General features: G+C 57.9%; 50 protein-coding genes and 1 pseudogene (1 of these 51 only partly in view). 23 read left to right on the top strand and 28 right to left on the bottom strand.

What is annotated here, in order from left to right; all coding sequences use genetic code 11:
- From hlyD to RRF55_RS01535, 3 genes are all read right to left on the bottom strand, one after another.
- Positions 1-175, bottom strand: the 5' portion of a protein-coding gene (gene hlyD / locus RRF55_RS01545) for a secretion protein HlyD (protein ID WP_004176787.1). The gene continues 821 nt to the left of window position 1, outside the view; 175 of the gene's 996 nt are visible here — the first part of the coding sequence; the start codon lies at positions 173-175; its stop codon lies off the left edge, out of view.
- Complete coding sequence (gene cecR / locus RRF55_RS01540) at positions 175-834, bottom strand: transcriptional regulator CecR (protein WP_439419080.1); 660 nt, start codon at positions 832-834, stop codon at positions 175-177. Before cecR ends, hlyD begins: the two co-directional genes overlap by 1 nt.
- 73 nt (positions 835-907) lie before the next feature.
- On the bottom strand, positions 908-1,831 hold the full coding sequence (locus RRF55_RS01535) for a LysR substrate-binding domain-containing protein (RefSeq protein ID WP_004179102.1): 924 nt from the start codon (positions 1,829-1,831) through the stop codon (positions 908-910).
- On the opposite strand from RRF55_RS01535, the gene RRF55_RS01530 reads away from it, so the two are divergent.
- From RRF55_RS01530 to ybiB, 8 genes are all read left to right on the top strand, one after another.
- Entirely contained in the window at positions 1,823-1,960 is a 138-nt protein-coding gene (locus tag RRF55_RS01530) for a hypothetical protein (RefSeq protein ID WP_032424177.1), read from the top strand. The two genes, RRF55_RS01535 and RRF55_RS01530, sit on opposite strands and share 9 nt — an antisense overlap.
- A 287-nt stretch (positions 1,961-2,247) precedes the next feature.
- Positions 2,248-3,579, top strand: coding sequence for an MFS transporter (locus RRF55_RS01525; RefSeq protein WP_002895749.1), 1,332 nt, complete (start codon positions 2,248-2,250; stop codon positions 3,577-3,579).
- Positions 3,580-3,629: 50 nt separating this feature from the next.
- The gene (locus tag RRF55_RS01520; protein WP_002895750.1) at positions 3,630-4,379 is read left to right on the top strand and encodes an SDR family NAD(P)-dependent oxidoreductase; all 750 of its coding nucleotides are present in this window, start codon (positions 3,630-3,632) and stop codon (positions 4,377-4,379) included.
- A 13-nt stretch (positions 4,380-4,392) separates the two neighbouring features.
- Positions 4,393-5,238, top strand: coding sequence for a transketolase (locus RRF55_RS01515; protein ID WP_002895753.1), 846 nt, complete (start codon positions 4,393-4,395; stop codon positions 5,236-5,238).
- On the top strand, positions 5,238-6,230 hold the full coding sequence (locus RRF55_RS01510) for a transketolase family protein (RefSeq protein ID WP_002895757.1): 993 nt from the start codon (positions 5,238-5,240) through the stop codon (positions 6,228-6,230). The genes RRF55_RS01515 and RRF55_RS01510 overlap by 1 nt, the downstream gene beginning before the upstream one ends.
- Positions 6,231-6,444: 214 nt before the next feature.
- A complete protein-coding gene (rhlE, locus tag RRF55_RS01505; RefSeq protein WP_016947488.1) occupies positions 6,445-7,779 on the top strand; it encodes an ATP-dependent RNA helicase RhlE in 1,335 nt (444 codons plus the stop codon).
- Positions 7,780-7,966: 187 nt separating this feature from the next.
- A complete protein-coding gene (dinG, locus tag RRF55_RS01500; RefSeq protein ID WP_004147693.1) occupies positions 7,967-10,123 on the top strand; it encodes an ATP-dependent DNA helicase DinG in 2,157 nt (718 codons plus the stop codon).
- A 29-nt stretch (positions 10,124-10,152) separates the two neighbouring features.
- Positions 10,153-11,121, top strand: a complete 969-nt coding sequence (gene ybiB / locus RRF55_RS01495) for a DNA-binding protein YbiB (RefSeq protein ID WP_032414711.1) — start codon at positions 10,153-10,155, stop codon at positions 11,119-11,121.
- A gap of 108 nt (positions 11,122-11,229) precedes the next feature.
- Here ybiB and ybiJ read toward each other — a convergent pair whose 3' ends face one another.
- From ybiJ to RRF55_RS01475, 4 genes are all read right to left on the bottom strand, one after another.
- Positions 11,230-11,490 carry a DUF1471 family protein YbiJ gene (ybiJ, locus tag RRF55_RS01490; protein ID WP_004176772.1) on the bottom strand — a complete coding sequence of 87 codons (261 nt, stop codon included), beginning with the start codon at positions 11,488-11,490 and terminating at the stop codon, positions 11,230-11,232.
- Positions 11,491-11,775: 285 nt separating this feature from the next.
- Positions 11,776-12,042, bottom strand: a complete 267-nt coding sequence (locus RRF55_RS01485) for a DksA/TraR family C4-type zinc finger protein (protein ID WP_002895824.1) — start codon at positions 12,040-12,042, stop codon at positions 11,776-11,778.
- A gap of 20 nt (positions 12,043-12,062) precedes the next feature.
- Positions 12,063-12,323, bottom strand: coding sequence for a YdgH/BhsA/McbA-like domain containing protein (locus RRF55_RS01480; protein ID WP_004183485.1), 261 nt, complete (start codon positions 12,321-12,323; stop codon positions 12,063-12,065).
- A gap of 139 nt (positions 12,324-12,462) precedes the next feature.
- Positions 12,463-13,077 carry a flavin reductase family protein gene (locus RRF55_RS01475; protein WP_002895828.1) on the bottom strand — a complete coding sequence of 205 codons (615 nt, stop codon included), beginning with the start codon at positions 13,075-13,077 and terminating at the stop codon, positions 12,463-12,465.
- 96 nt (positions 13,078-13,173) lie between these two features.
- On the opposite strand from RRF55_RS01475, the gene rlmF reads away from it, so the two are divergent.
- Entirely contained in the window at positions 13,174-14,088 is a 915-nt protein-coding gene (rlmF, locus tag RRF55_RS01470; protein WP_002895831.1) for a 23S rRNA (adenine(1618)-N(6))-methyltransferase RlmF, read from the top strand.
- A gap of 2 nt (positions 14,089-14,090) precedes the next feature.
- Here rlmF and ybiO read toward each other — a convergent pair whose 3' ends face one another.
- From ybiO to rhtA, 6 genes are all read right to left on the bottom strand, one after another.
- Positions 14,091-16,286 (bottom strand): mechanosensitive channel protein, encoded by a 2,196-nt coding sequence (ybiO, locus tag RRF55_RS01465; RefSeq protein WP_004142041.1) that lies wholly within the window; start codon positions 16,284-16,286, stop codon positions 14,091-14,093.
- 111 nt (positions 16,287-16,397) lie between these two features.
- Positions 16,398-17,120, bottom strand: a complete 723-nt coding sequence (gene glnQ, locus RRF55_RS01460; protein ID WP_004142040.1) for a glutamine ABC transporter ATP-binding protein GlnQ — start codon at positions 17,118-17,120, stop codon at positions 16,398-16,400.
- Positions 17,117-17,776 carry a glutamine ABC transporter permease GlnP gene (glnP, locus tag RRF55_RS01455; RefSeq protein ID WP_002895837.1) on the bottom strand — a complete coding sequence of 220 codons (660 nt, stop codon included), beginning with the start codon at positions 17,774-17,776 and terminating at the stop codon, positions 17,117-17,119. Before glnP ends, glnQ begins: the two co-directional genes overlap by 4 nt.
- A gap of 125 nt (positions 17,777-17,901) precedes the next feature.
- A complete protein-coding gene (gene glnH / locus RRF55_RS01450; protein WP_002895839.1) occupies positions 17,902-18,648 on the bottom strand; it encodes a glutamine ABC transporter substrate-binding protein GlnH in 747 nt (248 codons plus the stop codon).
- 408 nt (positions 18,649-19,056) lie between these two features.
- Positions 19,057-19,560 (bottom strand): DNA starvation/stationary phase protection protein Dps, encoded by a 504-nt coding sequence (dps, locus tag RRF55_RS01445; protein WP_002895841.1) that lies wholly within the window; start codon positions 19,558-19,560, stop codon positions 19,057-19,059.
- Between the two features lie 237 nt (positions 19,561-19,797).
- Positions 19,798-20,685, bottom strand: coding sequence for a threonine/homoserine exporter RhtA (gene rhtA, locus RRF55_RS01440; protein WP_032411096.1), 888 nt, complete (start codon positions 20,683-20,685; stop codon positions 19,798-19,800).
- Positions 20,686-21,036: 351 nt separating this feature from the next.
- Here rhtA and ompX point away from each other — a divergent pair, with 351 nt between their 5' ends.
- The gene (gene ompX / locus RRF55_RS01435) at positions 21,037-21,549 is read left to right on the top strand and encodes an outer membrane protein OmpX (protein WP_002895845.1); all 513 of its coding nucleotides are present in this window, start codon (positions 21,037-21,039) and stop codon (positions 21,547-21,549) included.
- Positions 21,550-21,639: 90 nt separating this feature from the next.
- On the opposite strand, the gene RRF55_RS01430 is transcribed toward ompX, so the two are convergent.
- A complete protein-coding gene (locus RRF55_RS01430; RefSeq protein ID WP_002895847.1) occupies positions 21,640-23,220 on the bottom strand; it encodes a phosphoethanolamine transferase in 1,581 nt (526 codons plus the stop codon).
- Positions 23,221-23,488: 268 nt separating this feature from the next.
- Positions 23,489-23,614 (bottom strand): manganase accumulation protein MntS, encoded by a 126-nt coding sequence (gene mntS, locus RRF55_RS01425; protein WP_002895851.1) that lies wholly within the window; start codon positions 23,612-23,614, stop codon positions 23,489-23,491.
- A gap of 185 nt (positions 23,615-23,799) precedes the next feature.
- Here mntS and mntR point away from each other — a divergent pair, with 185 nt between their 5' ends.
- The 4 genes from mntR (at position 23,800) to RRF55_RS01405 (ending at position 27,713) form a co-directional block, all read left to right on the top strand.
- Positions 23,800-24,273 (top strand): manganese-binding transcriptional regulator MntR, encoded by a 474-nt coding sequence (gene mntR / locus RRF55_RS01420; RefSeq protein ID WP_004183487.1) that lies wholly within the window; start codon positions 23,800-23,802, stop codon positions 24,271-24,273.
- Positions 24,270-25,382, top strand: a complete 1,113-nt coding sequence (locus RRF55_RS01415; protein WP_032414716.1) for an anion transporter — start codon at positions 24,270-24,272, stop codon at positions 25,380-25,382. Before mntR ends, RRF55_RS01415 begins: the two co-directional genes overlap by 4 nt.
- Before the next feature lie 169 nt (positions 25,383-25,551).
- Positions 25,552-26,928 (top strand): glycoside hydrolase family 1 protein, encoded by a 1,377-nt coding sequence (locus RRF55_RS01410; protein WP_032438608.1) that lies wholly within the window; start codon positions 25,552-25,554, stop codon positions 26,926-26,928.
- Positions 26,929-26,996: 68 nt separating this feature from the next.
- On the top strand, positions 26,997-27,713 hold the full coding sequence (locus tag RRF55_RS01405; protein WP_130974879.1) for a GntR family transcriptional regulator: 717 nt from the start codon (positions 26,997-26,999) through the stop codon (positions 27,711-27,713).
- A 145-nt stretch (positions 27,714-27,858) separates the two neighbouring features.
- On the opposite strand, the gene ldtB is transcribed toward RRF55_RS01405, so the two are convergent.
- Both ldtB and RRF55_RS01395 read right to left on the bottom strand, forming a co-directional pair.
- A complete protein-coding gene (gene ldtB, locus RRF55_RS01400; RefSeq protein WP_002895871.1) occupies positions 27,859-28,773 on the bottom strand; it encodes a L,D-transpeptidase in 915 nt (304 codons plus the stop codon).
- 200 nt (positions 28,774-28,973) lie between these two features.
- A pseudogene (locus RRF55_RS01395) lies at positions 28,974-29,889 on the bottom strand (tyrosine-protein phosphatase).
- 48 nt (positions 29,890-29,937) lie between these two features.
- On the opposite strand from RRF55_RS01395, the gene RRF55_RS01390 reads away from it, so the two are divergent.
- Positions 29,938-31,530, top strand: coding sequence for an ABC-F family ATPase (locus RRF55_RS01390; protein ID WP_002895876.1), 1,593 nt, complete (start codon positions 29,938-29,940; stop codon positions 31,528-31,530).
- 155 nt (positions 31,531-31,685) lie between these two features.
- Here the strand turns inward: RRF55_RS01390 and RRF55_RS01385 are convergent, their stop codons facing one another.
- Both RRF55_RS01385 and RRF55_RS01380 read right to left on the bottom strand, forming a co-directional pair.
- Positions 31,686-34,049, bottom strand: a complete 2,364-nt coding sequence (locus tag RRF55_RS01385; RefSeq protein ID WP_002895882.1) for a glycoside hydrolase family 31 protein — start codon at positions 34,047-34,049, stop codon at positions 31,686-31,688.
- A gap of 15 nt (positions 34,050-34,064) precedes the next feature.
- Positions 34,065-35,366, bottom strand: coding sequence for an MFS transporter (locus tag RRF55_RS01380; protein WP_002895884.1), 1,302 nt, complete (start codon positions 35,364-35,366; stop codon positions 34,065-34,067).
- Positions 35,367-35,609: 243 nt separating this feature from the next.
- Here RRF55_RS01380 and RRF55_RS01375 point away from each other — a divergent pair, with 243 nt between their 5' ends.
- Positions 35,610-36,740 carry a LacI family DNA-binding transcriptional regulator gene (locus RRF55_RS01375; protein WP_004219745.1) on the top strand — a complete coding sequence of 377 codons (1,131 nt, stop codon included), beginning with the start codon at positions 35,610-35,612 and terminating at the stop codon, positions 36,738-36,740.
- Here RRF55_RS01375 and RRF55_RS01370 read toward each other — a convergent pair.
- From RRF55_RS01370 to moeA, 6 genes are all read right to left on the bottom strand, one after another.
- Positions 36,737-38,002, bottom strand: coding sequence for a DUF1479 domain-containing protein (locus RRF55_RS01370; RefSeq protein WP_004176744.1), 1,266 nt, complete (start codon positions 38,000-38,002; stop codon positions 36,737-36,739). The genes RRF55_RS01375 and RRF55_RS01370 overlap by 4 nt on opposite strands.
- A 139-nt stretch (positions 38,003-38,141) precedes the next feature.
- Entirely contained in the window at positions 38,142-38,957 is an 816-nt protein-coding gene (locus RRF55_RS01365) for a Cof-type HAD-IIB family hydrolase (RefSeq protein WP_004191195.1), read from the bottom strand.
- Positions 38,958-39,133: 176 nt separating this feature from the next.
- Positions 39,134-41,566, bottom strand: coding sequence for a formate C-acetyltransferase/glycerol dehydratase family glycyl radical enzyme (locus RRF55_RS01360; RefSeq protein ID WP_004179127.1), 2,433 nt, complete (start codon positions 41,564-41,566; stop codon positions 39,134-39,136).
- Positions 41,567-41,570: 4 nt separating this feature from the next.
- The gene (locus RRF55_RS01355) at positions 41,571-42,470 is read right to left on the bottom strand and encodes a glycyl-radical enzyme activating protein (protein WP_439419079.1); all 900 of its coding nucleotides are present in this window, start codon (positions 42,468-42,470) and stop codon (positions 41,571-41,573) included.
- Between the two features lie 154 nt (positions 42,471-42,624).
- Entirely contained in the window at positions 42,625-43,380 is a 756-nt protein-coding gene (gene moeB, locus RRF55_RS01350; RefSeq protein WP_004176736.1) for a molybdopterin-synthase adenylyltransferase MoeB, read from the bottom strand.
- Positions 43,380-44,615, bottom strand: a complete 1,236-nt coding sequence (moeA, locus tag RRF55_RS01345) for a molybdopterin molybdotransferase MoeA (protein ID WP_029602270.1) — start codon at positions 44,613-44,615, stop codon at positions 43,380-43,382. The genes moeB and moeA overlap by 1 nt, the downstream gene beginning before the upstream one ends.
- A gap of 235 nt (positions 44,616-44,850) precedes the next feature.
- On the opposite strand from moeA, the gene iaaA reads away from it, so the two are divergent.
- From iaaA to gsiD, 5 genes are read left to right on the top strand one after another with little or no spacing between them, the layout of a single operon-like run.
- Positions 44,851-45,792: a beta-aspartyl-peptidase gene (iaaA, locus tag RRF55_RS01340; protein WP_004147725.1), complete on the top strand. Its 942-nt coding sequence runs from the start codon at positions 44,851-44,853 to the stop codon at positions 45,790-45,792.
- Between the two features lie 17 nt (positions 45,793-45,809).
- A complete protein-coding gene (gsiA, locus tag RRF55_RS01335; protein WP_021312990.1) occupies positions 45,810-47,669 on the top strand; it encodes a glutathione ABC transporter ATP-binding protein GsiA in 1,860 nt (619 codons plus the stop codon).
- A 32-nt stretch (positions 47,670-47,701) separates the two neighbouring features.
- Positions 47,702-49,243, top strand: a complete 1,542-nt coding sequence (gene gsiB, locus RRF55_RS01330) for a glutathione ABC transporter substrate-binding protein GsiB (protein WP_032414721.1) — start codon at positions 47,702-47,704, stop codon at positions 49,241-49,243.
- 46 nt (positions 49,244-49,289) lie between these two features.
- A complete protein-coding gene (gsiC, locus tag RRF55_RS01325; protein WP_002892997.1) occupies positions 49,290-50,210 on the top strand; it encodes a glutathione ABC transporter permease GsiC in 921 nt (306 codons plus the stop codon).
- Position 50,211: 1 nt separating this feature from the next.
- Positions 50,212-51,123 carry a glutathione ABC transporter permease GsiD gene (gene gsiD, locus RRF55_RS01320; protein WP_004147729.1) on the top strand — a complete coding sequence of 304 codons (912 nt, stop codon included), beginning with the start codon at positions 50,212-50,214 and terminating at the stop codon, positions 51,121-51,123.
- Positions 51,124-51,526: 403 nt separating this feature from the next.
- On the opposite strand, the gene rimO is transcribed toward gsiD, so the two are convergent.
- Together rimO and RRF55_RS01310 are read right to left on the bottom strand one after the other, a co-directional pair.
- Complete coding sequence (gene rimO / locus RRF55_RS01315; protein WP_004141985.1) at positions 51,527-52,852, bottom strand: 30S ribosomal protein S12 methylthiotransferase RimO; 1,326 nt, start codon at positions 52,850-52,852, stop codon at positions 51,527-51,529.
- A gap of 232 nt (positions 52,853-53,084) precedes the next feature.
- Entirely contained in the window at positions 53,085-54,326 is a 1,242-nt protein-coding gene (locus RRF55_RS01310) for an oligosaccharide MFS transporter (protein WP_004147732.1), read from the bottom strand.
- A gap of 378 nt (positions 54,327-54,704) precedes the next feature.
- Here RRF55_RS01310 and bssR point away from each other — a divergent pair, with 378 nt between their 5' ends.
- Entirely contained in the window at positions 54,705-55,088 is a 384-nt protein-coding gene (gene bssR, locus RRF55_RS01305; RefSeq protein ID WP_004151712.1) for a biofilm formation regulator BssR, read from the top strand.
- A 115-nt stretch (positions 55,089-55,203) separates the two neighbouring features.
- Entirely contained in the window at positions 55,204-56,313 is a 1,110-nt protein-coding gene (locus RRF55_RS01300; RefSeq protein ID WP_004141981.1) for a PQQ-dependent sugar dehydrogenase, read from the top strand.
- Positions 56,314-56,315: 2 nt separating this feature from the next.
- Here RRF55_RS01300 and RRF55_RS01295 read toward each other — a convergent pair whose 3' ends face one another.
- A complete protein-coding gene (locus tag RRF55_RS01295) occupies positions 56,316-56,942 on the bottom strand; it encodes a glutathione S-transferase family protein (protein ID WP_004176727.1) in 627 nt (208 codons plus the stop codon).
- Positions 56,943-57,671 lie beyond the last annotated feature (729 nt).

Below are 57,671 nucleotides of genomic sequence, written 5' to 3'. Positions count from 1 at the left end.
CGGTCAGCGAGGCCAACCTACCGCCAACGCGGAAGCTCATGTTGACGGTGCGGATATCGACATTGCCATACAGGGTCAGCGGCTGCTGCCGGCTGCTCTGGTACCACCACCAGCCGCCGCCCAGCGCGGCGAGAAGAATCACGATCAGCAGAATGACGACGACGGGTTTTTTCATCAGCCCAAACTCCTTTGCGATAACCCATGCAGGATGAAATCGATATGACAGGTAATGACTTCGAAAATCTGTTCCGTTTTTTGCGCGTCAAAATGCGTCCAGCCGGTGCGCAGCAGGATAGTTTCACGCCCGAGACGGAAAGCGAGCACCTCGCCCAGCAGGGCGTGGGTATGGAGGATCATTTGCGTATCACTGGCTTCGCAGCCGGTCCAGGCGGCAATCAGCCGGGTGAGATAATGGTGCAGGGGGGCAATCACCTGCTGGTGGATCAGATGGTAGGCGGCGGTCGGCGCCAGCTGCTCACGGGAAATGAATTTGCTTAAGTTAACCGTATCGTCCTGGGTGAGCAGCAGGATCATGTTGTGGCAGGCGCTAAGGATGAGGTCGCGGATCGCCTGGCGATCCGGCGCTTCCCCGGCAAGCAGGTGCTCCGCCGCTTCGGCCTGCGGGCGAAAATTGTCGCCGATAAAATCGGCGATCCACTGGGCGCAGGCAAGATACAGATCGTCTTTCGAGCCAAAATAATAGGTGATAGCGGCGATATTCTGCCCGGCCTGGGCGGCGATATCGCGGGTGGTGGCGTGCTGGCCGTACTCGCCAAACTGGGCGATAGCGGCCGTGATAAGCTGATTTTTTGCCTGTTCGCCTTTACTGGTCATCGCGCTCGGTAAAAGTTAATCAATCGATTGATTAACTTTAGGCGCCGACTGGCGGTTTGTCCACCAGCCGGGATCAAATATGGAACCCTTCCTCTTTCAGCTCTCCGGCGACCCAGGCGAAGAAGCGCTGGACCTTCTCCTTCTGTTCATTAGCGTGGGGGAGGACGAAGTGGTGCGCGCCGACCGGCATGCTCCGCTCGTCGGCAAATACCGGCGTCAGCTGTCCCTGGCGCACGTGTCCGCCGGCCAGCAGATTGCTCTCGAGGATCACGCCCATCCCCATTCTGGCCGCCTCGATGCTCATATATGACCGGTCGAAATTAAAAATGAAGTTTTTATGCCAGCCGCGGACCTTGTGCCACGACAGCCAGTTGCTCCAGTTAATCAAGGTGCTGTCGGAGTGGATCAGATCGCAGGCCAGCAGATCTTCCACAGCCTGCACAGGATGGCTGGCTAAATAAGACGCTGCGCTGTAGGGCAGGACGCGCTCATTTTTAATGGTTCTGACCAGCAGCGTCGGCCACTGTGACAGCCCGTGACGAATATCGATATCAATATTATCCCGGGAGAACTGGATGCTTTCGTATGAACAGGTCAGGCTGATTTTTAACGCCGGCCACGCCTGGCGGAATTTATCCAGACGGGGCATCAGCCATAGCAGGCCGAAGCTCGGCGCCGAATGAATGCGTAAATAATCCTGATGGATATCGTTGATCACCTGGCTGGTGGCCTGGCCAATCATATTCAGCGCCCCGGAGACCTCTTTGAGATATTTTTCTCCCACCGCCGTTAACGTGACGCCTTTGCTGCTGCGGGAGAACAGTTTTTTCCCCAGAAAGTGCTCCAGGCTGGCTATCTGATGGCTGACCGCCGAGGCGGTAATATTGAGATTCTCTGCGGCCAGATTAAGGCTGCCGGTAGCGGCGACTTCAATAAAAGCCTGGATATTGCGTAAAGAGGGCATCGGCAGATTTTTATTGGGTAGCGGTTGGCTCATGGCGGCATCCTGCGCGGGGCGCGAATAAAAGAAAATAGCCAACAGCGTGGCGCAGCCGGGATGTACAGCATAGGGAAAAGCGAAAAAACAACGTTAATTTGTGATGGGCTTAACAATTTATCTTGTTAAAAGCGCGCAGGTCAGAAAACGCTAAAAATTTGCGGGAAGTCACTAACTCAATTTTTCTCAATCATAATTGAGGTTTTTTGAATACCGTTTCATTTTGGGGTTGTTATATTCCTCTCACAGGCCTGATAACAAACTGCGATGTGCTTGCATCGCAATTATAAAACACCTAACCACCTGTTTCGCTGGCGAAAAGCATTTATCTCTTGCTCCTGTATGGATAGTAAAACGCGGTGATCCGAAGCGGCAGCTTACAGCGAAGTGGATGAGGTATAAAACGAGGAAACCCTATGTCACGTATAGATACGCTGGTCTGTACTGACGCCAGGAAAACGAAATATCGTTTCGTGGTTTTGACGATGATTTTTCTGGTGTATGCCATCAATTACGCCGACCGAACGAATATTGGCGCGGTACTGCCTTTCATCATTGATGAGTTTCATATCAATAATTTTGAAGCCGGGGCCATCGCCAGTATGTTTTTCCTCGGCTATGCGGTAAGCCAGATCCCGGCCGGCTTTTTCATTGCCAAACGCGGTACCCGGGGGCTGGTATCGCTCTCCATTTTCGGCTTCTCCGCCTTTACCTGGCTGATGGGCACGGTGAGCTCCGTGTTTGGCCTGAAGCTGGTGCGGCTGGGACTGGGGCTGAGCGAAGGGCCTTGCCCGGTGGGGCTGGCTTCCACCATAAATAACTGGTTTCCACCAAAAGAGAAAGCCACGGCAACCGGCGTTTACATCGCGGCGACCATGTTTGCGCCGATTATTGTGCCGCCGCTGGCGGTGTGGATTGCGGTGACCTGGGGGTGGCGGTGGGTCTTTTTCTCTTTTGCTATACCCGGAATTGTGGCGGCCATCGCGTGGTATCTGCTGGTCAAATCCAAGCCTGCTGAGAGCGGATTTGTTTCCCAAAGCGAACTGGCAGAGATTAATGCCGGGCGTGAAAGTCATAATAATAGCGTACGCGAAAATATCTTAATTGCCGAAAGATTCACCTGGCTGGATAAAATCATTCGGGTAAAGAAAATGGCGCCAATTGATACGGCGAAAGGCTTATTCACCTCAAAAAATATTCTCGGTGACTGCCTGGCGTATTTTATGATGGTTAGCGTGCTGTACGGATTATTAACCTGGATCCCCCTGTATTTAGTCAAAGAGCGCGGTTTCGATGTAATGAGTATGGGCTTCGTGGCCAGTATGCCGTGCATCGGCGGCTTTATTGGCGCGATCGGCGGCGGATGGGTTTCGGATAAGCTATTAGGCCGCCGGCGTAAACCCACCATGATGTTCACTGCGGTGTCAACGGTGGTCATGATGCTAATTATGCTGAATATCCCGGCCAGCACCCTGGCAGTTTGTATTGGATTATTCTTTGTCGGCTTTTGTTTAAATATCGGCTGGCCAGCCTTTACCGCGTACGGTATGGCCGTTTCGGATAGCAAAACCTATCCAATCGCCTCTTCCATAATTAATAGCGGCGGCAACCTCGGTGGATTTGTCGCGCCGATGGCGGCTGGTTTCTTGCTTGATAAAACCGGGAGTTTTAATTCTGTATTTACCTATTTTGGTATCTGCGCCGCCATTGGTTTGGTGGTGATTCTTTTCCTCGATGAACCACAATAACGGAAATATATCCTGTTAATTAATATGACGTAATGTCATGGAGTGAAACTATGTTATTAAAAGATAAAGTCGCCATTATTACTGGCGCGGCCTCCGCACGCGGTTTGGGCTTCGCGACTGCGAAATTATTCGCCGAAAACGGCGCGAAAGTGGTCATTATCGACCTCAATGGGGAAGCCAGTAAAACCGCCGCGGCGGCATTAGGCGAAGGCCATCTCGGCCTGGCGGCCAACGTCGCTGATGAAGTGCAGGTGCAGGCGGCCATCGAACAGATCCTGGCGAAATACGGTCGGGTTGATGTACTGGTCAATAACGCCGGGATTACCCAGCCGTTGAAGCTGATGGATATCAAGCGCGCCAACTATGACGCGGTGCTTGATGTTAGCCTGCGCGGCACGCTGCTGATGTCGCAGGCGGTTATCCCCACCATGCGGGCGCAAAAATCCGGCAGCATCGTCTGCATCTCGTCCGTCTCCGCCCAGCGCGGCGGCGGTATCTTTGGCGGACCGCACTACAGCGCGGCAAAAGCCGGGGTGCTGGGTCTGGCGCGGGCGATGGCGCGCGAGCTTGGCCCGGATAACGTCCGCGTTAACTGCATCACCCCGGGGCTGATTCAGACCGACATTACCGCCGGCAAGCTGACTGATGACATGACGGCCAACATTCTTGCCGGCATTCCGATGAACCGCCTTGGCGACGCGATAGACATCGCGCGCGCCGCGCTGTTCCTCGGCAGCGATCTTTCCTCCTACTCCACCGGCATCACCCTGGACGTTAACGGCGGCATGTTAATTCACTAAGCGAGGCAAACAGATGAAGATGACCGAATCACAAAAAGTCGCCGCGGCGGCGTGGCGTATTCGCCGTTACGCCCTGCAAATGGGGGAAGTGCAGGGGCAGGGCTATATCGGCCAGGCGCTGGGCTATGCCGATGTGCTCGCCACCGCCTTCAGCCATGCCATGACCTATCGCCCGGAAGATCCCGAGTGGGAGGGGCGCGATCGCTTCCTGCTCTCTCATGGCCATTACGCTATCGCTTATTATGCCGCGCTGCTGGAGGCGGGCATTATCCCGGAAGCCGAACTGGAAACCTACGGCTCCGACGACAGCCGCCTGCCGATGTCCGGCATGGCGACCTACACCCCGGGGATGGAGATGTCCGGCGGCTCGCTGGGGCAGGGGCTGTCTATCGCCGTCGGCATGGCGCTCGGGCTGCGGCAGAAACAGAGTAAGGCCTGGGTCTACAACTCCATGTCCGATGGGGAGCTGGACGAAGGGTCGACCTGGGAGGCGGCGATGTCGGCGGCTCACTATGGCCTGAGCAACCTGATTAACCTTGTCGATGTCAACAAACAGCAGGCTGACGGCGATTCACGCAAAATCCTCGGCTTTGAGCCGCTGCAGGATAAATGGGCCGCCTTCGGCTGGTACGTACAGCGCGTGGACGGTAACGATCTGCCGGCGGTGATGGCCGCCTTTGACAACGCGAAAAGTTATTCCGGCAATCAGCCGCGGGTCATTTTATGCGACACGCTGATGGGCAAAGGGGTGCCGTTCCTCGAAACCCGCGATAAAAACCATTTTATTCGCGTCGATGCCGACGAATGGCAAAAAGCGATCGCGGTGCTGGACGCTAACAAACCGGAAGGAGTGCTGTAATGAGCCAGAGTCAACCCCGTTTAAAAACGTCGGCGATGATCGCCTCGATTGCTGATGAAGGCCAGGCGACCGTCCCTGCGCCCTTCGGCGTCGCGCTGTCAAAACTGGCGGCGCAGCGCCCGGAAATCGTCGGCATGACTGCGGATCTGTCAAAATATACCGACCTGCATATTTTCGCCCAGGCCTTCCCGGATCGCTTTTTCCAGATGGGCATGGCCGAACAGCTGCTGATGGCGGCGGCAGGGGGGATGGCGAAGGAGGGATTTATTCCTTTCGCCACCACCTATGCCGCCTTTGCAACCCGTCGCGCCTATGATTTTATTCACCAGGTCATCGCCGAAGAGCATCTGAACGTGAAGATCTGCGCGGCGCTGCCGGGCCTGACGACCGGCTATGGCCCCAGCCATCAGGCCACCGAAGATCTGGCGATCATGCGCGGTATCCCCGGGATGGTTATCGTCGATCCTTGCGATGCGCTGGAGATAGAGCAGGCGGTACCGGCCATTGCCGATCACCAGGGGCCGGTGTATATGCGTCTGCTGCGCGGTAAGGTGCCGCTGGTGCTGGATAAATATGACTATCAGTTCGAACTGGGTAAGGCGAAGCTGCTGGAGGACGGCAACGATGTGCTGATTATCTCCTCCGGGCTGATGACCATGCGCGCGCTGGAGGCGGCTGAAAAGCTGCGGGCCGATAATATCGGCGTGGCGGTTCTGCACGTGCCGACCATCAAACCGCTGGATGAGAAAGCGATTATTGAACAGGCGTCGAAGCCGGGCCGCCTGGTGGTAACTGCGGAGAACCACACCGCGGTCGGCGGCCTGGGGGAAGCGGTGGCCGCGCTGCTGATGCGTAAGGGCGTACGCTGTGAGCTGGATAGCGTGGGGCTGCCCGACGCGTTCCTGTTAGCCGGCGCCCTGCCGACCCTCCACGATCGCTACGGCATCTCCACCGCGAAGATTGTCGAAAAAATTAAGTATCGTCTGCGTTAACCGCGCTGCTATGGCCCACTGGCCGCTGAGCGCGCTCAGCGGCCTTCTCATGCCCGCCAGCCAGGCGCGGCATTCTTTTGCAGATTTTATGCGGCCTGTCACAAAATCTGCTAGACTGCGCCCCTTCATGGCATTGTGGTTTTTGCCATCTCTTATCGCAATAATCTCCCTGAAAACTACGCCCTTCACCGGGCCGGGGCGGTTCGGAGTTGTTATGTCTTTTGATTCCCTAGGCCTGAATCCCGATATCCTGCGCGCTGTCGCTGAGCAGGGCTACGTTGAGCCGACCCCTATCCAGCAGCAGGCGATCCCGGCGGTACTGCAGGGCCGTGACCTGATGGCCAGCGCCCAGACCGGCACCGGTAAAACGGCGGGCTTTACCCTGCCGCTGCTGCAGCGCCTGATCCAGAATGAGCCGCACGCAAAGGGCCGTCGTCCGGTGCGCGCGCTGATCCTGACCCCGACCCGTGAGCTGGCGGCGCAGGTGGGCGAGAACGTCCGCGATTACAGTAAATACCTGAATATTCGCTCGCTGGTGGTCTTTGGCGGCGTGAGCATCAACCCGCAGATGATGAAGCTGCGCGGCGGCGTCGACATCCTCGTCGCCACCCCGGGCCGTCTGCTGGATCTTGAACATCAGAACGCCGTCAGTCTTGATAAAGTAGAAATCCTCGTGCTGGACGAAGCGGACCGCATGCTGGATATGGGCTTTATCCATGACATCCGTCGCGTACTGGCCAAACTGCCGGCGCGTCGACAGAATCTGCTGTTCTCGGCGACCTTCTCCGACGAGATCAAGGGCCTGGCCGAGAAACTGCTGCACAACCCGCTGGAAGTGGAAGTGGCGCGTCGTAACACCGCGTCCGAGCAGATCACCCAGCACGTCCATTTTGTTGACAAGAACCGCAAGCGTGAACTGCTGTCGCAGCTTATCGGCGAAGGCAACTGGCAGCAGGTGCTGGTGTTTACCCGTACCAAGCATGGCGCCAACCACCTCGCGGAACAGCTCAACAAAGACGGCATCCGCAGCGCGGCGATCCATGGCAACAAGAGCCAGGGAGCGCGTACCCGCGCGCTGGCCGACTTTAAATCCGGCGGCATTCGCGTGCTGGTGGCGACCGATATCGCCGCCCGCGGTCTGGATATCGAAGAGCTGCCGCACGTGGTGAACTACGAGCTGCCGAACGTACCGGAAGATTACGTCCACCGTATCGGCCGTACCGGTCGCGCGGCGGCCACCGGCGAAGCCTTATCGCTGGTGTGCGTGGATGAGCATAAGCTGCTGCGCGATATCGAGCGCCTGCTGAAAAAAGAGATCCCGCGCATCGCGATTGCCGGCTATGAGCCGGATCCGTCCATTAAAGCCGAACCTATCCAGAACGGTCGCCAGCAGCGCGGCGGCGGTCGTGGGCAAGGTCAGGGACGCAGCGGACAGCCGCGCAGCCAGAATAATGCCCCGCGCCGTCAGGACGGCGAGGCGCCGAAAGCGCGCACTCAGGACGGCAAACCGCCGCGCCGCCGTCGCCCGCGTAAACCGGCTGGCGAATAACACGCTGATGTCCGGGCCGCGATAACGCGCCCCGGCTCAGGCCCGTCTGTCCGCTACGCGGCGGCGGGCCTTTTTCTTTCCATTACACTATTTGTCGAGCAGGCTTCCACACTCCGCAGAAAGCAATACCTCCGGGCGGGCAAAAATGGCACAATAGTGGCTGTTTATACAGTATTCAGGTTTTCTCATGGCTTTGACCGCTGCGCTGAAAGCGCAAATCGCCGCCTGGTATAAGGCGCTTCAGGAACAGATCCCGGACTTTATTCCGCGTCCCCCGCAGCGGCAGATGATCGCCGATGTGGCGAAAACCCTTGCCGGGGAAGAGGGCAGGCATCTGGCTATCGAAGCGCCGACCGGCGTCGGCAAAACGCTGTCATATCTGATCCCGGGCATCGCCATCGCCCGCGAGGAACAAAAAACGCTGGTGGTCAGCACCGCCAACGTCGCCCTGCAGGATCAAATCTACAGTAAGGACCTGCCGCTGCTGCGTAAAATCATTCCCGACCTGCGCTTTACCGCCGCCTTTGGCCGCGGACGCTACGTCTGTCCGCGCAACCTGACGGCGCTGGCCAGCACCGAGCCGTCGCAGCAGGATCTGCTGGCCTTTCTCGATGACGATCTCACCCCGAATAATCAGGCGGAGCAGAAGCTGTGCGCGACCCTGAAGCAGGATCTCGACAGCTACCGCTGGGACGGCCTGCGCGACCATACCGACAAAGCCATCGACGATGGGCTATGGAGTCGGCTGAGCACCGATAAGGCCAGCTGCCTGAACCGCAACTGCCACTACTATCGCGAGTGCCCGTTCTTTGTGGCGCGGCGGGAAATTCAGGAGGCGGAAGTGGTGGTGGCCAACCATGCGCTGGTGATGGCGGCGATGGAGAGCGAAGCGGTGCTGCCGGAGCCGAAAAACCTGCTGCTGGTCCTCGATGAAGGCCATCATCTGCCGGACGTCGCCCGCGACGCGTTGGAGATGAGCGCCGAGATCACCGCCCCCTGGTTTCGCCTGCAGCTGGATCTGTTCTGCAAGCTGGTGGCCACCTGCATGGAGCAGTTTCGTCCGAAAACCACGCCGCCGCTGGCCAATCCGGAGCGGCTCACCGCTCATTGCGAAGAGCTTTTCGAGCTGATTGCCTCGTTGAATAATATTCTCAATCTCTATATGCCCGCCGGTCAGGAAGCGGAGCATCGCTTCCCGATGGGCGAACTGCCGCAGGAGGTGATGGAGATCTGCCAGCGGCTGGCGAAGCTCACCGAGTTGCTGCGCGGCCTGGCGGAGCTGTTCCTGAACGATCTCAGCGAAAAGACCGGCAGCCATGACGTGGTGCGCCTGCATCGGGTGCTGCTGCAGATGAACCGCGCCCTTGGCATGTTTGAAAGCCAAAGCAAGCTGTGGCGCCTGGCGTCGCTGGCGCAGTCCTCAGGCGCGCCGGTAACCAAATGGGCGACGCGGGTGGTGCGCGATGGCCAGATCCACGTCTGGTTCCACTGCGTCGGGATCCGCGTCAGCGATCAGCTTGAACGGCTGCTGTGGCGCAGCGTGCCGCATATCGTGGTGACGTCAGCGACGCTGCGCTCGCTAAACAGCTTCTCGCGCCTGCAGGAGATGAGCGGTCTGAAGGAGAAAGCGGGGGACCGCTTCGTGGCGCTGGATTCGCCGTTCAACCACGTGGAGCAGGGGAAAATTATTATTCCTCAAATGCGTTATGAACCGCTGATGGATAACGAAGAGCAGCACATTGCCGAGATGGCGGCCTATTTTCGCCAGCAGGTGGAGAGCAAAAAACATCTCGGGATGCTGGTGCTGTTTGCCAGCGGGCGGGCGATGAACCGCTTCCTCGAGCATGTGACCGATCTGCGCCTGATGCTGTTGGTGCAGGGCGACCAGCCGCGCTACCGGCTGGTGGAGCTGCATCGCAAACGGGTGGAAAGCGGCGAGCGCAGCGTGCTGGTGGGTCTGCAGTCCTTTGCCGAAGGTCTCGATTTAAAAGGCGATCTGCTAAGCCAGGTGCATATCCATAAAATCGCTTTTCCGCCCATCGACAGCCCGGTAGTGATCACCGAAGGCGAATGGCTGAAAAGCCTCAATCGTTATCCCTTCGAGGTACAGAGTTTGCCCAGCGCCTCCTTTAATCTTATTCAGCAGGTGGGGCGTTTGATCCGTAGCCATAACTGCTGGGGAGAGGTGGTGATTTACGATAAGCGTTTGTTGACCAAAAACTACGGCGCGCGTCTACTGAACGCGTTACCTGTTTTTCCCATAGAGCAGCCGGGCGTTCCGGAGGTTATAGTAAAACGGAAAGCAAAACAGACAGCAAAACAGACGGGCCGCAAACGTCGCTGACGCCGGCGCGTGATGCACCAGGGGGAGCCATGGAGTACAGCAAAATTATAAAAGAGGTGGGTCGCGGTAAGAATCATGCCCGCGATCTCGATCAAGAGACCGCCCGTGCGCTCTACGCGCGGATGCTGAACGGCGAGGTGCCGGAGCTGGAGCTGGGGGGAATATTAATCGCCCTGCGCATTAAAGGCGAAGGCGAAGCGGAGATGAAAGGTTTTTACGCCGCGATGCAGCAGCATACGCTGCGCCTGACCCCGCCGGCCGGCAAGCCGATGCCGATCGTTATCCCCAGCTACAACGGCGCGCGCAAGCAGGCGAACCTCACGCCGCTGCTGGCGATGCTCCTGCACAAGCTGGGATTTCCGGTGGTGGTTCACGGCGTCAGTCACGATCCCACCCGGGTGCTGACCGAAACCATTTTTACCCTGCTGGACATTCCGGCCACCCTGCACGCCGGACAGGCTCAGGCGCAGTTGGAGGGCCATGAACCGGTGTATATCCCGGTGGGGGCCTTCTGTCCGCCGCTGGAGAAACAGCTGGCGATGCGCTGGCGGATGGGCGTACGCAACAGCGCCCATACCCTGGCCAAGCTGGCCACGCCGTTTGGCGAAGGGGAGGCATTGCGTCTCTCCAGCGTGTCGCATCCGGAATATGTTCCCCGGGTGGCGAACTTCTTTCGCGAGACCGGTGGCCGCGCGCTGCTGATGCATGGTACCGAGGGCGAAGTGTACGCCAACCCGCAGCGCTGTCCGCAGATCAGCCTGATTGATGAGCAGGGCGTGCGGGTGCTGTACGAACGCCAGACTGAGATGGCAGCGGAGGCGGTGGTCCTGCCGACCTCGAAAGACCCTGAGGTCACCGCGCGCTGGATTGAACGCTGCGTCGCTGGCGTCGAACCGGTGCCCAACTCGTTGAAGATCCAGCTTGCCTGCTGTCTGGTGGCCTGCGGGGAAGTCACCTCGCTGGAGCAGGGCCTCAGCCTCGTCAACGACTGTTGGTGATCGGATCTGCAGGATAAAAAAAGCCCGTCCGGTGGCTCGGACGGGCAAGGCAAGGGTATTAAAGGTCTTTTCAGGGTTAATTCAGTGGCTTACAGATGGGTGCAGCGATTATTTATAGATAACCGCAGTACCGCTCAGTTTGTTGTTGGTGTTAGCGGAAGTAATGCTGTAGCCGGTCGCGCCAGCGGCTTCGGCTTTAGCAGCCAGTTTTGCTTCCAGACCATCTAAAGTGGTTGCGCCTTGCGCAGACACCACGCCGATCTTATTCATGCTTTCAGCCTGAGCGGGGGTAACCGGTTCGGCGGCAAAGGCGCCGAAGGAAAGAGCAGTCAGAGCGATGGCAGCGGCAGCATATTTGATGTTTTTCATAGTTAGTCTCTCGCAGGTTGTTCTGTTCAGGGGACGATGTTCCGTCGATGTGATAAGTATCACGCTTTTCTGCGGGAGATAAAATCGAAGTAAATTCACAGTCTTTATCGAATTTTTTGAATGATTAATAATTTACTGATTATTAATAAATTATTTCTCCTTCTTTTCGTCTGACGGCGAAGCGAGGAACACCGGCGCGCTTAAGGGCACATATTGCGACTTTTTCCGCCAAAAAGTGTGCGCGAAAAGATAATGCGAAAGGCTGTCATAAACGGTAAAGGAAAGTCAACGTAGCTGGCTATCCTTTGAGCCGCGACGATTATATCCTGAAAATGTATTGTTATGTAAATCTTTCTCCTGCTGGCACTTCACGCAGTATCTGACCCCTGGGATGGCCTGTCGCCGGGCCTCCGGAATCGGCTCTCCGCATTCATCACAAAATTTGTTGCTTTCGCCGCGCGGAAGCTCGCGGCGGGCGCGAGCCACCGCATCGTCAATAGTGCTGTCGATCTGATCCTGTACGGCGCCGTCGCCTGCCCAACCTGATGCCATCGTCTGCCTCCTGTAAAAGGTTATTGATAAATTATAGCTGAACCGTACAGCCGGTTACCGCTGCTGGCGGCATTGATCCGCCAGGCTATCGCCCCATGACGGTGGGCCTTATCCGCGAGGGCGGCCGCCAGGTCGTCCAGGGTGCTGGCGCCGAAGGCGGAGACGGTGCCGACAGGGCGGAGCGGCCCGTTATAGGGCAGTACGGGTGGCGGTGGCAGGGGAGAGGCCGCGGTGGCATGAGCGGTGAGCGCCGCGGCGAACAGCAGCGAGACGAATTTCATCAGCATATCCTCATAAACCGCATGGGACATAGCTTAAGTGTAGGTCTTTCCAGACCGCGCGACAGGGAATGTTTAATGCAAAACAGTGCGTTTTGCATGCTACCGGCGCAGGGGAGCGCTACTCTGGCCGGTAGATTATTTAGCGGGCGTCAGGGCGGATCATGTCAAAGCGCAGGCTGTCATCAATACCGTAATAGGCGCTCGGGCCACCGGCGCGCAGGATCGGTTGGGCGCGGGCGGTTTGATAGATACCGTTGTCCAGTAGTGATTCATCGATATGCACGGCGACCACTTCACCGAGCACCAGCCACGTATCGACAGGGTTGCCGTCGGCGGTGGTGAGTTGAATACACTGCGACAGACGGCACTCAAAGTTCACCGGACTCTCCGCGACCCGTGGAGCGCTGACCAGGCGGCTGGCGGCGGCGGTGAGGCCGGCGCGCACGAATTCGTCCTCATGGTGCGGAATCGAGGCTGACGTTTCATTCATCGCCATGGCCAGCGGTCGCGTCGCCAGGTTCCAGACGAACTCCTTTGTTTCGACGATATTTCGCACGCTGTCTTTCCAGCCGCTACTGGCGAAACCAATGATTGGCGGCCGATAGTTAAAGCAGTTAAAAAAGCTGTATGGCGCCAGATTACGCTGGCCCTCGGCGTCCTGGGAGGCGATCCAGCCTATCGGGCGAGGCCCGATTATCGCGTTCAGCGGGTCATGCGGCAGGCCGTGGCCCTGCGAAGGTTGATAAAAGTACATGCTGCACCTGTCACGGATAATGGAGATATCCAGACTCCCTTATTTACCGCGCCGCCGTCAACGGGTATCTTACGCGGCTGTTCAAAGGAGATTGTCATGAAAGCCCAGAAACCGGGGTTACACCCGCGTAACCGCCACCATCAACGCTACGACCTGCCCGCGCTCTGCCAGGCCCATCCTGACCTGCAGGGCTACATTACGCTCAATCCGCTGGGTGAGCAGACCATTGATTTTGCCAATCCGCAGGCGGTGAAGGCGTTGAATAAAGCGCTGCTGGCGCATTTCTACGCGGTCAAACACTGGGACATTCCTGACGGCTTTCTCTGTCCGCCGGTGCCTGGGCGGGCCGACTATATTCATCATCTGGCGGATCTGCTGGCCGGGGATAGCGGCGAGGTGCCGAAGGATGCCACGATCCTTGATATTGGCACCGGCGCCAACCTCATCTATCCCCTGATCGGCGCTCACGAGTATGGCTGGCGCTTTACCGGCAGTGAAATCAACCCGCAGGCGTTCGCCAGCGCGCAGGCGATTATCAATGGCAACCCGGGCTTGACCCGGCAGATCCGCCTGCGCCGGCAAAAAGAGAGCCAGGCTATCTTTCACGGCGTGATCCATAAAAACGAGACCTACGACGCCACGCTGTGTAATCCGCCGTTCCATGACTCCGCAGAGAGCGCCCGGGCGGGGGGCGAGCGCAAGCGCCGCAACCTCGGACTCGGCGCCGAAAGCGGCCTCAATTTTGGCGGTCAGCAGCAGGAGCTGTGGTGCGAAGGGGGCGAAGTAGCCTTTATCTCGCAGATGATCCGCGAAAGCCAGGCCTTCGCCCGCCAGGTGAAATGGTTTACCTCGCTGGTGTCGCGCGGCGATAATCTGCCGCCGCTCTACCGCCTGCTGACCGAGGTCGGCGCAGTGAAAGTGGTGAAAAAGGAGATGGCCCAGGGGCAAAAGCAAAGTCGCTTTATCGCCTGGAGCTTTATGGACGACGCCAAACGCCGTCGTCCATTCTAACGCTACTCGGCGGCCGGGCTGTCGGCGCCCGGCATCGGCAGCTGCTGCCAGGTCTGTACCGGCGCGCGAACCCCGGCGCGATCGAAGTGCTTTTTCACCTGGGTGTCGAGGGCAAAACGCACCGTCCACTGCTTCAGCGGCAGGGTAGTGAAGCTGACGCGTAGCGTAAAGGCGGTATTGCTCAGCCCCACCAGCCCGGCGAACGACGGTTCGCCAATGATCAGACCGCGGATCTCCTCCTGGGCCAGCAGATCGTCCACCGCCGCCTTCAGCGCCTGGCTGGCTTTATCCAGATCCTCATGGCGGTCAACGTCATAGTTAGCCACAACCGAGCCAATGCCGCGCACGAAGTTGGCAAAGGTGGTGATCGAGGACCAGGGAATAATGTGATAGGCGCCGGTATCCTGACGTACCCCCACGGAGCGAATCGACATTCGTTCCACGGTGCCGGTCAAAGGACCGATGGTGACCAGGTCGCCGGTGTTCATCCCGTTCTCGAACTGGATAAATATGCCAGTGATAATGTCTTTGACCAGGGTTTGCGCACCAAACGAAATGGCCAGCCCTAACGCCCCGGCGCCCGCCAGCAGCGGCGCAATGTTTACCCCAATTTCCGAGAGCAGGATCATCACCGTGATGGTGCTGATCACCACCGCCAGCGCGTTGCGAAACAGCGTCAGCAGCGTCCGGGCCCGCGCGCTGGGCAGCGGACGGCCATGAATATCCGATGCCAGCCGGTTTTCAATCAGGCTGGCCAGAACCGTCCAGCCGATGGCGGAGAAGAAGAGGATCAGGGCGATGCGGATCAGCACATCCACCGTTTTTTGCCCGGCATCGTTGTGTAGCCATTCCCGGAAGTCAAACAGGCCCCAGGCGCTCAACAGCAGCATGATGGCGACACAGACGGTGAGAATGCGCGCCGCCTTCAGCGAGGCGGAGATCCAGCCATTTAGCCGCTTTTGCAGTTCAGGGTAGTTGCGCTGGGTGGCGGGCGACAGGGTGATGGTTTTGGCTATCCAGCGCGACAGGATGCCAGATACCAGCGCCGCGCCGCCGATAATCGCCAGGCTTTGCAGGGTGGCGCCCATCATGAATTTCAGGCTGTTGCCCGGGTCGAACAGGGAAAAGAAAAAAAGCACCACAAAGTAGGCGCAGGCCAGCCAGTGCCAGACCAGCGCGAAGGCGCGGATAAACAGGCTAAAGAAAGCGAGTGAGTGGTCGGCCAGGTGGATCAACCCTTGAGTAATCACCGCTTTGTTATGAAAAATCAGGTACAGCGCCCACAGCGTAATGCACAGCATGATGACGACGTTAGCCAGTGCGCCAACCTGAACATTCACCTGATTGGAAATAATCGGCACCGCGACGATCAGACCGTAACCAATCAGGCTGCTGAGCGCGCTCAGGCGCAGGCTCCAGTATGACGCGGCCTCGTCGCTGAGGTTAAAGGGCCGCAGGGCAGGAATGCGCGGGCAGAAAATGAGCCGCAGAATAGCTTTAAAAAACTCGATCAGCGCGAAGGCGTTGAGGAAAAGGCTCTGCTGGAAGGCGATGGTAGGGTTATTCCCATTCAGGCGATCGCTTAGCAGCTGACCGACAAACAGGGTTAGCGCCAGCAGCAGCAGGTCGATGATAAACGCCCCGGCGATGGTCAGGGGCAGCTGAAGCCAGTTACCGCGATCGCGGTTTTTATGCCGTCCCCATTCGCCCATTTTGCGATACAGCGGCAGCGCCGCGAGGCGTACCAGCCACCAGAAGGCAAACACCAGCCCGGCCAGCAGTAAAAAATGCCAGGCCGCGCTGGTAAAGGTTTGCGGATTAAAGGGCTTATGCGGTGAGCCGGTGATATTGCGCCACAGCTGGGAAAAGCGTGATGAGAGCTGTTCGCCATATTCCCGGCTTATCTGGGTGACGTTCTCCAGTACCGTGGTCTCTTCTTTGACCGCCGGTGGCGTCAGCGTCGGGGTGCTGTCGGGCGGCGGCGTGGCGGCTGCTTTACGCAGCTGGTCAATGAGCTCCTGACGGGCGGAGTCGTTGGCCAGCACATCGGCCAGTGCGGCATAAGCCGCTCTTTTCTGTTCCACATCGGGTTCGCTGGCGCTGTTTTTATCAGTGTTAGCCGTCGGCACGCCGGGGAGGGTGGCGGCGGAAAGCGGGGCAGTAAACAGTGCAGCGAGCAAAAGCAGGATCCACGGCATGGGCACCTCCGTTGCAACGTAAACGGGTAAGTATAGAAGCCGCTGGCGGAAGGGGAGGGAAGAGGATTCTGGAAAAGCGGCTCTCATCGTGGGGGAGAGAGCCGTTGTGGGTCAGGCGACGTGTTGCAGGAATTCACGCAGGCGCGGGCTGGGCGGGTTCTTCACCAGCTCCTGGGGATTGCCGTCTTCAGCAATTCGTCCTTTGTCGATAAAGATTAGTCGCGAGGCCACTTTTTCGGCAAAGCCGATTTCGTGGGTCACAATCACCATCGTCATGCCCTCTTCCGCCAGGTCCTGCATCACCTTGAGCACTTCATGGCGCAGCTCCGGGTCGAGCGCGGAGGTCGGTTCATCAAACAGCATCATCTTCGGCTTCACCGCCAGCGCGCGGGCGATGGCCACACGCTGTTGCTGGCCGCCGGAGAGTTCGGACGGATAGTGATGCGCGCGCTCAGCCAGACCGACTTTCGCCAGCAGCTCTTTCGCCTGCTTCTCTGCCGCCTGCTTGCTGGCGCCGCGTACCCGCAGCGGGCCAAACATCACGTTTTCCAGCGCCGTGAGGTGCGGGAACAGATAAAACTGCTGGAAAACCATCCCGGCTTCCTGACGAATCAGACGTTCGTCCACCTTCGGGTCGTTGACCTTCAGACCATCGACAATCAGATCGCCGCTGGTGATCTCTTCCAGCTTATTGATGCAGCGCAGCATCGTTGATTTACCGGAACCGGAAGGGCCGATAATGACCACCACTTCACCCTGATTAATTTTCAGAGAGATATCGTGTAGCACCTGGGTCGGACCAAAGTGCTTGGAGACGTTTTTAAATTCAATCACAGGATTTTCATCCTTCTTTCAAGACGACGCAGAATAAAGCTCAGGACCAGGGTGATAATCAGGTAGATCACGGCTACAGCGCTCCAGATTTCCAGCGCGCGGAAGTTGCCCGCGATGATCTCCTGTCCCTGACGGGTCAGTTCGGCGACGCCGATGACGATGAACAGCGAGGTATCCTTGATGCTGATGATCCACTGGTTGCCCAGCGGCGGTAGCATGCGGCGCAGCGCCAGCGGCAGGATCACGTGGCGAATGGTTTCGCGACGCGACAGGCCAAGCGCCAGGCCCGCTTCGCGGAAGCCTTTATGTATGGAGAGCACCGCGCCGCGGGTGATTTCCGCGATATAGGCGCCCGAGTTTATCATGATGGTCACTACCGCCGCGGAGAAGGGGTCGATGCGCAGATCGCTAAAGGCCATCGGCAGCGCAAAGTAGATGAACATAACCTGCACCACAATCGGGGTGCCGCGAATGATTTCAATAAAGACCAGCGCGATGTGGTTGGCGATCCAGCCGCCGAAGCAGCGGGCGAAACCGGCCACCAGACCAATTATCAGACCGCCGGCCAGGCCGAGGACGGAAATCCACAGCGTCATTTTGGCGCCTTCCAGCAAAATCGGAATGGCAGGCCAGATGGCACTCCAGTCAAACTGCATAATACGTTCCTGTTACCGTGTCGAGAGCAGAGGAAAGCCTCCGCCAAAATACCGTCTCCCGCCGAGCCTGTGCCGGAAGACCGTTGTGGTGTCGCCGGACCTCGGTCCGGCGAAGTACGTTTTTATTATTTGGGTTCAGTGCCGAACCATTTTTTATAAATTTCGTTATAGGTACCATTGTCGCGCAGCGTTTTCAGCGCACCGTTCACTTTCTCACGCAGCTCGTCGCTGCCTTTCGGGAAGGCGATACCGTAGTTTTGCGCTTCCAGTGATTCGCCTACCGCTTTGAACTTACCGTTGCCCGCGGTTTTGATGAAGTACAGAATATTCGGCGTATCGTGCAGCACGGCATCCGCGCGACCGGTTCCCAGCTCCATATAGGCGTTATCGATGTTCGGGAACTGACGCAGATCTTTGGTTTTGATATTGGCTTTCGCGTAGTCAACGGAGCCGGTGCCGCTCTTCACCGCGACCACTTTACCGTTCAGATCTTTGACATCTTTGATGTCGTTATTATTGGCGTTGACCATCACCAGCAGGCCGCTTTTGTAGTAGCCGTCGGAGAAGTCGATCGCTTTTTTACGCTCGTCGGTAATGGTGATCCCCGCCAGCGCCAGATCGATATTTTTGGTTTGCAGCGCCGGGATAATGCCGCTGAAGTCCATTGGCTTCAGGGTGTAGTCGAGCTTCAGCTCTTTGGCGATAGCCGCCCACAGGTCAACGTCAAAACCCACATACTTATCGCCTTGCTTAAATTCGAACGGGACGAACGCCGTATCGGTGGCGACAACCAGGGTCTTATTGGCGGCATGGGAAGAAACCGCAAAAGCCAGGGTCAGTGCAGCCAGTGAAACTTTAAATACAGACTTCATAGCATTTCCTTTTATATCCACGGGACGATCCCCTGCGAGAACGACTAGCCTAATGAAAAAATCGTGCCACTTTTACAAGCTGTTGTTTTTCAACAAACGAAGCGTAAGTCGTTGCACAAGAACGATCATTTCAGGCAGTGACTGCGCCATGATGGGGCGTCATTTTGGTGCGTCATAAGGGTGCTGAATTACCAGCCCATTTTTAGCGCAAACCCTGATGGGAAAACAATCTCGACGTAACGATTGTGTGAGGTGATTATTACAATCTTTTTACTTTTGCGCGCATTTTCATCAATCTGGTGCCCTGAAACGGTGCAAGGCCAGTGGAGGATGAAAAGCAAAGGATGGAATATAGGGCAGGGAGAAACGCTGAGGCGCCGCCGACCGCGCTGGGCCGGCGGCAAAGCCTTACTCGATGTTGGCTTCAATGAACCACAGGAATTTATCCAGATCGCGGGAAGCCGCGGTGAAGATATCTGCAGTGTCTTCGTCTTTTGCTTCGTCGATCGCCTTACGCACATCGTTCGCCACTACCGCGTAGCGGTCAGCCAGGGCTTTCAGGTGATCCTGAACGTGATGGATGTCCAGCGGGTAGCTCTGCAGCGGGGTTTTGCTGTTAATGACCTGAGTGGTACCCAGGGCGACGCCGCCCAGCTGCACCGCGCGCTCGGCCATGGTGTCCAGATGTTCGGTCAGCGCGGTACGGAAGCCATCCAGCATTTCGTGCACGGCGATAAAGTTCGCACCGCGCATATTCCAGTGTGCCTGCTTGGTGATAAGTGACAGGTCAATGAACTGGATCACCTGGCGATTCAACAGCTCAATGGTCGCTTTCTTTTCGCTGTCAGCGACATCGTTGCGGGTATAGACCAGATTAGACGCTTTTGATTTAACCAGTTTTGCGGTACTCATCGTTTCATATCCTCTTGATATTGATGCTCATCACACTTCAGATCTGAATGATGTGGAGCGTTGTCCCAAATGACTTCGGAAATAAGTATAGCAAGGGTTTTCAAGAGTGAGGCATCGGCAGGCTATATCACTCCGATAGCGCAAAGTGGTTGGTTATTTTAAAAATATTTAAATATCAGGTGTTTATATTCGGCTGAACGGCCCGGATTTCTCTCGGGCCGGCGCCGTAACAGAATGTTAATTGATATCGACCTGCTCGACTTTAGTCTGCCGTTGCATAGTCAGCGTGGCGCCCATCGAGGCGATAATGATCGCGCCGAGCGCCAGGGTCTGGGAGAGCTTCAGCGTTTCACCGAGGAAGATCATACCGGAGAGGGCAGCTAACGCTGGCTCAAGGCTCATCAGCGTGCCGAAGGTGCGCGTCGGCAAGCGCGTCAGGGCCATCATCTCGAGGGAGTAGGGCAGCGCGGTGGAGAGAATCGCGATCCCCAAACCCAGCGGCAGCAGCGACCACTGCCACAGCGTATCGGTGGCCTGCGCCATGCCTAACGGCACAAACACCAGCGAGGCGATGAGCGACCCCATCGCTACCGTGGCTGGACCATGCTCTTCACCGGCACGCTGTCCGGTCAGAATATAGACCGCCCAGCACGCCCCGGCGCCGAGGGCGAACAGCGCGCCGGTTAAATCGACCTGCGCCACGTTCTGCCCCAGCGGCAGAAGATACCATAGTCCGAGGATCGCCAGCGCCACCCAGACAAAATCCAGCGGGCGGCGCGAACCAAACAGCGCCACCGCCAGCGGGCCGGTAAACTCCAGGGCCACCGCCACGCCGAGCGGAATGCGCTGCAGGGATAAATAAAAGAGATAGTTCATCGCCCCGAGCGCCAGGCCGTACAGTAGCAGCGGCACGCGCTGCGCCGGGGAGAAACGTAGCCGCCATGGCTTGAACACCACCACCAGAATAAGCGTTCCCAGCGCCAGACGCAGGGCGGTGACGCCCGGGGCGCCGACCACCGGGAACAGCGATTTAGCAAGCGATGCGCCGCTTTGAATCGAGGTCATGGCGACTAAAATCACCAGTATCGGCAACCATGCCGCCGCTTTTCTGGATGGACCGGGCATCCTTTCTCCTGTCAGGTTTTGTCAAAAGGGGTAAAAGTTCCAGTGTACTGGAATTACCTGCCGGCGGTTGAGCTAATGTTGAAAAAAACAGGGGCAAAAACAGTACAATGGCGAAAACTGCTGAGAAATTCACCAGGCGGTTAGGATTAATCTGGATGCTTGCGAATTTCTTAATGAGCGTTAAGATGTAAGTTAACGCCAAAAATTGTTGTTTTCCATATTGTTACAGAAATATGGAAACTTTTGGTTACATGAAAAAGTATGTTAGACAATGTAAACTCCAAAGAGTTTCCCAAAAGTTTTTGATATATTTAAGGCTTAGGACTTATTAGAAACACATTTGAGGTGGTTATGAATAAAATTGCACGTCTTTCAGCACTGGCCGTTGTTCTGGCTGCATCCGTAGGTACCACTGCATTTGCTGCAACTTCTACCGTAACCGGCGGTTACGCGCAGAGCGACATGCAGGGTAAAGCGAACAAAGCTGGCGGTTTCAACCTGAAATACCGTTACGAGCAAGATAACAACCCGCTGGGCGTTATCGGTTCCTTCACCTACACCGAGAAGGATAACAACAGCAACGGTACTTACAACAAAGGTCAGTACTACGGCATCACCGCTGGTCCGGCTTACCGTCTGAACGACTGGGCAAGCATCTACGGCGTAGTGGGTGTTGGTTACGGTAAATTCCAGAACAACAACTACCCTCATAAATCCGATATGAGCGACTACGGTTTCTCCTACGGTGCTGGTCTGCAGTTCAACCCGATCGAAAACGTTGCTCTGGACTTCTCCTACGAGCAGTCTCGTATTCGTAACGTTGACGTCGGCACCTGGATTGCTGGCGTGGGTTACCGCTTCTAATCACTCCGGTGATATGAAAAATCCGCCTCTCGGGGCGGATTTTTTTTGCCTGCTGACGGCCGGCCCGGGCGACTGGCCGGGCCGGCGCGATTAATTGACTGTGAACTCATCGGTACCGAGGTGAGCGTAGTCCACCTTCTGCAGCTGGAAGTTGGTGATGTACACCGGACCGGCCTTTTGCTCAGAGATAAACCGATAGCGTGGGGTGATTTCCGCCGCCTGGATCCCGGTCCACTGGGAGAAGAAACTGAGGAAATCATTCGCCGAACGCTGCGCCTTAATCACTTTATGCGCTTTGTCATCGCTGGATAGCACCATAAACGGCACCTGGAAGTTCTGCTGGAACTTATCATCATGCGCCAGATACTGCACCTCTTTGCCCCGCTCCTTGAACGCCAGACCATGATCGGAAAAATAGGTCAGGGAAAAAGTGTCACCGGAATTTTGCAACTGATGATAAAGCTTAGCCAGCAGCGAATCGGTCTGCGTCATGCTGTAGAGGTAGCATGAGGTCTCTTTCGACTGAACGAAAACCGTGTATTTGCCCTTGGTCCGATCGCAGGCCTGTGGGTGAGAGCCCATCAGGTGCAGGACAATCAGCTGCGGCTGGGTACGCTGGGTTGAGAGCACCTGCTCGGTCAGCTTCAGCAACTGCTCGTCCTGGGTGTTTTTATTGGCTTCGAAATCGCCGTTTTTCAGGAACTGTACTTCATCCGCCCGTTTGGCGATGCTGGCGATAGCGGTGTCGTACTCGCCAATTTGCCCCTGGTTGGAGAACCACCAGGTCTGGAAACCGGCGCGGTTGGCGAGGGTGACAAAGTTATCCTGATACTGTGGTTTGCCATCGACCACCCGGTTAAGCGTCAGGCCGAGCGATTTCTGCGTTGAGCCGCTGGCGGCGATGTAATTGTTAAACAGATAACCGTTTACCGAGCTGGCAAACGGCGTGTTGTCCCAATGGCCACCGAAAGCGCCGAGGGCATCGCGGCGCGCGCTTTCACCGATCACCACCACATAGAGATGGTATTTTGGCTTTACCGCCAGCACGTGCCAGCTGTCTTTCATGCCAGCCAGCTGCGCCATCCGCGCCTGTTCGTCCAGCACCTCGTTGTTATTCACCACCACGTCTTTGACAAAACGAAAGGCCGGATAACCGGTGTCAATCACCTTGAATACACCGCCCCAGGCAAGGTTTTGCACCGGCTGGAGAAAGAAGATCCCGATGCTGAACAGCAGGCCCAGCGTATCCATTTTTCCCCAGCGTGATGGCTCAACGATCCTACGGCGAACCGCAATGACCCCGAGAGCGAAGATGAAGACCGCCAGCAGATAGTTGTACCACGGGAAGATGGTCAGGATTTCCGTAGACTCTTCCACGTTGGTGGCGTGCAGCGCCAGCAGAGTGTTGAAGTTGGGGGCACCGTAGGCCTGGCCAAAGGGATAGTACAGAGCCGCCAGCAGGGAATAGGCGCCGACCACCGCTTTCTGGACGCGCGGAAAGGCGCGCCAGAGCAGATGTAACACGCAGGTAAATGCCACGGTATAAAGCAGGCTAAATTCATAGCCCAGCGCCAGGTTAATTAACAGCGACTGTAAAAAGTAGAATCCCGTCCATGGGTTCAGTGCCAGTCGGCGGGCGACCAGCGTATCTTTCAGGGTGGTGACATTCATAGTAAACAATCAAAAAGAGGCCATGCGCATCCCCTGGCGTCAAGGGGTAAAACCTGCTGGACAGTGCGTGAAGAGGGTCTCTGCGAGCCGCGAATGTGGCAGGGCTGTGCAAAGATAGGGCTTGTAAATGGTAAGGTCAACCAGACATAACAGATTGTTTTGCGAGGGCGCTTACAAAACTTGAAAAAAGGTCAGGGAAACGGGGGGAACCGGTCATTTTACCGGCAGAAAATGACAGAAAAATGAAGCGGCGTACCGCGACGCCGCCTTAGGAATTGGGTTTGCCCTGCTGCGGTTTACCGTTGATCATCTCGCACAGCATACCGATCAGCATTAATCGTACTTTAAAGGGTGAATGGCTAAACACGTTTATGCACCTCTTGAATTCATTCATCTGCTCTCCTCCTGCCAGTTCGCTCCGTCATTCCCTGATGGATGTTTGCATTATATACAGATATAGCACAGGCTATATTTTATAGCTATGGCTAAAACGTTAATTTTTTGTGCTCTTGGCGCAATCCATTACAATGTGGATCTTTTTATACGATGCTTGACGCGTCACACGAATGAGGAAGCACAATGAACCGTCGCGCAGGTAAGCCAATAACAAAAAAAGTGACGCAGTTAGTGAATGTTGAAGAGCACGTGGAAGGGTTTCGCCAGGTGCGGGAAGCGCATCGCCGCGAGCTGATCGATGACTATGTGGAGCTGATCTCCGATCTGATCAACGAAGTGGGCGAGGCGCGCCAGGTGGATATGGCCGCGCGTCTTGGCGTTTCGCAACCTACGGTCGCTAAAATGCTCAAACGCCTGGCCAGCGTCGGTCTTATTGAACAGATCCCCTGGCGCGGGATCTTCTTAACCCCGGAAGGTGAGAAGCTAGCCCAGGAGAGCCGCGAGCGCCATCAAATCGTGGAGAACTTCCTGCTGGCGATCGGCGTCAGCGCGGAGATTGCCCGACGTGATGCGGAAGGGATGGAGCATCACGTGAGCGAAGAGACGCTGGCGATGTTCCTGAAATTTACCCAAACACAGGGATCTCAGGAAGCATGACTCTTCCCTTCGTCCAGTCGCTGCTGCGCGATCGTTTTCTCCATTTGCTGCTGATTATCGCCTGCGTGCTCAGCGCCATCGTGCCGTTTGTCCCGGCAAGCTGGCCGGCGGCCATTGACTGGCATACCATCGTCACGCTTAGCGGCCTGATGTTGTTGACTAAGGGGATCGAACTGAGCGGCTATTTTGACGTGCTGGGCCGAAAAATGGCCCGCCGCTTTGTGACTGAGCGCCAGCTGGCCATCTTTATGGTGCTGGCGGCGGCGCTGTTGTCTACCTTTCTTACCAACGACGTTGCGCTGTTTATTGTGGTGCCGTTGACGCTGACGCTAAAAAAATGGTGCGCCATCCCGGTGAACCGGCTGATTATTTTCGAAGCGTTGGCGGTGAACGCCGGTTCGCTGCTGACGCCGATCGGCAACCCGCAGAATATTTTGCTGTGGGGACGATCCGGCCTCTCTTTCTTCGGGTTTATCGGTCAGATGCTGCCTCTGGCAGCGGCGACGATGCTGACCCTGCTGGCGCTGTGCTGGTTCTGTTTTCCGGCGAAGCGGCTAAGTTACCAGAGCAGCGACAGGGCGCCGTCATGGCAACCTAAGCTCGTCTGGAGCTGTCTGGGACTGTATGTGGTGTTTCTGACGGCGCTGGAGATGAATCAGGCCCTGTGGGGGCTGGCGCTGGTGCTGCTGGGCTTCCTGGTGCTGGCCCGGGCGGTGATCGTCCATGTCGACTGGTCGCTGTTGCTGGTGTTTATGGTGATGTTTATTGACGTCCATCTGCTGACCCAGCTTCCGGCGCTGCACCAGGTGCTGAGCGGGGTGGGGACCCTCTCCGGCGGTGGACTGTGGCTGACCGCTATTGGCCTGTCGCAGGTGATCAGTAATGTGCCCTCGACTATTCTGTTGCTCAACTATGTCCCGCCGTCGATACTGCTCGCCTGGGCGGTTAACGTGGGCGGCTTTGGCCTGCTGCCGGGCTCGCTGGCCAATATTATCGCCCTGCGTATGGCCAGCGATCGGCGCATCTGGTGGCGCTTCCATCTCTACTCCATTCCAATGCTGCTATGGGCGGCACTCAGCGGCTACTGGCTCTTCAAACTCAGCGCCTGATCTCAACAGAATCGCGCCATCATTCACTTCGATCGCCAGGATCGCCTTTCGGGGCGATCTTTTTTTGTCCGGCTCACAGAAACCGATCCCGGCCTTTGCTTACCTTTTCACTTTCCGGTATATGACTAGTCATTACGTTTAAATGACTAGTCATATACCGAGGCGCAGCATGAAGAACAGACTACCGGCAGATTTTTTATGGGGAAATTCCGTCTCCAGCATGCAGACGGAGGGGGCGTGGAACGAGGGTGGCAAGGGGATGTCGGTGTATGATATCCGTCAACCGGCGGAGTTCGCCTCCGACTGGAAGGTGGCGACCGACTCTTATCATCGTTATCGGGAAGATTTCGATTTGATGCAGGATCTGGGCATGAACTGCTACCGTTTTCAGATCGCCTGGAGCCGGGTGTGCCCTGACGGAGATGGCGAATTCAATGAACAGGGGATTGCCTTCTACCATCAATTTATAGATGAACTGATCGCCCGCGGCATTGAGCCGATGATCTGCCTGTACCACTTCGATATGCCGCTGTCGCTGGCGGAGCGCTACAACGGTTTTACCGACCGCCGGGTGATGGACGCTTTTATCCGCTACGGCCAGAAGATGATCGCCTGCTATGGCCACAAGGTGAAATACTGGCTCACCTTTAATGAGCAGAATCTGTACCATTCGCCGGAAGCGTTTCTGATTTCCGGCTATCTGCAGGGGGAGAAGACCCTGCGCGAACTGTATCTGATCCAGCATCATGTGATGATGGCGCACGTCCATCTGACTCACTATCTGCACCAGACGAAGCCGCAGTGTCAGATGGGCGGAATGCTGGCTCACGCTCTGGTCTATCCGGCTACCTGCAAACCACGCGATATCCACTGCGCCCAGGAGCTGGATGAGTTCTTAAACCAGAACCTGCTGCGCGCCTACGCGGGTGAGGGTTATAGCCCGGAGGTGATGCATTTTGTCGCCGCGGAAGGGTTCGATGATATCTATCGTCCGGAGGATCTCGCCCTGATGGCGACGGTGAAGGTCGATTATCTGGCGTTCAGCTATTACGCCAGCCGCACATTGAACAGCGACGCGATCCCGCCGGGAACGGCGGTCAACAACTATATGCTGTTTGGCAACCAGGATAACCCGTTCCTGAAAGCGACGGAATGGAACTGGCAGATTGATCCGCTGGGCTTCCGGACGATCATCACTCGTTACTATAACGACTGGCGCCTGCCGGTGTTCCCGATTGAAAACGGCATCGGGGTGATTGAGTCCTGGGACGGCGAACATCCCATTGCCGACGATTACCGTATCGCTTACCATCGCGACCATATCAACGCCATGAAAGCGGCCATCTTTGAGGATGGGGCGCAGGTGATCGGCTATCTCGGCTGGGGATTAATCGATATCCTGAGCTCACAGGGCGATATGCGTAAGCGCTACGGCGTGGTGTACGTCAATCGCGAAAACCATGACCTCAAGGACCTGCGGCGGGTGCCGAAGAAGAGCTATGCATGGTTGAAGCAGGTGTTCCGCAGCAACGGCGAAGCGATGTAACGCAGCCCTGGCGGTCAGATGGTGTATCCAGCCTGCCAGCCACACACTGAATGGATAAGGACCGGGAAATGACGGCGAAGTATCTGCAAATCGCGCGGGAAATAAAAAAACGCATCATCAGCCAGCAGTATCCTGCCAGCGCGCCGCTACCCGACCAGTTTGCGCTGGCGGCGGAGTTCAGCACCAGCCGGATGACCATCCAGCAGGCGATGCGCCAGTTAATCGTCGAAGGGCTGATCTATACCCGTAAAGGGCAGGGCACCTTTGTGCGGAAAAATTTCCTTCAGCTGTCGCAGTGGGAGCTGCCCGGCAGCGACTATTTCGGCGCCACCAAAACCTGGGAGCATCTTGGCGAGGTGCAAAGCGAAGTGGTGCGCTTTGCGGTGCGCTTTCCCAGCGACAAGGAGCAAAGTTCGCTGCTTATCGACGCCGATGCCCCGGTGTATGACTTTGTTCGCCTGCGGCTGCTCAACGGCGAGCCGGTATCGCTGGATCTGACGGTCATGCCGGTGGGGCTGGTGCTGGGGTTAACCAAAAGCCATCTGGAAGGTTCCGTGTTTCGCTATGTGCAGGAGACGCTGGGGCTGAAGCTGATGGGATCTTACCGCGTGGTGCGGGCGATGAAGCCCGGGGAACTGGATAAACAGCATCTTCACTGCGAACCGACCGATCCGGTGCTGGAGGTGGAGCAGGTTATCTATCTGGAGGATGGCACGCCGCTGGAGTACGCCCACTGCCATTATCGCTACGATCACGGCGGGATTATTCTGGTGAATAACGGCTAGGCCGGGGCTCCTGCTGGCGGCTGCGCATAGCGGGGTTACGGCGTGGTAGGGTTTGGTAGCCCGGGCGAGCGTTAGCCGCCTCGAGGGAAAATGCCGATAAAAAAACGGCGGGCATCAGGCCCGCCGTTTTTCTTGTCAGCACAACTTAGTTCAGACGCACCGGCATACCGGAGCGGTTCTGGATAGCCTGCTCAACCACGTTCTGATCGACATCAGACTGGCTGGTAACTGCCTGTACCGGCTGAGTCAGGGTGATCGGCACGATCTCGCCGCCCTGGAACTGCGCTTCGGTGGTCGACAGCGGGTTGTGCACCTCGATGTAACGGCTGCCGTCCGGCTCGGTGGTCGCTTTTACCGGCTCATCGATAAACTGTACGCGGGTGCCGACCGGCACGTTCTCAAACAGGAATTTGATGTCATCGTTACGCAGACGCACGCAGCCGTGGCTCACGCGCAGGCCGATACCGAAGTTAGCGTTGGTGCCGTGGATGGCGTACAGACGGCCGATATACAGCGCGTACAGCCCCATCGGGTTATCCGGACCGGCCGGTACGACGGCGGGCAGCGGGTTGCCGGCGGCGGCGTATTCAGCATGCATTTTGGCGGTCGGTGTCCAGGTCGGGCCGGCCTTCTTGCGTTCGACTTTGGTGGTCCAGTTGATCGGCGTATCTTTACCTAACTGGCCGATGCCGATCGGCAGAACGATCACGGTATTGGTGCCTTTCGGGTAGTAGTACAGACGCATTTCCGCGCTGTTGATAATGATCCCTTCATGCACGGTATCCGGCAGAATCAGCTGCTGAGGGATGTTCAGGACGCTACCGCCCTTCGGCAGGTAAGTATCCACCCCCGGGTTGGCTTCCAGCATGTTGGAAAGCCCCATCTGATATTTCGCCGCGAAGTATTCCAGCGGCTGTTTGTTATCATCCGGAATGGTAATGACCTGATTCTGACCAACCAAACGGCTGCCATCGGTTGGCAAAGGATAGGTGACAGCAGACGCTGTATTGCAAAAGCCTACGATGGCGAAGGCTGCCGCTAAGAGTGTAGATAATTTCATAGTCTTTAATGTCGTGTGCGAAATCAACGCCACACAGGCCTTTGTTAATGATTGAGACAGTAGATGGGAGCGCATTATATGTGCATTCCGCTGAACAGGTAAATCAGATGTGTACGAAATCACATTTTTTTCCCTGTCGCCTCGGCTGCCGCGGTCCGGCAGGCGGCCGAAGCATCGCTCGCCGCGCGGGTAAAGGGCGGTTACTCTTCCAGCAGCCGGGCCTTCAGCGCGGCGCGAACCGGCGCGGTAAGCTGGTACTCTGCCGCCAGCCAGGCGTCGACGGTGCCATAGCGCTGGTGAATAGCCGACAGCGCGGCGGCGAGATAGGACTCTTTTACCGTCAGAATATCCGCCAGGCTTTGGCGCCCCTGGGCAGTGAGGTCGTTGCCGAGCAGCTCCAACATCCAGGCCTCCACCTGCGTCAGCATGCCGTGGGTAAGGAGATACTCCTCCATCACCGTTTCGCTGTCGCAGCCGACGGCGAACAGCGTTAACGCGCAGCCGACGCCGGTGCGATCTTTGCCGACCGCGCAGTGTTGCAGTAAAGCGCCTTCAAAAGGCGTGGTCAGCCAGGCGGCGAGCTGGCGATAGGCCGGGTTGTTAAACGGCAGCTGGCGGTAGAGTTGCAGCATAAACTGCTCGCCGTTCAGCGCGTTAAGGGTGGCGGCATTCAGTTCGGTGACCTTCGCATTAACCTCGCTCACCGGCGGATTGGCCGGCGCGTTAAGATAATAGGTAAGCGGGCTAAGCTTGTCCGGAGTACGGGCTACCTCTCCGGGGTCGCGATAGTCGAGCACCCGGCTGAGCGGCAAAGTATCGAGGTGGTTGAGATCCTCCGCCGTTAACCGGTTTAGCGCGCCGGATCGCAATAGCTTGCCGCTGCGGACGCGGCGTCCATCGGCGGCAAGCTGGCCGCCCAGGTCGCGAAAATTGATGCCGCCCTGCAGGGATAAAAAAGCCGGGTGTCGCGATAGGCTGCTGGTCATGGGACTCCTTATAAATACGTACAGAATAACCGTTTGAGCGCGGGTTTCCGGCTCGTCTGACAAAGACCTTAGCACAAGCGCCGCGGTGGAATTTACCGCAGGCCGTGAAAAGTGTGTCATTTGCTGGCATAATGTCTGCTGTATCACACCCCTCATACTCTTTTTTCAGGATATCCCCGTGCTAGTATCCAGCAACGTTACCATGCAGTTTGGCAGTAAGCCGCTGTTCGAAAATATCTCCGTTAAATTTGGCGGCGGCAACCGTTATGGTCTGATCGGCGCCAACGGCAGCGGTAAATCGACCTTTATGAAGATCCTCGGCGGCGATCTCGAACCGACGCTGGGCAACGTTTCTCTCGACCCGAACGAGCGCATCGGTAAGCTGCGTCAGGATCAGTTCGCCTTTGAAGCGTTCACCGTGCTGGATACGGTCATCATGGGCCACGGCGAGCTGTGGGAAGTGAAGCAGGAGCGCGATCGTATCTACGCCCTCGCTGAGATGAGCGAAGAAGATGGCTACAAAGTGGCCGACCTGGAAGTCAAATATGGCGAAATGGACGGCTACTCGGCGGAAGCGCGCGCCGGCGAACTGCTGCTCGGCGTCGGCATTCCGGTTGAACAGCATTATGGCCCGATGAGCGAAGTCGCGCCGGGCTGGAAGCTGCGTGTCCTGCTGGCGCAGGCGCTGTTTTCCAATCCGGATATCCTGCTGCTCGATGAACCGACCAACAACCTGGACATCGACACCATTCGCTGGCTGGAGCAGACGCTGAACGATCGCGACAGCACCATGATTATCATTTCGCACGACCGTCACTTCCTGAACATGGTCTGCACCCACATGGCGGATCTCGACTACGGCGAGCTGCGCGTGTATCCGGGCAACTACGACGAATACATGACCGCGGCCACCCAGGCGCGTGAGCGTCTGCTGGCGGACAACGCCAAGAAAAAAGCGCAGATTGCGGACCTGCAGTCCTTCGTTAGCCGCTTCAGCGCCAACGCCTCTAAATCGCGTCAGGCCACCTCGCGCGCGCGCCAGATTGACAAAATCAAGCTGGAAGAGGTTAAAGCCTCCAGCCGTCAGAACCCATTTATCCGCTTCGAGCAGGATAAGAAACTGTTCCGTAACGCGCTGGAAGTGGAAGCCCTTACCAAAGGCTTTGATGAAGGTCCGCTGTTCAAAAACGTCAACCTGCTGCTGGAAGTGGGCGAAAAGATCGCCATTCTGGGCGCCAACGGCGTGGGTAAATCCACCATGCTGAAAACCCTGGTAGGCGAACTGCAGCCGGACAACGGCAGCGTGAAATGGTCTGAAAACGCGCAAATCGGCTACTACGCGCAGGACCATGAGTACGAGTTCGAAAACGACCTGACGGTCTTCGAATGGATGAGCCAGTGGAAGCAGGAAGGCGACGACGAGCAGGCAGTACGCAGCATCCTCGGCCGTCTGCTGTTTAGCCAGGACGATATCAAAAAGCCGGCGAAGGTACTTTCCGGTGGCGAGAAAGGGCGCATGCTGTTCGGTAAGCTGATGATGCAGAAGCCAAACATCCTGGTGATGGACGAACCGACCAACCACCTGGATATGGAGTCGATTGAATCGCTGAACATGGCGCTGGAGATGTATCAGGGCACCCTGATCTTTGTCTCCCACGACCGTGAGTTTGTCAGCTCGCTGGCGACCCGCGTCCTGGAGATCACTCCGGACCGCGTGATCGACTTCAGCGGCAACTACGAAGACTACCTGCGCAGCAAAGGTATCGAGTAATCCCTGTCCGTTACCCGGGTAGCGGCTACGCCTTACCCGGGCGACACGCGGTGCCGTTTTTTTGTCGGGTGGCGGCTAACGCCTTACCCGACCTACGGTTCTTGCGACCTGCCTTTAATGTCTTCACCGCGCTGGCTGAAACTGCCGGCCTATGGTCAGAACCTCCACTCCGTTCCTTCAACGCCATTCACCAGCAGCTTACGCTTTTCTCCTACCGGTAATGACAGCTTCAGCGCTTTCCAAGCCGGGCGATAGTTGCCGCGGGCGTTGATATCCAGGTTTATGCTGCTGGCGCTGCAGGTCATTTCCCACTCCAGCCATAGCGCATCCCCCTGTTTATAGCCCCAGCTTTCGCCGTCGTCTTCAAACAGCAGACCGCGGGTTGAGCCGGTACCTTTCAGCGGGAACAGCTGCAGTTCGCGACGATCGTCTTTTTGCGCATCGACATGGCTGATACGTTCACTAAGCGGCAGACCAGCGCCGGCGCGGACCAACAGCGGCAGTTTTTCCAGCGGCGCGTCCAGCGTCACCCACTGGCCGCCGGCGAACCACTGATGGCTGTAGAAATCGTACCAACCGGCCTGATTATCCGGCAGCCATACTTCACGCTGGCGGGCGCCCGGCTCGACCACGCTGGCCACCAGCAGGTCGCGGCCCAGCAGGAAGTCATCGCATTCGGCGAAGGTCTGCGCATCGTGCTGGTGATCGAGGAAGGTCGGGCGGAGCATCGGCTCATCATCAGCATGCGCCTGCCATAGCAGAGTGTACAGATAGGGCAACAGGCGGTAGCGCAGCTCAATGGCTGAGCGGATCGCCGGGGTGATTTCCGGGTACATCCATGCTTCGTTTACCGTCTGGTCGTCATTCCACGAGTGAATGGTAAAGCGCGGATGCATGACGCCATTTTGTACCCAGCGCACAAACAGTTCCGGCTCGGGTTTATCGCCGGAGAAACCGCCGACGTCGTGGCCGACGTTAAACAGCCCGGAAAGGCTCATCCCCAGGCCCATGCGGATGTTATAGCGCAGCGTATCCCAGTTGGTGCGGTTGTCGCCGCTCCAGGTCTGTACGTAGCGCTGCATCCCGGCGCAGCCGGAGCGGGAGATCAGATATGGGCGCTTTTGCGGCGCAAAGCGCTGCTGGGCTTCTAGCGAGGCGCGCATCATCAACAGCGGCATCACCGGGCGAATATGTTTGATGGCGATTTCGCGGCCAAAGCCGTAGCAGCGGGCTTCGCCGTCCCATACTTCGTATTCGTTATTATCGTTCCAGGTCGAATCGATGCCCATCTCCAGTAGCTGGGTGGTCACGCCTTCCTGCCACCAGGCCACGGTTTGCGGATTGGTGAAATCGAGATGCGACCCTTCATCATCCCAGAAGCTGGAACGCTCCGGAGCGTCAGTTTGCGAATCGCGAATGAAGAGACCGCGCTCCGCCACCTCGCCGTAGCGCGGGTGATCCTGCAGCAGGCACGGTTTGATATTGGCGGCCAGCTTCAACCCGGCATCGTGAAACGACTGGCTCATCACTTTGGGCTGCGGCACCTTGTCGTAGTTCCAGTTAAAGACGTAGCGCTTGCCGTTGATTGAGGTATAGCCGGAAGAGAGCTGGAACGAATCGCAGGGGATCGCGTGCTGTTCGCACAGGCGGATAAAGTTCATCAGCTGATTTTGCGCATCCGGCGCGTCGGTATAGTGCATGGTGGAGCCGCTGTAGCCGAGGCTCCATTTGGGTCCAAACAGCGTTTTACCGGTCAGGCGAACGAAGGCTTTGGTCACATCCAGCACCTGCTTACCGGTAAACAGGTAATAATCGATGTCACCGGCTTCCGCCTGCCAGCGGCGATAGGCGGTGTGGTAGTTGTCGATCTCGTTCCCCAGATCCAGCCAGCAGCTGCTCAGGTTGTCATAGAACAGGCCGTAGCTGATATCGCTGCGCTGGGTGATGGTGAACGGAATATGTTTATACAGCGGGTCAGTGCTGACGGCGTTGTAGCCCATGGCATCGAGGTTACGCATCTCATAGCGTTTACCGGTGCGCTGCAGGTCGCCGGCCTTTTCGCCCAGGCCGTAAAAACGCTCGTCTTTGCGGCGGCTCAGATAATGGGCGACGCCGTCGCCGTGGGCATTCGCCAGGTAGGCGCTGGTCGGACGGTCATTGGCAAGCGGCTGCCATTCGCCGGCCTCGTCGCGATAGCTCCACTCCAGCCACAGCGGCTGGTGAACGGTGACGCGCAGCTGGCGGGTGGCGATAGTCAGCGTATCGCCCTCCTGGGCCAGCTGCCAGGCCGGGAGACTAAAACCGCTGAGGTCATCCCGGGCGCGGCCTTCCCACGGCACATCCTGCTGCGGAGCGATGCTCCAGGTGCGATCCAGCGCCAGCTGGCCCTGGCGTTTTAGCAGGACGCGGAACAAATTCTCTTCCAGTACGTACAGGCACAGGGTGTGCTGGCCATCGACCGTCAGTTCAACGTGATGCTCCAGCTGTTGATGCAAACTCCAGTGTTTCAGCGTCTTCATATCTTACATCCACTCTCAGGCGCGCTTGGCGCGACGTTCAGCAATAAATGCCACCAGGAAAACGGCGCCAATCAGGTCAAAGAAACCCATGGCGATAAATAGCGGGTTGAAGCCGATTTTGTCGGCGGTCACCCCGATTAATAACGAGAACAAGAAGCTGGCGATCCACGCTGCGGAGCCGCGCATACCGTTGACCGTCGCCATTTGTCCCTTGTCGAAAGACTCCACCACCAGCGCGCTGAGCATGCAGGAGATGATCTGATGGCCGAAGCCGCCAATGGAGATCAGGATGATGGTGATATAGGGATCGCGGGTGATGGCGACGAGGGCCAGGGAGAGCATCAGGAACGCGCCGGTTACCGAGCTGGCGATCACCGAGTTCACTCGCGTACAGCCGAACCAGCGAACATACAGGCGGGTGAGGTAGCCGCTGACCACGCTGCCGAGATCGGCGGCGAGAAACGGCAGCCAGGCAAACATGGCGATCTGCTTCAAATCCATGCCGTGCTCTTTCGCCAGGTACAGCGGCACCCAGAAACTCAGCACCGCCCAGGCGGGCTCGGCCATAAAGGCGGGAATGGCGATCCCGTAGAAACGTTTATTTTTCGAGACGGTTTTGAGCGCGGTAAAGAAGGGCTGTTTTACCGGCGGGGCTTCGTTATCCTGTTTGATGTACTCCAGCTCGCTTTTGCTGAGATTGGGGTGCTTTTCCGGGGTCTGATAGAAGGCCCACCATAGTACTACCCACAGTAGCGCCAGCGCGCCGGTAAACATAAACGCCCCTTGCCAGCCGAAGGAGGCGTGAGCGAAGTAGATGATCGGCGGGGCCAGCATCGCGCCGATGGAGAACCCAACGCCAGCCCAGCCGGCGGCAATCGGGCGTTCAGATTTCGGAAACCATTCGCCGATGGTTTTGGCGTTGGCCGGAGTAGCGGCCGCCTCGGCCCCACCCATAAAGAAGCGCAACATAGCCAGGTGCAGCCAGCTACCGGCCCCGGCGTGGGCGATACAGGCCAGCGCCCACAGGGTGGCGCAGATCATAAAGCCAAGCTTCAGGCCGATGACGTCGATAAGCCAGCCGCACAGCGGCTGGAAAATCGTGTAAGCCAGCTGAAACGCGCCGACGATCCACGAGTATTGTTCGGTAGTAATGCCGAGGGTCGCTTTCAGTTCCGGCGCGATAATTCCCAGCGAGTTGCGTGTGATGTAGTTGACGGTAACGCCAAGTAAAAACAGGACCAGCACCCACCAGCGCAGGTTTTTCACTACCCGGCGCGTTTTGCTGACGGCGATATCATTGTTGAGGCCTTGACTCATAGCACACTCCACAAGACGTTTGTAGGGGGAAAGTGACGGCCTCTTTCCCTGAGTGGTCACATGGTTTTTTTTAACTATTTGAATAGTCTATTTTTAATCTCAACATCATTGGTATAACTAGTATGGGAGATGTTAGACCAATTCAGGCTAGGGCAGAAAAATCGTCTGGCAAAGCGCTATTTATGCAAGTTTTTTCATGAAATGAGCGAGATCGCATATTTGACAGCGGAATTTGCTTGTAACGTGTGCTTTGGCGATTATGAAAATTCTTTCATTTTTCAATCGGAGCTGGATCACAAAATGGATAAAAAGCTGCGCGTCGCCGAAATTGCCGCCCGCACCGGGCTATCGCCCAGCACCGTTTCACGCGTCCTGGCCGGGAAAGCGAATACCAGCGACAAGGCGCGCCGGGCGGTGCTGGACTGCGCCCGCGAGCTGGGTGTCATGCAGGGGTTGGCCGCCGGGCGTCTGCTGCTCAATCATCTGCTGGTGTTTGCCCCGCAGCGCGCATTCGATGAGCGATCGGATATCTTCTACTACCGGGTGATCCAGAGTATCAATAACGCGCTGGCGGCGCATGAAGTGCGCCTGCGCTACTGCGCGCTGGATGAGAACGACAGCGACGCCAACCTGTTTCTTGCCCGCATGAATGAACCTGAGACCCAGGCCGCGGTGCTGCTGGGGATCGACGATCCGCATATTCATGGCCTGGCGGCGGATCTGGGCAAACCCTGCGTATTGATCAACTGTCGGGATGAAGGGATGCGGCTGCCGTCCATCGCTCCCGATCATCGGCTGATCGGCCAGTGCGCGGCCCGCTATCTGTTTGATATGGGGCATCGGGCGGTGATGAACGTGATGTGCCTGCGCCGCTATACCATGGAGCTGCGGCTGGGGGGGATTCAGGAGGCGTGGCGCGCGCGTAATCTGCGCTTTACCGCCAGCCGGGATCTTATCAGCGTCGCCAACTTTAGCGCCAGAGAGACGGAAGAGCAGGTGGGCGCCTGGCTTGACGGCTTACAGGGCAGGCCGTTGCCCACCGCCTTCCTGGTGGGCGGCGATTTTATGGCCGCCGGCACCGTCAGCGCATTGCAAAAGCGTGGCCTGCGGGTGCCGCAGGATGTCTCGGTGATGAGCATTGACGGATTTAATCTGGCGGCGATTCAGGAGGTGCCGCTGACCGCGGTGCATGTGCCGCGGGATGAGCTGGGCAGCGAGGCGGTGCATCTCCTGCAGCAGCGCCTGCTGCGCCCGGAGGCGCCGCACGGCTCGCTACTGCTGCATGGCACGCTGGTGGTACGCGATTCGGTACGGCGGATCCGGCCGGGCAAAGGCCATACCGCCGTCGAGCCGCAGGGGCTGTATGACGATTAGACCGGCATACCCAGCGCCCGTTTGCCGTGGATATTCAGATCCTCCAGGGTGAAGCGCCCCTGCCAGCTGGCTTCATAGTCCTCGCGCGGGAAATCCCCCGGCGAGGCGCCTTTTTCCAGGGCGATTTTCACTTTCTGCGCGTAGGCGAGGTTCTTCTCGCACATCGGCGCGGCCGGAATGTACATCACATTTCCCCAGCCCTGCTGATTTTCCACCGGCGCCACCGAGTGAATGATGTCGCAGTGCCACCAGACGGAGTCCCCGGCATTCAGCGCTGGAATCGAGCTTAACGCTTTAATTAAGAGCGGGTGCCACTGCTCAGAGATCGGCAGCACTCTGCCCGGCGCGACGCCGCACAGCTCATCTTCCGGCACATCGTCGAGCAGGGGGCGCAGTAGCACATAAGCCATCGCCTCCGGGATCGGCACCACGTGCAGCAGCCCCTGACCCGGGATCATGTCCGACAGCGCGGTCCAGCCCTGGAAGGTGCGGAACACCGAGCATTTGGTGGTGTTGTCGACGGTATACTCTTCCACTTCGGTACGGTGCGCGGCGTCCCACGGGTCGTAGGCGTCGATATTGCCATTAAAAACGTTGGCGAAAACCTGCTGATAGGCGGGAAGCAGCCAGCGCTCCAGCGCGCCGGAATCGGTATGCGCCCCCAGCCCCTTCGAAGTGGTTCCCGGCGGGCGGCGGCGGATGCGGTCGGGATAGATCACGCTGACGTCCGGATCGAACCAGCGTTTGCCATTCTGTTCAAAACGCCACAGGCGGTTGAGGAAAGATTGCACTGCCGCCATTTCATCGCTCTGCCGCGCCTGCATTTGCGAGGGCGACCAGTAGATCGGGTAGATCTCCGGGCGCGAAGCCTCCAGCGAACCGAAGAAGCTGTCGCCAGGCCCTTTGTAAACATCGTCGAAATGGTTGCGATCCAGATATTCCAGCATCGCGGTATCCCACGCCAGCGCCTGTTCGCGTGGGAAGTGGCCTTTAATCACCGCGCAGCCCCGGCGCTTAATGGCCGCGCGCTGCTCATCGCTCACTGTTCCTTCGGCGATATCGCGGAACGGAACGGTTGGCCAAACCTCCTGGCCTGCGGCTTTCAGTGTCTCAATCTCCTGCAGCCGCTCGCTGATGCGCGCTGAGAGCTTATCGAACACCGCCTGGACGTCGCCAATTTGCGCCCGCAGGGCCTGTTTCATCTGGCGAATCGCCGCTTTGTGATCGGCGGGAAGTGTTTCGTGGGTCGGGAGAGCAGCCATAATAACCTCGCTGTATCTTTCATTCGAAAGTATCAAATCTTACAAACGTTAATTTAAGTTAAAATGGAGTTAATGCAAGTTTAAAATCTTGCTGCGGCGCACAAAATGGAAAACCGGGGCGCGATGCCCCGGCGAAGGGTCAGGCGTTGAAGGGCGGGGTGTTATCGAGGACGGCCTGGATAACGTTCAGCGCGCCGTCATGGTTATTATCGTCGGTAGCGTAGCCGGCGATGGCCTTGATGCTGTCGGCAGCGTTACCCATGGCGAAAGCGTATTTCACCAGCTTCAGCATTTCGGCGTCGTTGCCGCTGTCGCCGATGGCGACGCATTGCTGCGGCGAAAGATCCCAGCGCTTGAGCAAACGGCTGATGCCGTTGGCTTTATGCAGGCCAGGGATAATCAAATCGACAAAGCCAAAGCCGCTGGTGACCGGCTTCATGATGCCGTCGAGCGACACGTGCAGTTTATCAATCAGCTGTGGGATCTCGCTGTCCGGCAGGTTGAGAGAGAATTTAAACAGCGTATCGTCGATGGCGTGATAGTCGCTCACCCGCTGTAGGCGATGGTAGTGCTTCGACATCAGCTCAACAAAGGCGTCCGGAGCTTTATCGCTGACGTAGGCGCTCTGCAGGCCGCAGGCGACAAAGTTGAGCTGCGGATCTTTGAGCAATTCGCCAATCACCACTTGTGATTCGTGGCGGGTCAGTTCGCCGTGGAACAGCTGCGTGCCATGTTCATAAACCAGAGCGCCGTTTTCTGCGACGAACGAAATCTGCTCGCGGATCTCCGGGAAGAAGGAGATCAACTGATAGTACTGGTTGCCGCTGGCGACAACAAATTCAATGCCGCGCTGCTGCAACTGGGCGAATTGCGCCAGAAACCGTGAGCGATCGTAGGTTTTGGCGTCATTGAGAAAAGTTCCGTCCATATCGGTGACGATAACTTTAACGGTCATAAGAGAGTGCTCCTGGCTTAACTTCGACCAGTAACATTCTAATTACAATGTGATGAGGAGCACAAATTTATTTCGAATGAAAGTTCAGGCATTCAGAAAATGCCGGAAGGGCATGTCTTTTCCGGCCTGCAGAACAGGGTTGGCCCGCTAAGCATAGCGCCAGCGGGCACGAAGGATTACAGCGTATGTTCGGTACGGGCGATAATATCGTCCTGGGTATCCGGCGACAGGGCGGTGAAGAACGCCGAGTATCCAGCGACGCGGACCACTAAATCGCGGTACTGGTCAGGATGTTTCTTGGCTTCCAGCAGCGTGTCGCGCGACACGATGTTGTACTGGATATGCCAGCCTTTGTGCACCTCGAAGAAAGTGCGCAGCAGCACCATCAGCTTCTGCTTATCGGACTCGTTCTCCAGCGTTGACGGATTCAGCTTCTGATTAAGCAGCACGCCGCCGAGGATCGCCCCGGTCGGCAGCTTGCCCACCGAACTGATAACCGCCGTCGGACCCAGATGGTCGGTACCGGAGGCCGGGCTGGCCCCCTCCGCCAGCGGGGTATGCGCTTTACGGCCATCCGGCGTCGCCATGGTCTGCGCGCCGAACGGGACGTTAGCGGAAATAGAGGAGGTGCCAGCGTAATAATTGCCGCCAATCGGGCCGCGGCCATAGCGCGGGTTGTGATACTGCTTCAGCTCGTCGATATAGGTCTGGTAGGCCCGCGCCAGCAGTTGGTCGACGCTGTCATCATCGTTACCATACTTCGGCGCGCCGTTGATCAACCGCTGGCGCAGCTGCTCATGGGTCAGACCGTCGAAATCTTCCGCCAGCGCCTTCGCCAGCTCCTGCTGGCCGATGGCGCCCTGATCGAAGACCAGTTTTTTCACCGCCGCGAGGCTGTTGCCGAGGTTGGCGATACCCACCTGCAGGCCGGAAACCCAGTCATACTTCGCGCCGCCTTGCTTAATGCTTTTCGCCCGTTCGATGCAGTCATCGACCAGCGCCGAGCAGAGAATATCGTGGACGTTCTCTTCCAGCATGGTATCGACCACGTACTCAATCTCGATGGATTTACGGGTGTAGTAACGAATCTGGCGGTCCCAGTCGGCCAGCACCTGATCGAAGTTAGCGAAGTTGCCTTTCGACAGGGCGTGCTCCTGCGGCAGGAACACCTGACCGCTGGTGGCATCGCGGCCGCCTTCCAGCGTCGCCAGCATCACCCGCGCGAAGTTAATAAAGCTCATGCCGGTGCAGCGGTAGCCCCACTTACCGCCGACCGCGGTTTCGATACAGCCGATAGCCGCGTAATCGTAGGCGTCCTGCGGCTCAATGCCCAGCTTAATGAATTCCGGGATGACGATTTCATCGTTGTTAAACGCCGGCATGCCGAAACCGCAGCGGATCACCTGGACGCAGGCGTCGAGGAAGTCGTTGCTCATCCCGGCGTGGTAGCGCACGCTGAGGTTCGGCTGGGTAGAACGCAGGCGACCGCAGGATTCCAGGATCGCATAAGACAGCGGGTTGACCGCGTCCTGCGGCTTACCATCCACCAGATTCTGGCCGCCGATGGTGACGTTCTGGTATAGCGGGCTGCCGGCAGAGGCTTTGGAGTGTGAGCCGGAACGGATCTTATTGACCTCCAGCAGCTTCAGCCAGCAGCTGTGCAGCAGCTCAATGGCCTGTTCGCGATCCAGCGACTGTTGCAACTCAACGTCGCGGCGGTAGTACGGGTAGAGGTACTGGTCCATACGGCCGAAGGATACCGAATGGCCATTGGATTCAATCTGCAGGATAAGCTGAATGAAGTAGCACAGCTGCAGCGCCTGCCAGAAGGTTTTCGGCGGCTCATGGGCGATGACGTCGCAGTTTTCGGCAATCGTCAGCAGTTCGTGGCGGCGTGATTCGCGGGATTCTGCTGTCGCCATCTCGCGCGCCAGCGCGGCGAAGCGTTTGCTGTGATCGCTGACCGCTTCCAGCACGATATCAATCGCTTTCAGGAACTGCTCGCCGTGCAGGTCTTCCAGTACCGTCAAATTGATACGCGAGCGGCGTTCGGCGACTTTCGCACGCATCCCGTCGAGGCCTTTCTCCAGCAGCAAGGGGTAGTTGACCGCGAGGTGAGCATCCCCGGAGGTCATATTGCCTTCCGCCTTAATAATGCCGGTGGCGAGCAGCGCCTTTTGCTCATCGGTGAACATACCGTAGCAGCGGTCTTGTACGGTCTGGCCGCGCCACCATGGGCACACTTCATGCAATACGCGTTTATTCTCCTCGCTGACCGAGAAGCCGGCGCCGGGGCGGTCGGCGAGATCGTCGATCTCTTTCTCAATCCAGCTGACGGTGTATTCCGGGAAAATAGGCGCGGCGCGCACTTCGCTGGCCTGGTTACCGACGATCAGCTCATCGTGCTTGATCCAGATGGTGCGCTCCGCCAGGTGGTGAGCCAGCGCCAGCGCGCGGCGCACCGGGATCGGTTTATCGAGATGCCGCTGATACATCTCCGTATAGTGGCGGGCGCGCTCGGTACAGACCGGCGGCTTGACGATATGCACCAGCGCCATTTTATGGGCCTGGATACGGGCGCTGAGGGTGTTGAGCTTCAGGGTAGTCATAGGGTTATCCTCGTAATATCGCCGTTAGCCCCTTGCTTTGCGCATAATCCTGCGCGAAGGCGAGCAGCTCAGGAGCATCCAGCGGTTTGTCCGGTGCGGTGTAGGGCTGACTGAGTAACTGGTATTTGTTCGTTCCCAGCGTGTGGTACGGCAGGAAATGGATCTCGCTGACCTGCAGGCGGTCGGCGGCAAAATCGGTGATCGCGGCAATGTCGGCTTCGCTGGCGTTGAATCCCTGGATCAACGGCACGCGAATAATCATTTTTTTCCCCGCCTGCGCCAGACGCTGCAGGTTATCCAGCACCCGGCGGGCGCTGCCGTCGGTCCACTGCTGAAAAACGGCCTCGTCAACGTGCTTCAGATCGGCGAGAAACAGGTCGACAAAGGGTAAAGACGGTTCAATGTATTTCCACGGCACGTGCAGGCAGGTTTCCACGGCGGTGTGAATGCCTGCCTGATGGCTGGCTTCGAACAGCGCTTGCGCCAGCGTTGGGTTCATAAAGGGTTCGCCGCCGGAAAGAGTGATGCCGCCGCCGCTGCGATCGTAGAATGGTTTATCACGCAGCACCGTCGCCATGATCTCCTCGACGCTCTTCTCCTCGCCGCACACCGTGAGCGCGGTGGTGGGGCAGCAGTCGCGCAGCGCGGCGATATGGCTGTCGTTAACGTTTTGCCGGTGAATGATCAGGCCATCGAGGGTGCGGGTGATAACCGCCGGCGCCGCCTGCTGGCACAGCTCGCAGCCGGCCAGGCACAGCCGCGAGTCATACAGCAGATCTTCGCTACGGGCGCGGCTCTCCGGGTTCTGGCACCAGCGGCAGCCCAGCGAGCAGCCTTTCAGGAAGACGACGGTGCGGATCCCTGGGCCGTCATGGGTGGAATAGCGCTGGATGTTGAAGATCATGGCTTATCCTCTTGTTTGCGTATGAACATAAAAACACTTTCGAATGAAAGTTATGTTGACGCAAATCAACAAGCGGGATGGGGATAAGTCAGAGAGGAGAAAATAACGAGAGCGGTCACAAAACCACCGGCGACTCTCGTCGCCGGTGTGAGGGTCAGTGCGAGCCGCATACCTCGCACTGCGGGTGACGCATCAGCCTCATTTCGCGAAACTGGCAGGTCATGGCATCGTAGATGACGATTTTTCCGCTGGCAGGGGTGCCGTAGCCGCTCAGCAGCTTAATCGCCTCCATCGCCTGCAGCGAACCGATGGTGCCTACCAGCGGGGCCATTACCCCGGCTTCGACGCAGGTGAGGGCATTTTCGCCGAACAGACGGCTCAGGCAGCGGTAGCAGGGTTCGCCATCCTGATAGGTAAAGACGCTGATTTGCCCCTCCATACGGATCGCCGCTCCGGAGACCAGTGGGGTTTTGTGCTGAAAGCAGCCGACGTTAAGCTGGTTGCGAATGGCGACGTTGTCGGTGCAGTCGAGCACCAGATCGTGATCGGCAATCTGCGCCGCCAGCGCCGCCTCATCCAGCAAGGCATTGAGCGGGACCAGACGGACGTGCGGGTTAATGCGCGCCAGCGCCTCGCGGGCGGAATCCACCTTCGGCTGGCCGAGGGTGGCGTCGCTGTGCAGCGTCTGGCGCTGCAGGTTGGAGAGCGAGACAGTGTCGAAATCAAGCAGGGTGAGCTGCCCGACCCCGGCGGCGGCCAGATACTGCGCGGCGGCGCAGCCGAGCCCGCCGAGGCCGACCACCAGCACGCGAGCGGCTTTTAACCGCTCCTGGCCGTCAAAATCAAAACCGCGCAAGACGATCTGCCGGTTATAGCGCAGCATCTCTTCATCGCTCAGCTCAACGGTCATTACAGCCCCCCAAACAGGTGACTGAAGGGTTCGACCTCGACCCATTCACCTGCTTCAACATGGCCGCGCTCACGCTCCAGCACGATAAAGCAGTTGCCGAGGCTGAAGGAGCTGAAAATGTGCGAGCCCTGATGGCCGGTGGTGTTCACCACCAGTTCGCCGTCCGGGTTGCGCTGCAGAATACCGCGCTGAAAATCGAGGCGGCCAGGCGACTTTTTCAGGCGCGTGGCGGCGCGGACCCGCAGGCGGGGCGCCTGAAGCGGGCCGTGCTTGCCCGAGAGTTTCGCCAGCAGGGGTTGCACCAGCTGACAGAAGGTGACGGTGGCGGACACCGGGTTACCCGGCAGGCCGCAGAACCAGCTGCTGCTGAGCTTGCCGAAGGCGAAGGGTTTCCCCGGCTTAATCGCCAGCTTCCAGAAGCCGATCTCCCCCAGCTCTTCGAGGATAGTTTTGGTGTAATCGGCTTCACCCACCGAGACGCCGCCTGAGCTAATGACCACATCGGCCTGCTGGTCGGCGGCGATAAAGGCGTCGCGCAGCTTCGCCGGGTCGTCAGGAATAATGCCGAGGTTAATGACCTCGTAGCCCAACTGCTGCAGCATCAGGTGCACTGCCAGGCGGTTGGTATCGTAAATCTGGCCGTCGCCGAGCGGTTGACCCGGCAGCTGCAGCTCATCGCCGGTTGAGAAGACCGCGACGCGTACCTTGCGCACCACCTCGACCTCGGCAATGCCCAGCGAGGCCAGCACCGGCAGCTCGGCCACCGTCAGGGGTGTCCCCGCCGGGAAGACCACCGCGCCGTGGGCAATATCTTCTCCGCGGCGGCGAATATGCTGCCCGGCTTTTACCGGCGCGATAAAGCGCACGCCGGCCTCGGTCTGTTCAGTCTCTTCCTGCATCACCACCGCATCGCAGCCTTCCGGCACCGGCGCGCCGGTCATGATGCGGATACAGGTGCCCGACGGCCAGGCGTCGTTGAACGGCTGGCCGGCGAAGGCCTTACCGGCGACCGGCAGCGTCGCGCCGTCGCGAAGGTCGTTCAGCCGGACGGCATAGCCATCCATCGCCGCGTTATCAAAGCCGGGCACATCCAGCGGGGAGACGATGTCATGGGCGGTCACACGCGAGAAGGCCTGCAACAGCGGTACAGTTTCCGTCGCGTTCAGCGGCGTAATACGATCGAGCATCTGGGCGAGGGCTGTGTCGAGCGGCATCAGTCCGGCGGTAAAATCCATGGGTCACTCCTGCGGGCAAAACAGCGAAAACGCCTATTATGGCAGAAAAGCGGCGCGGGCTGTATGCCACCTGGGTACGAGGCTTTACATCGCCCGCCGCTCTTTCTATATTCAAAAATTGTATAAGACATTCAGCAATATAATGATATCAATACCCTTATTCATGACGTGACCGGCGCCGCGCCGCGGTACGACAGGGCAGGGGCGATCCACTTCATCGTTAAGGACTGGCGAAATGGGCAAGGCGGTTATAGCAATTCACGGCGGCGCAGGGGCGATTTCTCGCGCGCAAATGACGCCGGAGCGGGAGCGAGAGTATGTGGCGGCGCTGTCGACTATCGTCGAAAGCGGGCAGAAAATGTTGGCCGCGGGCGCCAGCGCGCTGGATGCCGTGACCGAGGCCGTTCGGCTGCTGGAGGAGTGTCCGTTGTTCAACGCCGGAATGGGCGCGGTATTTACCCGCGATCAAACCCACGAGCTGGACGCCTGCGTAATGGACGGCTACAGCCTGCAGGCTGGCGCGGTAGCCGGGGTCAAACATTTGCGTAATCCGGTGCTGGCGGCGCGTCTGGTGCTGGAGAAGAGTCCGCACGTACTACTGATCGGCGAGGGGGCGGAAAATTTTGCCATCTCCCACGGGATGGCGCGCGTGGATAACGATCTCTTTTCCACTCCTGAAAGGCTGCTGCAGCTGCAGGAGGCGAAAGCGGGCGGGGAGATTATCCTCGACCACCACGCCGCTCCACTCGACGAACGCCAGAAAATGGGCACCGTCGGCGCGGTGGCGCTCGATCTGGCCGGCAATCTGGCGGCGGCGACCTCCACCGGCGGCATGACCAACAAACTGCCCGGACGCGTCGGCGACAGCCCGCTGCCGGGCGCGGGGTGTTATGCCAATAATGCCAGCGTGGCGGTCTCCTGTACCGGCACCGGCGAAGTCTTTATGCGCACCCTGGCGGCCTACGATATCGCCGCCCTGATGGAGTATGGGCAGCTCAGTCTCTATTCCGCCTGCGAGCGGGTGGTGATGGAGAAACTGCCGGCTCTCGGCGGCAGCGGCGGGCTGATAGCCGTCGATCGCGAAGGCAACGTCGTTTTACCGTTTAACAGTGAAGGCATGTACCGCGCCTGGTGCTATGCCGGCGATACGCCGACCATTGGCATTTATCGCGAATAGAACAAGGGAGAGGGCGAGTGTCGCAAACTCACGAAACCGATACCTGCGAAGTGCTGGTGGTGCGCAACCTGAACGTGGCGTTCCGCCAGCAGGATGCGCCGGAGGTGCAGGCCGTGCGTCAGCTTTCCTTCAGCCTGCGCCGCGGCGAGACGCTGGCGATAGTGGGTGAGTCCGGTTCGGGAAAATCGGTGACCGCGCTGGCGCTGATGCGTCTGCTAGACGCGGCCAGCAGCGAGGTGAACAGCGAGGGGCTGTGGTTGCGGCGGCGTAACCGGCAGGTGATCGCGCTCAATGAGCAAACGGACGCTGAGATGCGCCGGGTGCGCGGCGCGGATCTGGCCATGATTTTTCAGGAGCCGATGACCTCGCTGAATCCGGTTTTTACCATCGGCGAGCAGATTGCCGAATCCCTGCGCCTGCACCAGGGGCTGGGGCGCGAAGAGGCGCTGCGCGCGGCGAAAAAGATGCTCGATCAGGTGCGTATTCCCCAGGCGGAAGAGATGCTCTCGCGCTATCCGCACCAGCTCTCCGGCGGCATGCGCCAGAGGGTGATGATCGCCATGGCGCTCTCCTGTCGGCCGGCGGTGTTGATAGCCGATGAGCCAACCACGGCGCTGGATGTCACCATCCAGGCGCAAATTCTGCAACTCATTGCCGTTCTGCAAAAGGAGATGGCGATGGGGGTGATCTTTATCACCCACGATATGGGCGTCGTGGCCGATATCGCCGATCGGGTGCTGGTGATGTATCGCGGTGAGGCGGTAGAGACCGGCAGCGTTGAGGAGATCTTTCGTTCGCCGCAGCACCCGTATACGCAGTCGCTGCTGGCGGCGGTCCCGCGGCTGGGGGAGATGCGTGGCCAGGATCTGCCGCGCCGTTTTCCGCTACCGGGCCAGCCGCTGGCGGAGAGCGAAACGCCCGATACGGTAGTCGCCGGCGAGCCGATCCTGCAGGTGCGTGACCTGGTGGCCCGTTTTCCGGTGCGCGGCGGGCTGCTCAATCGCGTGACGCGCGAAGTGCGTGCGGTGGAGAAGGTCAGTTTTGATCTCTGGCCGGGAGAGACCCTGTCGCTGGTGGGCGAGTCCGGCTGCGGCAAGTCGACCACCGGCCGGGCGCTGCTGAGGCTGGTAGAGACCCAGGGAGGCACCATTACCTTCGACGGTCAGCGGATCGATACCCTCGCCGGCGGCAAGCTGCAGGCTCTGCGGCGCAATATTCAGTTTATTTTTCAGGACCCTTACGCCTCGCTTGATCCGCGTCAGACGGTCGGCGATTCGATTATGGAGCCGCTGCGGGTGCATGGCCTGCTGCGTGGGGAAGCAGCGCGTGAGCGAGTCGCCTGGCTGCTGAAGCGCGTGGGGTTGCAGCCGGAGCATGCCTGGCGCTATCCCCATGCCTTTTCCGGCGGCCAGCGGCAGCGGATCTGCATTGCCCGCGCGCTGGCGCTGAATCCGAAGGTGGTGATAGCCGACGAGTCGGTGTCGGCCCTGGATGTCTCCATTCGGGCGCAGATTATCAATCTGATGCTCGACCTGCAGCGCGAGATGGGCATCGCGTTTCTGTTTATTTCCCATGATATGGCGGTGGTGGAGCGCATCAGCCACCGCGTGGCGGTGATGTATCGCGGTCGCATTGTCGAAATAGGCCCGCGCCGCGCGGTGTTTGAAAACCCGCAGCACCCCTATACCCGTAAGCTCATGGCCGCCGTACCGGTGGCCGACCCGGGCCACCGTCATCCGCAGCGGGTCCTGCTGTCTGATGACGTCCCGGGCAATATTTATAAGCGGGGCGAGGAGATCGCCAGCGTGCCGTTGCAGCAGGTCGGGCCGGGCCACTTCGTCGCCCGCGAATCCGCCGATGTGCTGGGCAGAACATAACAACACATAACGCATCTTTTCAGGAGAACACGATGACACAACCTGTTTCACGCAAATGGTGGCTGGCGCTGAGTATCGCGGCAGCCCTGGCGAGCGCTCCCGCCTTTGCCGCCAAAGATGTGGTGGTGGCGGTCGGGTCTAACTTCACGACCCTCGACCCCTATGATGCCAACGATACCCTGTCGCAGGCGGTGGCGAAGTCCTTTTATCAAGGCCTGTTCGGCCTTGATAAAGAGATGAAGCTGCAAAACGTTCTTGCTGAGAGCTATACCGTGTCACCGGACGGCCTGGTGTACACCGTTAAGCTGCACAGCGGGGTGAAATTCCAGGATGGCACTGACTTTAACGCCGAGGCGGTAAAGGCTAACCTCGATCGCGCGAGTAACCCGGATAACCATCTCAAGCGCTATAACCTGTATAAAAATATCGCCAGTACCGAGGCGGTCGATCCGACTACGGTCAAAATTACCCTGAAGCAGCCCTTCTCGGCGTTTATTAACATTCTCGCCCATCCGGCGACAGCGATGATTTCGCCGGCGGCGCTGAAAAAATATGGTAAGGATATCGGCTTCCACCCGGTGGGCACCGGGCCGTATAAGCTCGACACCTGGAACCAGACGGATTTTGTGAAGGTCAGCAAGTTCGATGGGTACTGGCAGCCGGGGCTGCCAAAGCTGGATTCTATCACCTGGCGTCCGGTGGTGGATAACAATACCCGGGCGGCGATGCTGCAGACCGGCGAGGCGCAGTTCGCCTTCCCGATCCCTTACGAACAGGCGCCGCTGCTGGCGAAAAACAGCAAACTGGAGCTGGTGGCCAGCCCGTCGATCATGCAGCGCTACATCAGCATGAACGTGACGCAGAAGCCGTTCGATAATCCGAAGGTACGGGAAGCCATCAACTATGCGATTAACCGCCAGGCGCTGGTGAAGGTAGCGTTCGCCGGCTACGCCACCCCGGCGACCGGAGTGGTGCCGCCGTCGATCGCCTATGCCCAGACCTACACCGCCTGGCCATACGATCCGGCGAAAGCGCGCCAGCTGCTGAAAGAGGCGGGCTACCCTAACGGTTTCAGCACCACGCTGTGGTCATCACATAATCACAGCACCGCGCAGAAAGTACTGCAGTTCACCCAGCAGCAGCTGGCGCAGGTGGGGATTAAGGCGCAGGTGACGGCGATGGACGCTGGTCAGCGGGCGGCGGAAGTGGAAGGTAAAGGGCAGAGAGAGAGCGGGGTACGGATGTTTTATACCGGCTGGTCCGCCTCCACCGGTGAAGCCGACTGGGCGCTGTCGCCGCTGTTCGCCTCGCAAAACTGGCCGCCGACGCTGTTTAATACCGCGTTTTACAGCAACCCGCAGGTGGATAACGCGCTGAGCGAGGCGCTGAAAACCACCGATCCGCAACAGAAAACCAAACTCTATAAAGAGGCGCAGGATATTATCTGGAAAGAGTCGCCGTGGGTGCCGCTGGTGGTCGAGAAACTGGTCTCCGCCCACAGCAAGAACCTCACCGGTTTCTATATCCAGCCGGATACCGGCTTTAGCTTCGAACAGGCGGACCTGACGCCGTGATCATGTTCATCTTCATGCGTCCTCTCTCCCGGAATGGGAGGGAGCGATGCTGAATTATGTGATTAAGCGCCTGCTGGGCCTGATCCCCACTCTGCTTATCGTCGCGGTGCTGGTGTTTCTATTCGTCCATATGCTGCCCGGTGACCCGGCGCGGCTGATTGCCGGACCTGAGGCCGATGCCCAGGTGGTGGCGATGGTGCGCCAGCAGCTGGGGCTTGACCAGCCGCTGCATGTCCAGTTCTGGCACTACATCACCAACGTGCTGCGCGGCGATTTTGGCATTTCCATGGCCTCGCGGCGTCCCGTTGCCAGTGAGATAGCCAGTCGCTTTATGCCCACGCTGTGGCTGACGCTGGCCAGCATGAGCTGGGCGGTACTGTTCGGGATGGCGGCGGGGATTGCGGCCGCGGTGTGGCGCAATCGCTGGCCCGACCGTCTGGGAATGGCGCTGGCGGTGAGCGGCATTTCGTTTCCGGCTTTTGCCCTTGGTATGCTGCTGATGCAGGTGTTTTCGGTTGAGCTGGGCTGGCTGCCGACGGTGGGGGCCGACAGCTGGCGGCACTATATTTTGCCGTCGTTGACCCTTGGCGCGGCGGTGGCGGCGGTCATGGCGCGCTTTACCCGCGCGTCATTCGTCGATGTGCTGCATGAAGACTATATGCGCACCGCCCGGGCGAAGGGGGTGAGCGAAACGCGGGTGGTGCTCAAGCATGGTCTGCGCAATGCGATGATCCCGGTGGTGACCATGATGGGGCTGCAGTTCGGCTTTCTGCTCGGCGGGTCGATCGTTGTGGAGAAGGTGTTTAACTGGCCGGGGCTTGGGCGCTTGCTGGTCGATTCGGTGGAGATGCGCGATTATCCGGTGATTCAGGCGGAAGTGCTGCTCTTTTCGCTGGAGTTTATTCTTATCAATTTAGTGGTGGATGTGCTGTACGCGGCCATAAACCCGGCTATCAGGTATAAGTAAGGTGCGATTGCTTAACTGGAGAAGGCAGGCGGCGCTGAACGCCATGCCGGGCATCAGACCCGGCGAGATCCATACCCCCTGGCATGAGTTCTGGCGGCGCTTTCGTCGCCAGCCGGTGGCGATGGGCGCTGGTATTTTCGTGCTGTTGCTGATTGCGGTAGCCATCGTTGCCCCATGGATAGCGCCGTACGATGCGGAAAATTATTTCGACTACGACCGTCTGAACGAGGGACCTTCGCTGGTGCACTGGTTCGGAGTCGACTCCCTGGGACGGGATATTTTCAGCCGGGTGCTGGTCGGGGCGCAGATCTCGCTGGCCGCCGGGGTACTGGCGGTGCTGATTGGCGCGGCCATCGGCACGGTGCTTGGGCTGCTGGCTGGCTACTATGAGGGCTGGTGGGACCGGCTCATTATGCGACTTTGCGACGTGTTGTTCGCCTTTCCGGGGATCCTGCTGGCGATCGCGGTGGTCGCCGTTATGGGCAGCGGGATGGCCAACGTGATCATCGCCGTGGCGATCTTCTCGATCCCGGCGTTTGCTCGTCTGGTGCGCGGCAATACGCTGGTTCTGAAGCAGCAGACCTTTATTGAATCGGCGCGCAGCATCGGCGCCAGCGACGCCACCATTCTGTTCAACCATATCCTGCCGGGGACGGTGTCATCGATCGTGGTTTATTTCACCATGCGCATTGGGGTATCGATTATTTCGGCGGCCAGTCTGTCGTTTCTCGGCCTCGGCGCGCAGCCGCCCACCCCGGAGTGGGGCGCGATGCTCAACGAAGCGCGGGCGGATATGGTGATGTCTCCGCACGTGGCGCTCTTTCCGGCGGTGGCGATTTTCGTGACCGTACTGGCGTTTAATCTGCTGGGAGATGGCCTGCGCGATGCGCTGGATCCGAAGTTAAAGGGGTAGGGTGAGGGAAAGCTCCGCCGGGAGTCCTTTATGTTATCTGCGGCTTCAGCGCACATTGCGCTTCCGGTTAATTTTCTGCGTTAGGTCTCTCATGGCGCAGGGAGCGGTGTGAGGCGGAAACGACCGCTGGACGGTTCCCTCTCCTCCCGGGAGAGGGCCAGGGTGAGGCGAAGCATCGCTGGAAAGTCCTTTATGTTATCTGTGGCTTCTGCGTAGTTTGCGCTCCCGGTTAATCGTCTGCGTTATGTCTCTTATGGCGCAGCAAAATAACGGCGCAACAGGGCTGCCTGGAAGGTAATCAATGCTTGCCCGTGGCGCTGCGCTTGCGCGGACCTGGGGGGTGAGCCTACGGGAGGACCCCGTAGGCCGTGGAATGCGCTAAGCCGCTATCCGGGAAGCTGGACTAGACCCGGGTTCCCCAGAGGTCGTATTCGTCGGCATGCTCGACTTTCACCCGCACCACGTCGCCCGGCTTAACGCGGGTTTCGCCGTTCAGGTACACCGCGCCGTCGATTTCCGGAGCGTCGGCCATGCTGCGGCCAATGGCGCCTTCTTCATCAACTTCATCTACCAGCACCAGGATTTCGCGCCCCACTTTCTCCTGCAGACGCTCGGCAGAGATCTGCTGCTGCAGCTGCATAAAGCGGTTCCAGCGCTCTTCTTTCACCTCTTCCGGCACCTGGTCCGCCAGCTCGTTGGCGGTAGCGCCTTCAACCGGGCTGTACTTGAAGCAGCCGACGCGGTCGAGACGCGCCTCTTTCAGGAAGTCGAGCAGCATCTGGAAATCTTCTTCCGTTTCGCCCGGGAAGCCCACAATAAAAGTGGAGCGCAGGGTCAGATCCGGGCAAATTTCACGCCACTGCTTAATGCGCGCCAGCTGACGGTCCGCAGAACCTGGACGCTTCATCAGCTTCAGAATACGCGGGCTGGCGTGCTGCAGCGGAATATCGAGGTACGGCAGAATCTTGCCTTCCGCCATCAGCGGGATCACATCGTCAACGTGCGGGTACGGGTAGACATAGTGCAGGCGTACCCAGATGCCGAGCTTCGCCAGCTCTTCGCACAAACTGACCATGCTGGTCTTCACCGGCATACCGTTGTGGAAGCCGGTGCGGTGCTTGACGTCGACGCCGTAGGCGGAGGTGTCCTGCGAAATCACCAGCAGCTCTTTCACGCCGGCGTCAGCGAGGCGTTTGGCTTCGGCCAGCACTTCGCCAATCGGACGGCTCACCAGATCGCCACGCATGGACGGGATGATGCAGAAGGTGCAGCGATGGTTGCAGCCTTCAGAAATTTTTAAGTAGGCGTAGTGGCGCGGCGTCAGCTTAACCCCCTGTTCCGGCACCAGGCTCAGGAACGGGTTGTGCTTCGGCTTCGGCGTATAATGGTGGACATGCTCCAGCACCTGCTCATAGCTGTGCGGACCGGTGATCTCCAGCACCTTCGGATGCACTTCGCGGATCTGATCCTCTTTCGCGCCGAGACAGCCGGTGACGATTACCTTGCCGTTCTCTTTCAACGCTTCGCCGATCGCTTCCAGCGATTCCTGCACAGCGCTATCAATAAAGCCGCAGGTGTTAACGATCACCATATCGGCGTTGTCGTAGGTCGGTACGACGTCATAACCTTCGGTGCGCAGTTCGGTCAGGATACGCTCTGAGTCCACGAGGTTTTTCGGGCAGCCCAGGGAGACGAAGCCGATTTTCGGCTGATGCGTGACATTGCTCATAGCTTAAAAAGTGTTCAATTATTGGAATGGTCAGGGCAGGAATTCTACAGATCTTTGCGAAAAAGAGTATAGCTCCGTCGCGGTTAATGGTGAAAAAGCGCCCCCGACCTGTCTTTTACGCCCCCCACCGCCAGAGCGGATCCCACACGCCCCGGAGCAGAGGGGTGGGACACGCTTCTGACAAGCCGTGCGCACAGGCGACTCAAGCCCGGCGTGGCTGCCGGGCAGAGACTTATTGCGCCGGGTTAATGGCTGCGGAGGGGGTGGCGCCGGTTTTTTTCGGCTCGCGCTTATCCTGCAGCGTGAAAATAGAGATCAGGGTAAAGAGCCCGGCGACGCTGCCGAGAATCAGATAGGTGTTGGCGAAGCCAATGGTATCGTACAGATAGCCTGCCAGCGGAGAGTAAATGGCGGTGGCGATCGAGGCGACGAACAGCACCAGCAAATAGACCGTCGAAGAGAGCTTGTGGTCGAAGTTGGCGGCGATGAATTTAAAGACCGATACCAGAATCAACGGCTTCTCCAGAGCATGCATCATTTTCACCGCACCAATCCACACCGGGCCGAGGGGCACGGCTGAGCCGACAATACGTACCGACATGATCAGCCCGGCGATGATCAGCGCCCATTTGGCGCCGGTCCGGTTAACAAACCATGGCATCAGGCAGAGGAACAGGGTTTCACCGCAGACCTGAATAGACGCGAGGATCCCGTACCAGCGGTTGCCTTCCTCCGGCGTCGGGAACTGTAGCGAGAAGTACTGGGCAAACTGCTGATCGTAGGTGTCGTAAATCTGCGTGACGAACAGGGTAAAGAGCAGCAGCATCCAGAACTGACCATTCTTCGCCAGCTCAAGGGCATGAGAGACCTTCAGCGATTCGCTTCGCGCCACATCGGCGTCGGTTAATTCAATTTTGGTTAGCATAAAGCAGATGGCGGCGATGACAATGGCGAGGCTGGCGAGCCAGAAGGCCAGATTAGGATTGCTGTCGATATACTTACCCACAATCCAGGCCGCCGCTGCCCAGCCTAACGAGCCCCACATCCGCACACGACCATATTCGAACTGATAGCGCCGGGAAATCTTATCGATATAAGAGTCGATTACTCCGCAGCCGGAGTTAAAGATGATCCCGAGATAGATCCCTCCCAGCAAGGCGCCAAACCAAAAGTTGTGCACCAGCAGCGGCGCGTAAACGTAGATAAAGAAGGGGCCCACCGGCAGGAGCAGGGCGACCAGCAGCCAGATAAGCCGTTTTTTCAGGCCGAACTTGTCAGAGATAAAGCCGAAGAAAGGCTGCATCAGCAGGGCGATAAAGGCGTTGACCGAGTAAAGCAGCCCGGTCTTCGTGGCGCTGATGCCAAGATGCTGGGTGGTCCAGATAACGAAGAAAGCCATGGTCGACGACCAGGCGAACAGGTAGAGGAAATCGAAAAGACTCAACAGAAGGTAGTTTCTTTTACCGGACGTCATGTTTCAGTTCCTTGCAAATGGGCAGAGAGAATTTCAGCGATCCGCGGGCCGCGTTCGCTGTTTTCCTGACATGTTATACGTATTACATTAATTATTTGTTATGACATCCTAATTGACGATGGTGCAACAGGTCATATGAGGTATTGTGATCATTGCTGCACTAATTTTGTCTCTTATTGCCATTTTCTGTTTATTAATTTCATCTTGAAATTAATTGTGATCGTATAACATTATTTTTGTTATACACCCTACAATGCGTTAAAGTTGCCACATTGTAAATGATGTTAAAGAACTGGGGATTATTGACCTGGCGCATCATTTTGCACATAAAATAACCGTATTATGGAAAGGGTAAAGGACGACAGAGGAGGAACCGTGATGACCGTTGACAGACTATACCGCCACCTTCTGCAGAAGCTTATTAACGCCAATATCGATATTGACGCCTATCTGCAACTGCGAAAGGCCAAAGGCTACATGTCAGTCAGCGAAAATGACCATCTGCGTGATAACTTGTTTGAGCTTTGCCGTGAAATGCGTGCGCAGGCGCCGCGCCTGCAGAATGCCATTTCACCGGAGGAGAGGGATGTCCTTCGCCTGGCCGGCGAATCGGTCGCCGCCGCTGCACTATGCCTGATGAGCGGGCATCATGATTGTCCGCTATACATCGCTGTTAACGTAGAGAAGCTAGAACGCTGTCTGACAGGATTGACCTCAAATATTCATAAATTGAATAAATTGGCGCCAATCACTCATGCCTGATCGGCTGAAACCCAGGGGAAGTGAATGCTTCCCCTGTTAAAGGTTATGTAAAAATCCCCGCGCAAATTTCCCCGCTGGCTACCCTTTAGCCCAGAGCTGACGAAAGGAGAATGCCATGCGTCCGATCCCACTGCTGTTGATATTGAGCGCCTTAGCGCTACCAGCCCTGAGCCAGGCCGCGGTGCGGGTGGAGGTATTGCAAAACCGGCTGGCCCAGCCGTGGGGCATGGCCTTTCTGCCTGACGATCAGGGCATACTGATCACCCTGCGCGGCGGCGAGCTCAAGCGCTGGCAGCCGGGCAAAGGTCTGTCGGCGCCGATAGCCGGCGTGCCGCAGGTATGGGCCAACGGCCAGGGTGGCCTACTGGACGTGGCGCTGGCCCCGGATTTCGCCCAGTCGCGGCGGGTGTGGCTGAGCTATGCGGAAAGCGACGCCAGCGGTAAGGCGGGCACCGCGGTGGGCTATGGGCGGTTGAGCGAGGATGCCACGCAGCTGACGAACTTTACCGTGGTCTTTCGCCAGCAGCCGAAGCTCTCCGTCGGCAATCATTTTGGCGGCAGGCTGGTGTTCGACGGCAAAGGATATTTGTTTATCGGGCTGGGCGAAAATAATCAGCGCGCCACCGCCCAGGATCTCAGCAAGCTGCAGGGGAAAGTGGTCCGCCTGACGGAGACCGGAGGTGTACCGCCGGATAACCCTTTTGTCGGCCGGGCTGACGCCAGGCCGGAGATCTGGGCTTACGGCATCCGTAATCCGCAGGGCATGGCGATGAATCCCTGGAGCGAGGCGCTGTGGCTGAACGAGCATGGCCCGCGCGGCGGAGATGAAATTAATATTCCGCAGGCGGGGAAAAATTACGGCTGGCCGCTGGCGACGCACGGTATTAACTACAGCGGCCTGCCCATTCCGGAAGCAAAAGGCAAAACGGTTCCGGGGACCGAACCTCCCCTGTATGTCTGGCCGGTCTCTCCCGGGGTGAGCGGGATGGCCTTTTATTCGGCGCCGACCTTTCCCCAGTGGCAGCATAAGCTGTTTATCGGCGCGCTGAAGGAGACATCGCTGATTGTCCTGGCGGTGGACGGTAATCAGGTCCGCGAGGAGGGGAGATTACTGGAGGCGCGCGGAAAACGCATCCGCGATGTTCGCGTGGGACCCGACGGCTATCTGTACGTTTTAACCGACGAGTCTAACGGCGAGCTATTGCGGTTGAGTCCCGAGGCTTAGCCTCAGGTCACCGGGATCTGCACTACTTCGCGCCAGGCAGGACGTTGGCTAATCTGCTGATACCAGCGCTGCAGATGGGGCCGCGGTTGCCAGCTGTCGAGGATCGACAACAGATTGTAGACGAAGGGAGCGACGGCAATATCGCCAAGGCCGAACTGCTCGCCGGAGAGCCACGGCGTTTTGGCCAGTTCGTCATCCAGCATGGCGAACAGCGCTTCGCAGGCGCTGATCCCCGCGGCGATGGCCGCCGGGTCGCGCTGCTCCGGCGGCGTTCTCACCAGGCCCATTAATACCGGGCGATGGGCGGGAGAGAGGGTGCCGTTGGACCAATCCATCCACTTTTCCCCTTGCGCGCGCTGCGCCGGCGCGGCCAGCCACAGACGGTCAACGCCATACTGGGCCGCCAGGTAGCGAATAATCGTATTTGATTCCCACAATACCACCCCGGTGGCATCGTCCTTTAACAACGGCACCAGCCCGTTCGGGTTCATCGCCAGATATTCCGGGTCATGATTGAGACCAAACTCCAGCCCGGCGAGGATCTGCTGATAAGGCAGATCCAGCTCCTCCAGCACCCAGCGTACTTTCTTCACGTTGGTCGAGTTATTACGTCCCCACAGTGTAATCATTTTCGCTCCTGAGTTTGTTTCACTGCCGTTGCAGCGCGATCGGCGATCATGTTGGGATAAAGTTAAAAATCCGGCAAGCTTTTTTATTTGGCTGTTATTAAAGGTTTTTATGCTTACTCCCTTCAGCCAGGGGCACTCCTGGGTCACAGGGCCCGGAAAGTGTTTTTACTATTTTACAGGAGTAATATCTATAGGGTGTTACGCTACGAAGGAAAGGGCGTGATCATGGCATATATTATTGATAATTAAAGCTTTAAATCATGAACGCATCTATAAAAACGCTCCCTCTCCGTCTCGGTTAAAATCTCAATGTCGCCTGAGGGTATAATTTGATGCTGATTATTGCATCGCAATCATCTGAGGAACACAGGTTAATATTAATAAATAGAAAGTTACTGAAAGAATTATATTTTTACAGGGATGAACTGTTGTTTTTATCGATCGGATATACATCTTTTTCATCCCACCCAGAAAAAATAGACCATGAGAGGCGCCAACTGGCTGAAGATATTCTGAAAAATAGCAAAAAAACCCAGTGACTGGCACTGGGGAGTAAATTTACTCAGGGTTGCATGCTGTTCTCAAGATAATATTCGAGTCTCGAAGTATGGGTTAACCAAAGGTAACCATCAACTTCCATACAGACTACATGGGAAATATACTGTATTAAATAACCAGGAATCCACCCTTACTTTTGTGCTATTTATCTTACCTGGGTAATCACGGCGG

Origin of the sequence: Klebsiella sp. K47, assembly GCF_051858335.1 — a bacterium.
GTDB lineage: Bacteria > Pseudomonadota > Gammaproteobacteria > Enterobacterales > Enterobacteriaceae > Klebsiella > Klebsiella pneumoniae.
The sequence above is the reverse complement of the archived record's forward strand: the minus strand, read 5'-3'. Positions and strand labels throughout refer to the sequence as shown.

What these genes read in the sequence shown, in the direction of transcription:
- cecR (WP_439419080.1), bottom strand. Translation starts at nt 834, where the DNA reads ATGACCAGTAAAGGCGAACAGGCAAAAAATCAGCTTATCACGGCCGCT.
- RRF55_RS01535 (WP_004179102.1), bottom strand. Translation starts at nt 1,831, where the DNA reads ATGAGCCAACCGCTACCCAATAAAAATCTGCCGATGCCCTCTTTACGC.
- RRF55_RS01525 (WP_002895749.1), top strand. Translation starts at nt 2,248, where the DNA reads ATGTCACGTATAGATACGCTGGTCTGTACTGACGCCAGGAAAACGAAA.
- RRF55_RS01520 (WP_002895750.1), top strand. Translation starts at nt 3,630, where the DNA reads ATGTTATTAAAAGATAAAGTCGCCATTATTACTGGCGCGGCCTCCGCA.
- RRF55_RS01515 (WP_002895753.1), top strand. Translation starts at nt 4,393, where the DNA reads ATGAAGATGACCGAATCACAAAAAGTCGCCGCGGCGGCGTGGCGTATT.
- RRF55_RS01510 (WP_002895757.1), top strand. Translation starts at nt 5,238, where the DNA reads ATGAGCCAGAGTCAACCCCGTTTAAAAACGTCGGCGATGATCGCCTCG.
- rhlE (WP_016947488.1), top strand. Translation starts at nt 6,445, where the DNA reads ATGTCTTTTGATTCCCTAGGCCTGAATCCCGATATCCTGCGCGCTGTC.
- dinG (WP_004147693.1), top strand. Translation starts at nt 7,967, where the DNA reads ATGGCTTTGACCGCTGCGCTGAAAGCGCAAATCGCCGCCTGGTATAAG.
- ybiB (WP_032414711.1), top strand. Translation starts at nt 10,153, where the DNA reads ATGGAGTACAGCAAAATTATAAAAGAGGTGGGTCGCGGTAAGAATCAT.
- ybiJ (WP_004176772.1), bottom strand. Translation starts at nt 11,490, where the DNA reads ATGAAAAACATCAAATATGCTGCCGCTGCCATCGCTCTGACTGCTCTT.
- RRF55_RS01485 (WP_002895824.1), bottom strand. Translation starts at nt 12,042, where the DNA reads ATGGCATCAGGTTGGGCAGGCGACGGCGCCGTACAGGATCAGATCGAC.
- RRF55_RS01480 (WP_004183485.1), bottom strand. Translation starts at nt 12,323, where the DNA reads ATGAAATTCGTCTCGCTGCTGTTCGCCGCGGCGCTCACCGCTCATGCC.
- RRF55_RS01475 (WP_002895828.1), bottom strand. Translation starts at nt 13,077, where the DNA reads ATGTACTTTTATCAACCTTCGCAGGGCCACGGCCTGCCGCATGACCCG.
- rlmF (WP_002895831.1), top strand. Translation starts at nt 13,174, where the DNA reads ATGAAAGCCCAGAAACCGGGGTTACACCCGCGTAACCGCCACCATCAA.
- ybiO (WP_004142041.1), bottom strand. Translation starts at nt 16,286, where the DNA reads ATGCCGTGGATCCTGCTTTTGCTCGCTGCACTGTTTACTGCCCCGCTT.
- glnP (WP_002895837.1), bottom strand. Translation starts at nt 17,776, where the DNA reads ATGCAGTTTGACTGGAGTGCCATCTGGCCTGCCATTCCGATTTTGCTG.
- glnH (WP_002895839.1), bottom strand. Translation starts at nt 18,648, where the DNA reads ATGAAGTCTGTATTTAAAGTTTCACTGGCTGCACTGACCCTGGCTTTT.
- dps (WP_002895841.1), bottom strand. Translation starts at nt 19,560, where the DNA reads ATGAGTACCGCAAAACTGGTTAAATCAAAAGCGTCTAATCTGGTCTAT.
- rhtA (WP_032411096.1), bottom strand. Translation starts at nt 20,685, where the DNA reads ATGCCCGGTCCATCCAGAAAAGCGGCGGCATGGTTGCCGATACTGGTG.
- ompX (WP_002895845.1), top strand. Translation starts at nt 21,037, where the DNA reads ATGAATAAAATTGCACGTCTTTCAGCACTGGCCGTTGTTCTGGCTGCA.
- RRF55_RS01430 (WP_002895847.1), bottom strand. Translation starts at nt 23,220, where the DNA reads ATGAATGTCACCACCCTGAAAGATACGCTGGTCGCCCGCCGACTGGCA.
- mntS (WP_002895851.1), bottom strand. Translation starts at nt 23,614, where the DNA reads ATGAATGAATTCAAGAGGTGCATAAACGTGTTTAGCCATTCACCCTTT.
- mntR (WP_004183487.1), top strand. Translation starts at nt 23,800, where the DNA reads ATGAACCGTCGCGCAGGTAAGCCAATAACAAAAAAAGTGACGCAGTTA.
- RRF55_RS01415 (WP_032414716.1), top strand. Translation starts at nt 24,270, where the DNA reads ATGACTCTTCCCTTCGTCCAGTCGCTGCTGCGCGATCGTTTTCTCCAT.
- RRF55_RS01410 (WP_032438608.1), top strand. Translation starts at nt 25,552, where the DNA reads ATGAAGAACAGACTACCGGCAGATTTTTTATGGGGAAATTCCGTCTCC.
- RRF55_RS01405 (WP_130974879.1), top strand. Translation starts at nt 26,997, where the DNA reads ATGACGGCGAAGTATCTGCAAATCGCGCGGGAAATAAAAAAACGCATC.
- ldtB (WP_002895871.1), bottom strand. Translation starts at nt 28,773, where the DNA reads ATGAAATTATCTACACTCTTAGCGGCAGCCTTCGCCATCGTAGGCTTT.
- RRF55_RS01385 (WP_002895882.1), bottom strand. Translation starts at nt 34,049, where the DNA reads ATGAAGACGCTGAAACACTGGAGTTTGCATCAACAGCTGGAGCATCAC.
- RRF55_RS01380 (WP_002895884.1), bottom strand. Translation starts at nt 35,366, where the DNA reads ATGAGTCAAGGCCTCAACAATGATATCGCCGTCAGCAAAACGCGCCGG.
- RRF55_RS01370 (WP_004176744.1), bottom strand. Translation starts at nt 38,002, where the DNA reads ATGGCTGCTCTCCCGACCCACGAAACACTTCCCGCCGATCACAAAGCG.
- RRF55_RS01365 (WP_004191195.1), bottom strand. Translation starts at nt 38,957, where the DNA reads ATGACCGTTAAAGTTATCGTCACCGATATGGACGGAACTTTTCTCAAT.
- RRF55_RS01360 (WP_004179127.1), bottom strand. Translation starts at nt 41,566, where the DNA reads ATGACTACCCTGAAGCTCAACACCCTCAGCGCCCGTATCCAGGCCCAT.
- RRF55_RS01355 (WP_439419079.1), bottom strand. Translation starts at nt 42,470, where the DNA reads ATGATCTTCAACATCCAGCGCTATTCCACCCATGACGGCCCAGGGATC.
- moeB (WP_004176736.1), bottom strand. Translation starts at nt 43,380, where the DNA reads ATGACCGTTGAGCTGAGCGATGAAGAGATGCTGCGCTATAACCGGCAG.
- moeA (WP_029602270.1), bottom strand. Translation starts at nt 44,615, where the DNA reads ATGGATTTTACCGCCGGACTGATGCCGCTCGACACAGCCCTCGCCCAG.
- iaaA (WP_004147725.1), top strand. Translation starts at nt 44,851, where the DNA reads ATGGGCAAGGCGGTTATAGCAATTCACGGCGGCGCAGGGGCGATTTCT.
- gsiB (WP_032414721.1), top strand. Translation starts at nt 47,702, where the DNA reads ATGACACAACCTGTTTCACGCAAATGGTGGCTGGCGCTGAGTATCGCG.
- gsiC (WP_002892997.1), top strand. Translation starts at nt 49,290, where the DNA reads ATGCTGAATTATGTGATTAAGCGCCTGCTGGGCCTGATCCCCACTCTG.
- rimO (WP_004141985.1), bottom strand. Translation starts at nt 52,852, where the DNA reads ATGAGCAATGTCACGCATCAGCCGAAAATCGGCTTCGTCTCCCTGGGC.
- RRF55_RS01310 (WP_004147732.1), bottom strand. Translation starts at nt 54,326, where the DNA reads ATGACGTCCGGTAAAAGAAACTACCTTCTGTTGAGTCTTTTCGATTTC.
- bssR (WP_004151712.1), top strand. Translation starts at nt 54,705, where the DNA reads ATGACCGTTGACAGACTATACCGCCACCTTCTGCAGAAGCTTATTAAC.
- RRF55_RS01300 (WP_004141981.1), top strand. Translation starts at nt 55,204, where the DNA reads ATGCGTCCGATCCCACTGCTGTTGATATTGAGCGCCTTAGCGCTACCA.
- RRF55_RS01295 (WP_004176727.1), bottom strand. Translation starts at nt 56,942, where the DNA reads ATGATTACACTGTGGGGACGTAATAACTCGACCAACGTGAAGAAAGTA.